Source organism: Enterobacter cloacae complex sp. 418I7 (assembly GCF_050030705.1).
Lineage (GTDB): Bacteria > Pseudomonadota > Gammaproteobacteria > Enterobacterales > Enterobacteriaceae > Enterobacter > Enterobacter intestinihominis.
This window is the reverse complement of record NZ_JBLGUU010000001.1, coordinates 4,407,065-4,464,735: the sequence shown is the minus strand read 5'-3', so window position 1 is coordinate 4,464,735 and position 57,671 is coordinate 4,407,065. Positions and strand designations below refer to the sequence as shown.

41 protein-coding genes, 2 tRNA genes and 2 rRNA genes (2 of these 45 running past the window's edge) are annotated in these 57,671 nt (G+C 53.2%); 31 read left to right on the top strand and 14 right to left on the bottom strand.

The window, feature by feature from the left end; translation table 11 throughout:
• The 6 genes from ACQG0S_RS21530 to birA form a co-directional block, all read left to right on the top strand.
• Nucleotides 1–6 (top strand) — tRNA-Ile (locus ACQG0S_RS21530); it begins 71 nt to the left of the window's first position.
• A gap of 105 nt (nt 7–111) precedes the next feature.
• A tRNA-Ala gene (locus tag ACQG0S_RS21525) sits at nt 112–187 on the top strand.
• Nucleotides 188–357: 170 nt separating this feature from the next.
• Nucleotides 358–3,263 (top strand): 23S ribosomal RNA (locus ACQG0S_RS21520).
• 69 nt (nt 3,264–3,332) lie between these two features.
• Nucleotides 3,333–3,448, top strand: a 5S ribosomal RNA gene (rrf, locus tag ACQG0S_RS21515).
• 134 nt (nt 3,449–3,582) lie between these two features.
• Nucleotides 3,583–4,611 (top strand): UDP-N-acetylmuramate dehydrogenase, encoded by a 1,029-nt coding sequence (gene murB / locus ACQG0S_RS21510; protein WP_048965874.1) that lies wholly within the window; start codon nt 3,583–3,585, stop codon nt 4,609–4,611.
• Nucleotides 4,608–5,570 carry a bifunctional biotin--[acetyl-CoA-carboxylase] ligase/biotin operon repressor BirA gene (gene birA / locus ACQG0S_RS21505; protein ID WP_003861169.1) on the top strand — a complete coding sequence of 321 codons (963 nt, stop codon included), beginning with the start codon at nt 4,608–4,610 and terminating at the stop codon, nt 5,568–5,570. The genes murB and birA overlap by 4 nt, the downstream gene beginning before the upstream one ends.
• A gap of 33 nt (nt 5,571–5,603) precedes the next feature.
• On the opposite strand, the gene bcsG is transcribed toward birA, so the two are convergent.
• From bcsG to bcsE, 3 genes are read right to left on the bottom strand one after another with little or no spacing between them, the layout of a single operon-like run.
• On the bottom strand, nt 5,604–7,283 hold the full coding sequence (gene bcsG / locus ACQG0S_RS21500; protein ID WP_023298844.1) for a cellulose biosynthesis protein BcsG: 1,680 nt from the start codon (nt 7,281–7,283) through the stop codon (nt 5,604–5,606).
• The gene (bcsF, locus tag ACQG0S_RS21495) at nt 7,276–7,470 is read right to left on the bottom strand and encodes a cellulose biosynthesis protein BcsF (protein WP_022649733.1); all 195 of its coding nucleotides are present in this window, start codon (nt 7,468–7,470) and stop codon (nt 7,276–7,278) included. Before bcsF ends, bcsG begins: the two co-directional genes overlap by 8 nt.
• The gene (gene bcsE / locus ACQG0S_RS21490) at nt 7,467–9,029 is read right to left on the bottom strand and encodes a cellulose biosynthesis c-di-GMP-binding protein BcsE (protein ID WP_048965873.1); all 1,563 of its coding nucleotides are present in this window, start codon (nt 9,027–9,029) and stop codon (nt 7,467–7,469) included. Before bcsE ends, bcsF begins: the two co-directional genes overlap by 4 nt.
• Before the next feature lie 174 nt (nt 9,030–9,203).
• Between bcsE and bcsR the strand changes: the two genes are divergently transcribed.
• From bcsR to ACQG0S_RS21445, 9 genes are all read left to right on the top strand, one after another.
• The gene (bcsR, locus tag ACQG0S_RS21485; protein ID WP_022649731.1) at nt 9,204–9,392 is read left to right on the top strand and encodes a cellulose biosynthesis protein BcsR; all 189 of its coding nucleotides are present in this window, start codon (nt 9,204–9,206) and stop codon (nt 9,390–9,392) included.
• Between the two features lie 11 nt (nt 9,393–9,403).
• Nucleotides 9,404–10,156 carry a cellulose biosynthesis protein BcsQ gene (gene bcsQ, locus ACQG0S_RS21480; RefSeq protein ID WP_048965872.1) on the top strand — a complete coding sequence of 251 codons (753 nt, stop codon included), beginning with the start codon at nt 9,404–9,406 and terminating at the stop codon, nt 10,154–10,156.
• Nucleotides 10,153–12,768, top strand: a complete 2,616-nt coding sequence (gene bcsA, locus ACQG0S_RS21475; RefSeq protein WP_426750758.1) for a UDP-forming cellulose synthase catalytic subunit — start codon at nt 10,153–10,155, stop codon at nt 12,766–12,768. The genes bcsQ and bcsA overlap by 4 nt, the downstream gene beginning before the upstream one ends.
• 10 nt (nt 12,769–12,778) lie before the next feature.
• The gene (gene bcsB, locus ACQG0S_RS21470) at nt 12,779–15,202 is read left to right on the top strand and encodes a cellulose biosynthesis cyclic di-GMP-binding regulatory protein BcsB (protein WP_071785220.1); all 2,424 of its coding nucleotides are present in this window, start codon (nt 12,779–12,781) and stop codon (nt 15,200–15,202) included.
• A 6-nt stretch (nt 15,203–15,208) separates the two neighbouring features.
• The gene (gene bcsZ, locus ACQG0S_RS21465) at nt 15,209–16,315 is read left to right on the top strand and encodes a cellulose synthase complex periplasmic endoglucanase BcsZ (RefSeq protein ID WP_048965871.1); all 1,107 of its coding nucleotides are present in this window, start codon (nt 15,209–15,211) and stop codon (nt 16,313–16,315) included.
• Nucleotides 16,297–19,779 carry a cellulose synthase complex outer membrane protein BcsC gene (gene bcsC, locus ACQG0S_RS21460; protein ID WP_169440823.1) on the top strand — a complete coding sequence of 1,161 codons (3,483 nt, stop codon included), beginning with the start codon at nt 16,297–16,299 and terminating at the stop codon, nt 19,777–19,779. Before bcsZ ends, bcsC begins: the two co-directional genes overlap by 19 nt.
• Nucleotides 19,780–19,899: 120 nt before the next feature.
• Complete coding sequence (gene hmsP / locus ACQG0S_RS21455; protein ID WP_169440821.1) at nt 19,900–21,906, top strand: biofilm formation regulator HmsP; 2,007 nt, start codon at nt 19,900–19,902, stop codon at nt 21,904–21,906.
• A gap of 159 nt (nt 21,907–22,065) precedes the next feature.
• A complete protein-coding gene (gene dctA, locus ACQG0S_RS21450; protein ID WP_022649724.1) occupies nt 22,066–23,352 on the top strand; it encodes a C4-dicarboxylate transporter DctC in 1,287 nt (428 codons plus the stop codon).
• A gap of 221 nt (nt 23,353–23,573) precedes the next feature.
• A complete protein-coding gene (locus ACQG0S_RS21445; RefSeq protein ID WP_169440819.1) occupies nt 23,574–25,064 on the top strand; it encodes a M16 family metallopeptidase in 1,491 nt (496 codons plus the stop codon).
• A 499-nt stretch (nt 25,065–25,563) separates the two neighbouring features.
• On the opposite strand, the gene ACQG0S_RS21440 is transcribed toward ACQG0S_RS21445, so the two are convergent.
• Nucleotides 25,564–26,493, bottom strand: coding sequence for a sugar kinase (locus tag ACQG0S_RS21440; protein WP_022649722.1), 930 nt, complete (start codon nt 26,491–26,493; stop codon nt 25,564–25,566).
• Nucleotides 26,494–26,723: 230 nt separating this feature from the next.
• Between ACQG0S_RS21440 and pdeH the strand changes: the two genes are divergently transcribed.
• Nucleotides 26,724–27,497: a cyclic-guanylate-specific phosphodiesterase gene (gene pdeH / locus ACQG0S_RS21435; RefSeq protein ID WP_015571521.1), complete on the top strand. Its 774-nt coding sequence runs from the start codon at nt 26,724–26,726 to the stop codon at nt 27,495–27,497.
• Between the two features lie 65 nt (nt 27,498–27,562).
• Nucleotides 27,563–29,605 (top strand): AsmA family protein, encoded by a 2,043-nt coding sequence (locus ACQG0S_RS21430; protein WP_023298835.1) that lies wholly within the window; start codon nt 27,563–27,565, stop codon nt 29,603–29,605.
• Between the two features lie 94 nt (nt 29,606–29,699).
• Here the strand turns inward: ACQG0S_RS21430 and ACQG0S_RS21425 are convergent, their stop codons facing one another.
• From ACQG0S_RS21425 to ACQG0S_RS21415, 3 genes are all read right to left on the bottom strand, one after another.
• Nucleotides 29,700–31,022, bottom strand: a complete 1,323-nt coding sequence (locus tag ACQG0S_RS21425; protein ID WP_022649720.1) for an MFS transporter — start codon at nt 31,020–31,022, stop codon at nt 29,700–29,702.
• A 260-nt stretch (nt 31,023–31,282) separates the two neighbouring features.
• A complete protein-coding gene (yhjD, locus tag ACQG0S_RS21420; protein WP_022649719.1) occupies nt 31,283–32,308 on the bottom strand; it encodes an inner membrane protein YhjD in 1,026 nt (341 codons plus the stop codon).
• A 50-nt stretch (nt 32,309–32,358) separates the two neighbouring features.
• On the bottom strand, nt 32,359–33,258 hold the full coding sequence (locus tag ACQG0S_RS21415) for a LysR family transcriptional regulator (RefSeq protein ID WP_169440817.1): 900 nt from the start codon (nt 33,256–33,258) through the stop codon (nt 32,359–32,361).
• Nucleotides 33,259–33,377: 119 nt separating this feature from the next.
• Between ACQG0S_RS21415 and ACQG0S_RS21410 the strand changes: the two genes are divergently transcribed.
• Both ACQG0S_RS21410 and ACQG0S_RS21405 read left to right on the top strand, forming a co-directional pair.
• The gene (locus ACQG0S_RS21410; RefSeq protein WP_048966370.1) at nt 33,378–34,136 is read left to right on the top strand and encodes an SDR family NAD(P)-dependent oxidoreductase; all 759 of its coding nucleotides are present in this window, start codon (nt 33,378–33,380) and stop codon (nt 34,134–34,136) included.
• Between the two features lie 174 nt (nt 34,137–34,310).
• Complete coding sequence (locus tag ACQG0S_RS21405; RefSeq protein ID WP_426750754.1) at nt 34,311–34,913, top strand: response regulator transcription factor; 603 nt, start codon at nt 34,311–34,313, stop codon at nt 34,911–34,913.
• On the opposite strand, the gene ACQG0S_RS21400 is transcribed toward ACQG0S_RS21405, so the two are convergent.
• Entirely contained in the window at nt 34,892–35,230 is a 339-nt protein-coding gene (locus ACQG0S_RS21400) for a lysozyme (RefSeq protein ID WP_022649714.1), read from the bottom strand. The genes ACQG0S_RS21405 and ACQG0S_RS21400 overlap by 22 nt on opposite strands.
• A 71-nt stretch (nt 35,231–35,301) precedes the next feature.
• Nucleotides 35,302–35,841, bottom strand: coding sequence for a GNAT family N-acetyltransferase (locus ACQG0S_RS21395; RefSeq protein WP_038416887.1), 540 nt, complete (start codon nt 35,839–35,841; stop codon nt 35,302–35,304).
• 146 nt (nt 35,842–35,987) lie between these two features.
• Between ACQG0S_RS21395 and ACQG0S_RS21390 the strand changes: the two genes are divergently transcribed.
• Nucleotides 35,988–37,574 carry an STY4199 family HEPN domain-containing protein gene (locus ACQG0S_RS21390; protein WP_063138091.1) on the top strand — a complete coding sequence of 529 codons (1,587 nt, stop codon included), beginning with the start codon at nt 35,988–35,990 and terminating at the stop codon, nt 37,572–37,574.
• Between the two features lie 110 nt (nt 37,575–37,684).
• On the opposite strand, the gene ACQG0S_RS21385 is transcribed toward ACQG0S_RS21390, so the two are convergent.
• The 3 genes from ACQG0S_RS21385 to ACQG0S_RS21375 form a co-directional block, all read right to left on the bottom strand.
• Complete coding sequence (locus ACQG0S_RS21385; protein WP_022649711.1) at nt 37,685–39,334, bottom strand: alpha,alpha-trehalase; 1,650 nt, start codon at nt 39,332–39,334, stop codon at nt 37,685–37,687.
• A 182-nt stretch (nt 39,335–39,516) separates the two neighbouring features.
• Nucleotides 39,517–40,869 carry a glutathione-disulfide reductase gene (gene gorA / locus ACQG0S_RS21380; RefSeq protein WP_048966514.1) on the bottom strand — a complete coding sequence of 451 codons (1,353 nt, stop codon included), beginning with the start codon at nt 40,867–40,869 and terminating at the stop codon, nt 39,517–39,519.
• 71 nt (nt 40,870–40,940) lie between these two features.
• Nucleotides 40,941–41,783 (bottom strand): 23S rRNA (adenine(2030)-N(6))-methyltransferase RlmJ, encoded by an 843-nt coding sequence (locus ACQG0S_RS21375; protein ID WP_022649709.1) that lies wholly within the window; start codon nt 41,781–41,783, stop codon nt 40,941–40,943.
• 208 nt (nt 41,784–41,991) lie between these two features.
• On the opposite strand from ACQG0S_RS21375, the gene prlC reads away from it, so the two are divergent.
• On the top strand, nt 41,992–44,034 hold the full coding sequence (gene prlC, locus ACQG0S_RS21370) for an oligopeptidase A (RefSeq protein ID WP_048966515.1): 2,043 nt from the start codon (nt 41,992–41,994) through the stop codon (nt 44,032–44,034).
• 7 nt (nt 44,035–44,041) lie between these two features.
• Nucleotides 44,042–44,794: a 16S rRNA (guanine(1516)-N(2))-methyltransferase RsmJ gene (gene rsmJ / locus ACQG0S_RS21365; protein WP_048966516.1), complete on the top strand. Its 753-nt coding sequence runs from the start codon at nt 44,042–44,044 to the stop codon at nt 44,792–44,794.
• A 92-nt stretch (nt 44,795–44,886) separates the two neighbouring features.
• Here the strand turns inward: rsmJ and uspA are convergent, their stop codons facing one another.
• Complete coding sequence (gene uspA, locus ACQG0S_RS21360; protein ID WP_003861223.1) at nt 44,887–45,324, bottom strand: universal stress protein UspA; 438 nt, start codon at nt 45,322–45,324, stop codon at nt 44,887–44,889.
• A gap of 283 nt (nt 45,325–45,607) precedes the next feature.
• Between uspA and uspB the strand changes: the two genes are divergently transcribed.
• Complete coding sequence (uspB, locus tag ACQG0S_RS21355; protein WP_003861224.1) at nt 45,608–45,943, top strand: universal stress protein UspB; 336 nt, start codon at nt 45,608–45,610, stop codon at nt 45,941–45,943.
• Nucleotides 45,944–45,997: 54 nt separating this feature from the next.
• Here uspB and pitA read toward each other — a convergent pair whose 3' ends face one another.
• Nucleotides 45,998–47,497 carry an inorganic phosphate transporter PitA gene (gene pitA, locus ACQG0S_RS21350; RefSeq protein ID WP_022649706.1) on the bottom strand — a complete coding sequence of 500 codons (1,500 nt, stop codon included), beginning with the start codon at nt 47,495–47,497 and terminating at the stop codon, nt 45,998–46,000.
• A gap of 228 nt (nt 47,498–47,725) precedes the next feature.
• Between pitA and ACQG0S_RS21345 the strand changes: the two genes are divergently transcribed.
• The 8 genes from ACQG0S_RS21345 to ACQG0S_RS21310 all read left to right on the top strand — a co-directional run.
• Nucleotides 47,726–48,928: an NAD(P)/FAD-dependent oxidoreductase gene (locus ACQG0S_RS21345; protein ID WP_057059999.1), complete on the top strand. Its 1,203-nt coding sequence runs from the start codon at nt 47,726–47,728 to the stop codon at nt 48,926–48,928.
• A 142-nt stretch (nt 48,929–49,070) separates the two neighbouring features.
• Complete coding sequence (locus ACQG0S_RS21340; RefSeq protein ID WP_000090707.1) at nt 49,071–49,913, top strand: TnsA endonuclease N-terminal domain-containing protein; 843 nt, start codon at nt 49,071–49,073, stop codon at nt 49,911–49,913.
• The gene (locus tag ACQG0S_RS21335; RefSeq protein ID WP_000351437.1) at nt 49,900–52,023 is read left to right on the top strand and encodes a transposase; all 2,124 of its coding nucleotides are present in this window, start codon (nt 49,900–49,902) and stop codon (nt 52,021–52,023) included. The genes ACQG0S_RS21340 and ACQG0S_RS21335 overlap by 14 nt, the downstream gene beginning before the upstream one ends.
• A complete protein-coding gene (locus ACQG0S_RS21330; RefSeq protein ID WP_001049180.1) occupies nt 52,023–53,471 on the top strand; it encodes an ATP-binding protein in 1,449 nt (482 codons plus the stop codon). Before ACQG0S_RS21335 ends, ACQG0S_RS21330 begins: the two co-directional genes overlap by 1 nt.
• 40 nt (nt 53,472–53,511) lie before the next feature.
• The gene (locus ACQG0S_RS21325) at nt 53,512–55,068 is read left to right on the top strand and encodes a TnsD family Tn7-like transposition protein (RefSeq protein WP_032245338.1); all 1,557 of its coding nucleotides are present in this window, start codon (nt 53,512–53,514) and stop codon (nt 55,066–55,068) included.
• Between the two features lie 11 nt (nt 55,069–55,079).
• Nucleotides 55,080–56,006 carry a hypothetical protein gene (locus ACQG0S_RS21320; protein ID WP_176265438.1) on the top strand — a complete coding sequence of 309 codons (927 nt, stop codon included), beginning with the start codon at nt 55,080–55,082 and terminating at the stop codon, nt 56,004–56,006.
• Nucleotides 56,007–56,358: 352 nt separating this feature from the next.
• A complete protein-coding gene (locus ACQG0S_RS21315) occupies nt 56,359–56,658 on the top strand; it encodes a helix-turn-helix domain-containing protein (protein WP_001097216.1) in 300 nt (99 codons plus the stop codon).
• A 563-nt stretch (nt 56,659–57,221) separates the two neighbouring features.
• Nucleotides 57,222–57,671: the 5' end (the start) of an AAA family ATPase gene (locus tag ACQG0S_RS21310; RefSeq protein WP_001239419.1), read on the top strand. The gene runs 1,377 nt beyond the window's last position; only the first 450 of its 1,827 coding nucleotides appear in the window; it begins with the start codon at nt 57,222–57,224; its stop codon lies off the right edge, out of view.

Here is a 57,671-nt window from a genome sequence, read left to right as displayed (position 1 = left end):
CTACCAAATTTTTGCTGATGCTGCGTTGCGGCGACACTCACATACCTGAGTATGCTTCGTGTCACCACGCCTTGCCTCAACAAAAATTACCGGTAGAGAGATAACTACGATGGGGCTATAGCTCAGCTGGGAGAGCGCCTGCCTTGCACGCAGGAGGTCTGCGGTTCGATCCCGCATAGCTCCACCATCCTTTACTGCGAACACAAGAAAACTTCAGAGTGAACCTGAAAAGGTGCACTGCGAAGTTTTGCTCTTTAAAAATCTGGATCAAGCTGAAAATTGAAACGACACACAGCTCATGTGTGTTCGAGTCTCTCAAATTTTCGCAATCAGAAGTGAAACATCTTCGGGTTGTGAGGTTAAGCGACTAAGCGTACACGGTGGATGCCCTGGCAGTCAGAGGCGATGAAGGACGTGCTAATCTGCGAAAAGCGCCGGCGAGGTGATATGAACCTTTGACCCGGCGATGTCCGAATGGGGAAACCCAGTGCAATCCGTTGCACTATCGTTAACTGAATACATAGGTTAACGAGGCGAACCGGGGGAACTGAAACATCTAAGTACCCCGAGGAAAAGAAATCAACCGAGATTCCCCCAGTAGCGGCGAGCGAACGGGGAGCAGCCCGGAGTCTGAATCAGCTTGTGTGTTAGTGGAACGGTCTGGAAAGTCCGACGGTACAGGGTGATAGTCCCGTACACGAAAGCACACTTGCTGTGAACTCGAAGAGTAGGGCGGGACACGTGGTATCCTGTCTGAATATGGGGGGACCATCCTCCAAGGCTAAATACTCCTGACTGACCGATAGTGAACCAGTACCGTGAGGGAAAGGCGAAAAGAACCCCGGCGAGGGGAGTGAAAAAGAACCTGAAACCGTGTACGTACAAGCAGTGGGAGCCTCTTTATGGGGTGACTGCGTACCTTTTGTATAATGGGTCAGCGACTTATATTCTGTAGCAAGGTTAACCGTATAGGGGAGCCGAAGGGAAACCGAGTCTTAACTGGGCGTTAAGTTGCAGGGTATAGACCCGAAACCCGGTGATCTAGCCATGGGCAGGTTGAAGGTTGGGTAACACTAACTGGAGGACCGAACCGACTAATGTTGAAAAATTAGCGGATGACCTGTGGCTGGGGGTGAAAGGCCAATCAAACCGGGAGATAGCTGGTTCTCCCCGAAAGCTATTTAGGTAGCGCCTCGTGAACTCATCTTCGGGGGTAGAGCACTGTTTCGGCTAGGGGGCCATCCCGGCTTACCAACCCGATGCAAACTACGAATACCGAAGAATGTTATCACGGGAGACACACGGCGGGTGCTAACGTCCGTCGTGAAGAGGGAAACAACCCAGACCGCCAGCTAAGGTCCCAAAGTCATGGTTAAGTGGGAAACGATGTGGGAAGGCACAGACAGCCAGGATGTTGGCTTAGAAGCAGCCATCATTTAAAGAAAGCGTAATAGCTCACTGGTCGAGTCGGCCTGCGCGGAAGATGTAACGGGGCTAAACCATGCACCGAAGCTGCGGCAGCGACGCTTAGGCGTTGTTGGGTAGGGGAGCGTTCTGTAAGCCGTTGAAGGTGTGCTGTGAGGCATGCTGGAGGTATCAGAAGTGCGAATGCTGACATAAGTAACGATAAAGCGGGTGAAAAGCCCGCTCGCCGGAAGACCAAGGGTTCCTGTCCAACGTTAATCGGGGCAGGGTGAGTCGACCCCTAAGGCGAGGCCGAAAGGCGTAGTCGATGGGAAACAGGTTAATATTCCTGTACTTGGTGTTACTGCGAAGGGGGGACGGAGAAGGCTATGTCAGCCGGGCGACGGTTGTCCCGGTTTAAGCATGTAGGCGGAGGTTCCAGGTAAATCCGGTACCTTGTTAACGCTGAGGTGTGATGACGAGGCACTACGGTGCTGAAGTGATAAATGCCCTGCTTCCAGGAAAAGCCTCTAAGCATCAGGTAACACGAAATCGTACCCCAAACCGACACAGGTGGTCAGGTAGAGAATACCAAGGCGCTTGAGAGAACTCGGGTGAAGGAACTAGGCAAAATGGTGCCGTAACTTCGGGAGAAGGCACGCTGATAGGTAGGTGAAGTCCCTGCGGACGGAGCTGAAATCAGTCGAAGATACCAGCTGGCTGCAACTGTTTATTAAAAACACAGCACTGTGCAAACACGAAAGTGGACGTATACGGTGTGACGCCTGCCCGGTGCCGGAAGGTTAATTGATGGGGTTAGCGGCAACGCGAAGCTCTTGATCGAAGCCCCGGTAAACGGCGGCCGTAACTATAACGGTCCTAAGGTAGCGAAATTCCTTGTCGGGTAAGTTCCGACCTGCACGAATGGCGTAATGATGGCCAGGCTGTCTCCACCCGAGACTCAGTGAAATTGAACTCGCTGTGAAGATGCAGTGTACCCGCGGCAAGACGGAAAGACCCCGTGAACCTTTACTATAGCTTGACACTGAACACTGGTCCTTGATGTGTAGGATAGGTGGGAGGCTTTGAAGCGTGGACGCCAGTCTGCGTGGAGCCAACCTTGAAATACCACCCTTTAATGGCTGGTGTTCTAACGTAGACCCGTAATCCGGGTTGCGGACAGTGTCTGGTGGGTAGTTTGACTGGGGCGGTCTCCTCCCAAAGAGTAACGGAGGAGCACGAAGGTTGGCTAATCCTGGTCGGACATCAGGAGGTTAGTGCAATGGCATAAGCCAGCTTGACTGCGAGCGTGACGGCGCGAGCAGGTGCGAAAGCAGGTCATAGTGATCCGGTGGTTCTGAATGGAAGGGCCATCGCTCAACGGATAAAAGGTACTCCGGGGATAACAGGCTGATACCGCCCAAGAGTTCATATCGACGGCGGTGTTTGGCACCTCGATGTCGGCTCATCACATCCTGGGGCTGAAGTAGGTCCCAAGGGTATGGCTGTTCGCCATTTAAAGTGGTACGCGAGCTGGGTTTAGAACGTCGTGAGACAGTTCGGTCCCTATCTGCCGTGGGCGCTGGAGAATTGAGGGGGGCTGCTCCTAGTACGAGAGGACCGGAGTGGACGCATCACTGGTGTTCGGGTTGTCATGCCAATGGCACTGCCCGGTAGCTAAATGCGGAAGAGATAAGTGCTGAAAGCATCTAAGCACGAAACTTGCCCCGAGATGAGTTCTCCCTGAGACTTTAAGTCTCCTGAAGGAACGTTGAAGACTACGACGTTGATAGGTCGGGTGTGTAAGCGCAGCGATGCGTTGAGCTAACCGATACTAATGAACCGTGAGGCTTAACCTTACAACGCCGAAGCTGTTTCGGCGAAGAGACAGACACGATTTTCAGCCTGATACAGATTAACAGAATTTGCCTGGCGGCTTTAGCGCGGTGGTCCCACCTGACCCCATGCCGAACTCAGAAGTGAAACGCCGTAGCGCCGATGGTAGTGTGGGGTCTCCCCATGTGAGAGTAGGGAACTGCCAGGCATCAAACAAGTGAAGAGGCCATCCGAAAGGATGGCCTTTTTGCGTTTCTGCACCTGCTTCCTTTCCATAAACTAATCACCCATCCCTTCGTATATACGGTAAACTATCCCGGTTTTTGCATCAGGATAGCGTCTATGAATCACTCCCTTAAGCCCTGGAATACCTTTGGTATTCAACGGAATGCTAATCAAATTGTACGTGCCGACAGTGCTCAGCAGTTGCTGAATGCCTGGCAAAACGCAACAGAAAACGGTGAACCCGTACTTATTCTGGGCGAAGGAAGTAATGTCCTGTTTCTCGATGATTTTGCGGGGACGGTAATCGTTAATCGCATCATGGGGATTGAGCGTAATGAGAGCGCTGACAGCTGGCATTTACACGTGGGTGCTGGCGAAAACTGGCACCATCTGGTGCAATATACCCTTGAAAAAGGGATGCCCGGACTGGAAAACCTGGCCCTGATCCCGGGCTGTGCAGGATCATCTCCTATTCAAAACATCGGTGCCTACGGCATCGAACTGAAACACGTCTGCGAATATGTCGACTGCATCGAACTCGCGACCGGAACGGCGAAGCGTTTGACCGCAGAGCAGTGCCGCTTTGGCTATCGCGACAGCATTTTCAAGCACGACTATCAGGATCGTTTTGTCATTGTGGCCGTTGGCCTGCGTCTGGCGAAAGCATGGAAACCTGTTCTGACTTACGGCGATCTGGCCCGTCTCGATCCGGCTACCGTCACACCGCGTGAGGTTTTTGATTCCGTTTGCCACATGCGAATGACCAAGCTTCCGGACCCGAAAGTGAATGGAAATGCGGGCAGTTTCTTCAAAAATCCGGTGATCGGCAGCGAAAAAGCGAAAGCGTTTCTCGCTGGCTGGCCAACGGCCCCGCATTATCCTCAGGCGGATGGCAGCGTGAAGCTGGCCGCAGGCTGGCTTATCGATCAATGTGAATTAAAAGGTACAACGCTTGGTGGCGCTGCTGTTCATCGTCAGCAGGCACTGGTGCTGATCAATCAGTCCAACGCGACAAGTGAGGATGTCGTCAACCTGGCGCATCATGTTCGCCAGCGCGTGGGCGAAAAATTCAACGTCTGGCTGGAGCCTGAAGTTCGCTTTATTGGCCGAACGGGCGAAGTGAATGCCGTGGAGACCATTGCGTGAAGGACAATACTATTCCGTTAACTCTCATCGGTATTCTTGCTGATGGCGAGTTTCATTCTGGCGAGCAGCTGGGCGAACAGCTGGGCATGAGCCGCGCTGCCATCAATAAACATATTCAAACGCTCCGCGACTGGGGCGTGGATGTGTTTACGGTACCGGGAAAAGGCTACAGCCTGCCGGAACCAATCCAGTTACTGAATGAAGAGATCATCCGCAGCCAGATTGGACACGGTAACGTCGCGGTATTGCCGGTCATTGATTCGACGAACCAGTATCTGCTGGATCGCCTGAGCGAGCTGAAATCCGGTGATGCCTGCGTTGCCGAGTACCAACAGGCAGGACGTGGCCGCCGGGGGCGTAAGTGGTTTTCGCCATTTGGTGCCAACCTCTACCTTTCCATGTACTGGCGGCTTGAACAGGGGCCAGCTGCGGCCATCGGGCTGAGCCTGGTCATCGGCATTGTGATGGCAGAGGTGCTGCACGATCTGGGTGCCGATCAGGTGCGGGTAAAATGGCCCAACGATCTGTATCTCAACGATCGAAAGCTGGCGGGGATCCTGGTCGAACTGACAGGAAAAACAGGCGATGCCGCACAGATCGTCATTGGGGCGGGGCTGAACATGGTGATGCGAAACGTGCAGAACGATGTCGTGAACCAGGCCTGGACCAACCTACAGGAAGCGGGGATCACCATCGATCGCAATACGCTTGCCGTCCGCATGATCAATGAGTTGCGTAGTTCGCTGACGCTCTTTGAACAAGAGGGGTTAGCGCCATTCCTGTCCCGCTGGGAAAAGCTGGATAACTTTATTAACCGACCGGTGAAGCTGCTGATTGGGGATAAAGAGATTTACGGCACATCACGCGGCATTGACGCGCAGGGCGCGTTGCTGCTTGAACAGGATGGCGTGATTAAGCCCTGGGTGGGCGGTGAAATTTCATTACGAAGTGCAGAGTAACCCTCTCCCCACAGGGGGAGAGGGTGTAGCAGGTCACTGCGGATACGGCACCCAATCCCCGGCATTCAGTCGGACATAAGGCTTATTCTGATACTGGATCACCACCGCATTGGCGTTTTCCGATACCTCCGCCGTCTGCGGCAGCCCGCTGGTGAGCTGATCCCAGTTCACGCTATCTTCCACAAACAGCTTACCGTCTACAGCGCGAGCAACCAGTTCCGAGATGGCCAGATAGCTGCTTGGCTGGGTGATCTCAACTGGCGCGCCCTGATGCGGTGCCTTCATGCCAAAGAACTTAATCCCGGCCGGAACGTTTGTGATGGACGGGCTTGGGATATCGCGCAGACCAGACACCTGCATCCTGTCGCCTTTCAGCGCTCCACCATGTTCCGGGACCACCACCACCATCACTTTACGGCCTGATTTTTCCAGCTCGTTGAAGAACGCGTTCAGCTCGTCGAAGAACTTCTGCGCACGGGCCTTATAATCGGCCGTTTTACTTACGCCGGGATAATGGTTCCCGTCGTGAAGCGGCAGCGTATTATAGAACGTCGCGCTACGCGTCCCTTCCTCTTTACCGACGGTGTCGAACCAGCGCTGAAGTACGGCGGTATCGTCATAGACCGGCGAGCCATCGAAGCCCAGTAACGTCACTGGCAGCCCTTTCTGGTCCATCAGTGGGGCCTGCATGCCACCCTGTTCACGCACTTCTTTCAGGAAGTTACCGAACTGACCGTTATGGCCCATCATCAGGTGTTGGGTAAAGCCCAGTTTTGCCAGGTTATCAAACAGGTAACACTGGTTAGCTGCCGGCTGGTAGAGGTTCTTATGCGAGGGCTGCCCACAGCTCGCGCGCAGTAGGCGGATAGCCGCTGGGCCGCTGTACGACGTGGCCGAGTTGAAGTCTTTGAACTGAATATCGAAATGCGACCACAGCGGGTGCGACATCAAACCAGCCGCGTCAACGTCAGCCCAGGACAGAGAACAGATGTTAATGACCAGCAACTCAAACGGCTGAGCATCGGCAGGCAGCGCGTCCGGGAATTTCGTCTGACGCTTATCTTCCGCAGCGTAAAAACTGGAGAGCCACGCGTTCAGGTTCGTAGATGTCGGCGGCGCCGTCTGCGCTGGAATATCCCCAACCACAGGCGTATCCCCTGCTGTCGCGACGGTAGCGGCGGCGGAACCGCCCGTGGTGGTTACGGTTGTCGTCGGCTGACCGGCTGGCCACAGCGAGAAGCTCGGGCCCGTCAGCGTCAGTACGTTTAGCCAGATCATAATCGCGACGACAAACACCGTCACCCGGATCCACTGAGACAGGAACAGCCAGGCAACCAGCAGGACAAATACCGCGCCAATCATCTGCCAGTTAATAAAGCGCTCAACCAGATCGAGCATATAGTCCGCACTGAAACCTGCGACCTGGGAACCCTGGCTCATAATGCTTTCGGGGCCGGGTAGCCAGGTATCATGCCAGAACAGGGCGAAACCGATAGGGATAGCAATCCAGTGACGTATACGGTGCAGCCTGAGGTTCGGGATTGGCATCAGCAGGAATGCCATAAACACCAGATTAAGCAGCGGGTGGAAATTAAGATAGCCTGCCCACAGCAGACCAAACTTCACCAGAAAGTAGAAATTCCAGCCGGACAGACCGCGCCAGTATTGCCAGAGTGGCGATGGCGCCGAAGAGGTATAGGTAGAATTAGTCATGTTTTCGGTTTGCCTTGACGTTTGAAGCGCGAGTCAGTGTTCCGGCGGGTTTAATATAGCGAGGTTTGACGAACAGTAATCTGATCGTATCGCGAATACGGCGCAGGGAATGGCGTGCATAGTAGCCAAGCGGCAAAAAAATCAGCGCGCACAGAACAACCAGTTGGATGATATCGCTGATATTCATAATGGAACGCTCTCCTTGTTCTCATCCATTAAGCGTAGCGGCTCAGGAACCCGACGCCATACGTGCCCATCATGTTTCGCGTTCAGAACCGGTTTGGCACCACTTGTTACAGGCAACGGTTTGGCCCATTTTTCAGGTGCCAGGGCTCGCATCTGGACAAGCTCAGCGCTGATCAAATTATCTTCAAACCAGACCATGCGGTTCGAGAAAATATCCCCGGTAGGCAGCGGGAAGATATGGTTCAGGGCGGTATCCAGATCGTTCACCCGACAGAAGGAGAGGAACAGCACCAGGCGATTATCGCCAATGGTCATGATATCCCCGATACGATTAGGGCGGCACAAGGTGAGCGCCTGCTCAATGCGAATGCCCGGCACAGGACGCAGGGCAACCATCACCCCTTTTCCGTCTGCCGGTAAAAGCGTATTGCTCATCATGTTGCCCACCGCATCGCAGAAGGTGTCCCATTTCTGGTAGCCGCGCAGTTTCATCGGCTGCGTCATTGAAAGCAGGGTGCTGATATCTTCCGGAACATATCGATTAAACTGCTGGCCCTGAATGCTTTCGATCAGCGTCAGACAGCGCGACAGGGGAGCATTCCAGGGAATGACCATATTCGCGCCGCAGCCCAGTAATAAGCGCTCATCGGTGGCGCGCAGGCTGGTATTATTTTCACGTACCACGATTTTTAACGCGCTGCCGCGCTGGCGACGTAATGTGTGAATGTGCCGTGCCAGCGTTTCGATTTGGTTATTCTGGATCAACGAGAAGATAATGGTCGCCGCCTGCGTGGTGCGCGCCTCATCAAATAAGGCCTCGTTAGTTTCGAACAGTGACCAATGCTCAGACAGTGCAGGCGCACCTTCCAGTACCGCAATATGACTCAGAACGCGCTTTTCATCACTACGTGGCTGAACCACCGTCTCTTCCTGTTGAGCAAGATGCCACTCGTCCCCGACATTTTTGAGGGTAAGCTGCTGTCGGGAGCTCACCCCTTTTTCATTGCACCAGAAAGCCACGTCGTAAAGATGGCTGTCAGTCTGGACACGAATACTGGCCAGGCCATAGAGGAAACGGTATTCACTCATTAAAAGTGAAAAAAGTTTGTCGTTATTACTGCCCGGGTTAACAACCAATAAGGTGCAATTTTGATTTTTTGCCCATCTGCTGATTCTTCCCAGCCATTTCAGCAGTTTTTCAGACGGGATATTTTGTAGACCGTTTTGAGAACATTTAAGAATCAGTAAATAGTGTTCAGGAACAATAGAGCACTGAATATCGCGGGGCAAAAAGTATAAACTGTCGGCCTCCGCTGGCATGGAAAATAATCGTACTGTCTGGGGTCCACGGTCAGTTTCGAGCCTGATGATTGACTTTGGCTCATCGCCCATCGTAATGACGGCCACGCGGTAATCCTTACCCTGCGCCGCTATCGTCTGGTTTACCAGACTGATGGCATCTTCATTACGATCCGTATTAACCCACCAGACTCCTCCGACTGGCATGTGGCGCAATTCGTCCCATAATGACTGGATGCCAATAGAAAATATGGAGTCCACGGTGTCCCTCTTTTCGTCGAATTTCTATGTCTCTCAGTTTACTAGCGAAAGCGTAGAAATAAACCTAACATTGAAATTAAAGAACATCAGATTTAGCATGTAAATGAAATTTCGTGGGCAGGACGCCTCGCTGCATCTGAATCTTATGATTTTACTCAAAGGGATGAAATAAGAATGCAAAATAACGAACCCGCAACTCCAGTCGACCCAAGCCTGGGTTACACATTCCAAAACGATTTTCTGGCGCTCACGCAGGCTTTTTCATTGCCTGAAATAGATTACACCGATATTTCCCAGCGGGAACAGTTGGCTGCGGCTATTAAACGTTGGCCGTTATTAGCTGAGTTTGCCCAACAACAATAAGGAAGCCATTGATGGCCGTACTAGGATTACAGGGCGTCCGTGGTGGAGTGGGTACAACTTCCGTAACCGCGGCGCTGGCGTGGTCATTACAGGTTTTAGGTGAATCAGTACTGGTTATTGATGCCTGCTCCGATAATTTGCTGCGCATGTCATTCAATGTCGACTTTACACATGAAAACGGCTGGGGGCGCGCGCTTCTGGACGATAAAGACTGGCGGGATGCGGGTTTGCGCTATACCTCCCAGCTCGATTTGCTTCCCTTTGGTCAGATGACGGAAACCGAACGCGGGAATGAAGCTGCGTTTCAGCGCCTGTTCTCTCGCTTCACCACCGCTTTGCAGAGTCTGAAAGAGAGCGGACACTATCAGTGGATCCTGCTGGACCTGCCGCACGGCGCCGCGTCGCTGACCCGCCAGCTTCTGGCGCAGTGCGACCATGTGCTCTCCATTGCGAACGTAGATGCGAATTGTCATATCCGTCTGCATCAACAGGCAATGCCTGCCAATGCCCATATTCTGATTAACGATCTGCGCATTGGCAGCCAGATCCAGGACGATCTATACCAGGTCTGGCTCCAGAGTCAGCGCCGCCTGTTGCCAATGGTTATTCATCGTGACGAAGCGATGGCGGAGTGCCTCGCTTCCAAACAACCGCTTGGGGAGTACCGTAGTGATTCACTGGCGGCAGAAGAGATCCTGACGCTGGCCAACTGGTGTCTGCTGCACTTTCCTAAACGGCCGGAGCCTGCCGGGAGTTCAGTATGAGCCGCCTGACCAACTGGTTGCTCATCCCGCCGGTCAGTTCGCGCTTAAGTGAACGCTACCGCCATTACCGTCATCACGGCGCCTCATCGCTGAGCGCTGCGCTGGGCTGCTTCTGGATGATTCTGGCGTGGATGTTCATCCCCCTCGAACATCCACGCTGGCAACGTATTCGTGCGCGCCACGGTGAACTCTATCCGCATATCAACCCTGACAAGCCGCGTCCGCTCGATCCCGCGCGCTACGCTATACAGTCCATCTGGCTTCTGGCGACCTCAACGGGTGCGGAGAAAAAAACGTCCCGCTGGCGCAGCTTCGATCGCGTGCAGAACTTACGTGAACACTATCACCAGCGGCTTAACCGGCTACCCGACCGGGTTGGCGATAGAACAGGTCATTTAGATAATCACAAAGAGCTCGGGCACCTTCACCCGGGCTTACGGCGTTTTATTCTCGGCGTGGTGGTGGTGTTCTCGCTCATACTGGCGCTGGTCTGTATTACCCAGCCCTTCAACCCGCTGGCACAGTTTACCTTCCTGATCCTGCTGTGGGGCGTGGCGCTGCTGGTGCGGCGCATTCCGGGGCGTTTTTCTGCCCTGATGCTGATCGTGCTGTCGCTGACCGTTTCCTGCCGCTACATCTGGTGGCGATATACCTCAACGCTGAACTGGGACGATCCGGTCAGCCTGGTGTGTGGGTTAGTGCTGCTGTTTGCTGAGACCTACGCCTGGATCGTGCTGGTGCTGGGTTACTTCCAGGTTATCTGGCCGCTGAATCGACAGCCGGTGCCGCTGCCAAAAGACACGACCCAGTGGCCAACGGTGGACCTCTTCGTGCCGACCTACAACGAAGACCTGTCGGTGGTGAAAAACACCATTTACGCCGCGCTGGGTATCGACTGGCCGAAGGATAAAATCAAAATCTGGATCCTTGATGACGGTGGCCGCGCCGAGTTCCGCCAGTTCGCGGACGAAGTAGGGGTCGAGTACATCGCCCGTACCACGCATGAACACGCTAAGGCCGGTAACATCAACAATGCGCTGAAATATGCCAAAGGGGAGTTCGTCTCTATTTTCGACTGCGACCACGTGCCAACGCGCTCGTTCCTGCAAATGACCATGGGCTGGTTCCTGAAGGAGAAAGAGCTGGCGATGATGCAGACGCCGCACCACTTCTTCTCGCCGGACCCGTTTGAACGTAACCTCGGTCGTTTTCGTAAAACCCCGAACGAGGGCACACTGTTCTATGGTCTGGTGCAGGACGGGAACGACATGTGGGACGCAACATTCTTCTGCGGCTCCTGTGCGGTGATCCGCCGTAAACCGCTGGATGAAATTGGCGGGATCGCCGTCGAGACGGTCACGGAAGATGCGCACACTTCGCTGCGTCTGCACCGTCTTGGCTATACCTCCGCCTACATGCGCATTCCTCAGGCGGCGGGGCTGGCCACGGAATCCCTGTCGGCGCATATCGGCCAGCGTATTCGCTGGGCGCGCGGCATGGTGCAAATTTTCCGCCTCGATAACCCGCTGATGGGTAAAGGACTGAAACTGGCGCAACGGCTGTGCTACGTCAACGCCATGTTCCACTTCCTGTCGGGTATTCCTCGGCTTATCTTCCTCACTGCGCCGCTGGCGTTCCTGCTTCTTCACGCTTACATCATCTATGCGCCTGCGCTGATGATTGCCCTGTTCGTTCTGCCGCACATGATCCACGCCAGCCTGACGAACTCGAAGATTCAGGGGAAATATCGCCATTCGTTCTGGAGTGAAATCTACGAAACGGTGCTGGCCTGGTATATCGCGCCGCCAACCATGGTGGCGCTGATTAACCCGCATAAAGGGAAATTCAACGTCACCGCGAAGGGCGGGCTGGTGGAAGAGGAGTATGTCGACTGGGTGATCTCCCGGCCCTATATCTTCCTGGTGCTGCTGAATATTGTGGGCGTGATTGTTGGGGTCTGGCGCTACTTCTACGGCCCGGAAAACGAAATTCTGACGGTCTTCGTGAGTATGGCGTGGGTGTTTTATAACCTGATTATCCTCGGTGGCGCGGTGGCGGTATCAGTGGAGAGCAAACAGGTTCGCCGCGCGCATCGCGTCGAAATCAGCATGCCAGCGGCCATTGCCCGCGACGATGGACATCTCTTCTCCTGTACCGTACATGACTTTTCGGATGGCGGTCTGGGTATCAAGATCAACGGTCAGGCGAAGGTGCTTGAGGGGCAGAAGGTCAACCTATTGCTTAAGCGCGGCCAGCAGGAGTATGTCTTCCCGACGCAGGTGGTGCGTGTGAGAGGAAATGAAGTGGGTCTGCAACTGATGCCGCTGACTAAAAAGCAACACATTGATTTTGTGCAGTGTACGTTTGCCCGCGCGGATACGTGGGCTCTCTGGCAGGACAGCTTCCCTGAGGATAAGCCTCTGGAAAGCCTGCTGGATATTCTTAAGCTGGGGTTCCGTGGCTATCGTCACCTTGCAGAATTTGCCCCGTCGTCGGTGAAATTAATTTTCCGGTCACTTACTTCACTGGTTTCCTGGGTCGTGTCGTTCATTCCGCGTCGACCTGAGCGAGATGAAGCGAAGCAGGCGGACCCGGTTATGGCTCAACAATGATGATAACGCGATGAAAACAAAACTTTCCTGGTTATGTGCAGTGGCAATGGGGATGAGTGCGCTCCCTGCAACAGTGGCTAACGCGGCGCCTGATAACGCAGCGACCACACCCGCGCCAACGGTGCCTGTCGTCGCGCAAGCGACCGATCCGGTAGTGACGGCGGCGCCGGGGCAGACGGAAAACGTCGTCCCGAATCAGCCGACGACGGGGAATACGCTGCCCGCCGACAACCCGGTGGTTGGGCAGGTTATGCCTGGCGTGCCGGGAGCCAGTGCACCGGTGGTTGCGGAAAATACGCCGTCGCGTGACGTTAAGCTGACGTTCGCCCAGATCGCGCCTCCTCCGGGCAGCATGGTTCTGCGCGGCATCAACCCAAATGGCGGTGTCGAATTCGGTATGCGTAGCGATGAAGTCGTGTCGAAAGCGATGCTCAACCTGGAATACACGCCATCGCCGTCGCTGCTGCCGGTGCAATCCCAGCTTAAGGTCTATCTGAATGATGAGCTGATGGACGTCCTGCCCGTCACCAAAGAGCAACTGGGTAAGAAAACCCTGGCTCAGGTGCCGATTAACCCGCTGTTTATCACCGACTTTAACCGCGTGCGTCTGGAATTTGTCGGCCATTACCGCGATGTCTGTGAAAACCCGGCCAGCAGCACCCTGTGGCTGGATGTTGGTCGTAACTCTTCGCTTCAGATGACCTATCAGCCGCTGGCGTTGAAAAACGATCTCTCCGCCTTCCCGGTGCCGTTCTTCGACCCGCGTGATAACCGTCCACTGAACCTGCCAATGGTGTTTGCGGGCTCTCCTGATGTGACCGAACAGCTGGCGGCCTCTATCGTGGCATCCTGGTTTGGTTCCCGCTCCGGCTGGCGTGGCCAGAGTTTCCCGGTTATGTACGACAAAATGCCGGACAAAAACGCGATTGTGTTTGCCACCAACGCCAAACGCCCGGCATTCCTGCGGGACCATCCAGAGGTGAAAGCGCCCACCATCGAGATGATCAGCCATCCCGACAATCCGTACGTGAAGCTGCTGGTGATCTTCGGGCGTGATGATAAAGATCTGGTGCAGGCGGCAAAAGGCATTGCGCAGGGCAATATCCTGTTCCGCGGTAATAGCGTCGTGGTGGATGAGGTGAAACCGCTGCTGGCACGTAAGCCTTATGATGCGCCGAACTGGGTCCGCACCGACCGCGCGATTACCTTCGGCGAGCTGAAAACCTATGAAGAGCAATTGCAGTCAACCGGGCTTGAACCTTCTCCTGTCAGCCTGTCGCTGAACCTGCCGCCGGATCTCTATCTGCTGCGCACCAACGGCATTGATATCAACCTGAACTACCGTTACACCGCGCCGGTAACCAAAGACAGCTCGCGCATGGATATCAGCCTCAACAACCAGTTCCTGCAATCCTTCAGCCTGACCAGCAGCCAGGAGACAAACCGGTTGATGCTTCGTCTGCCTGTATTGCAGGGGCTGCTGGATGGCAAAACCGATGTGTCGATCCCGGCGCTGAAGCTCGGTGCGGTGAACCAGCTGCGGTTTAACTTCCAGTACATGAACCCGATGCCGGGTGGATCGGTGGAAAACTGTATTACCTTCCAGCCGGTGCAAAACCACGTGGTGATTGGTGATGATTCCACAATCGACTTCTCGAAGTATTACCACTTTATCGCGATGCCGGATCTGCGTGCGTTTGCTAACGCCAGTTTCCCGTTCAGCCGCATGGCTGATCTCTCTGAATCGATTGTCGTGATGCCAAAAGCGGCCAACGAAGGCCAGGTTGCCACGCTGCTGGACACCATGGGCACCGTCGGGGCGCAAACCGGCTTACCGGCTATCAACGTGACGGTGACGGATGACGGTAGCCAGATCCAGAACAAAGATGCCGATATCATGGTCATCGGCAACATTCCGGACAAGCTGAAAGACGAGAAGCGCGTCGATCTGCTAGTGCAGGCGGCTCAGTCATGGGTCAACACGCCGCTGCGTCAGACCGAGTTCCCGAGCATCATGCCGGACAGCGGCGATCGCCAGGCCAATATCAGGACGACCGTAAGCTCAACGGGTCCGATGGCTGCGATTGTCGGTTTCCAGTCTCCGTATAACGACCAGCGCAGCGTGATCGCCCTGCTTGCGGACAGCCCGCGCGGCTATGAGCTGCTCAACACGGCCATGAACGACAGCGGTAAACGGGCGGCAATGTTCGGTTCCGTCTCGGTGATCCGTGAGTCGGGGGTAAACAGCCTGCGCGTGGGGGATGTCTACTACGTCGGTCATCTGCCGTGGTTCGAACGCCTGTGGTACGCCCTCTCTAACCACCCGGTGCTGCTGGCCGTGCTGGCTGCGCTCAGCGTTGTATTGCTGGCATGGGTATTGTGGCGTCTGCTGCGAATCATCAGCCGTCGTCGTCTTAACCCGGACCATGAGTAAGCCGTGATGAAAATCTTTCGCGGGTGTGTAGTCGCAGCGTTGATGCTGACGGCGGCGAATCTTCACGCCGCCTGTCGCTGGCCTGCCTGGGAGACGTTCAAACAGGATTATATGAGCGAAAGTGGGCGCGTCATTGATCCCAGTGACGCGCGCAAAATTACCACCTCCGAAGGGCAAAGTTACGGACTGTTCTTTGCCCTAACAGCAAACGATCGCAAGACGTTTGATCTGCTGCTGACATGGACGCGCGATAACCTTGCCGAGGGGGATTTAGCCCAACATCTCCCGGCGTGGCTATGGGGAAAAAAGGACGACAACACCTGGGCGGTTATCGACCCTAACTCCGCGTCCGATGCCGATATCTGGATTGCCTGGTCGCTGCTGGAAGCCGGGCGGCTGTGGAAAAATCCCGATTACACACGCACGGGTAAGGCGCTGTTGACGCGCATTGCCAGTGAGGAAGTGGTGAAGGTGCCGGGGCTGGGTTCTATGCTGCTGCCGGGTAAAGTCGGTTTTGCCGAAGAGAGTGTCTGGCGCTTCAACCCCAGCTACCTGCCGCCGCAGCTTGCGAGCTATTTCACCCGTTTCGGCGCACCGTGGACAACGCTCCGTGAAACCAACCTGCGTCTGCTGCTGGAGACCGCGCCTAAAGGATTTTCCCCGAACTGGGTGAAATACCAGAAAAAGGGCGGCTGGCAGCTGTCGCAGGATGCATCCCTGATCGGCAGCTACGATGCGATTCGCGTCTATCTGTGGGTAGGGATGATGAACGATAACGATCCGCAAAAAGCCCGGCTACTGGCGCGTTTCAAGCCCATGGCGACCACCACAATCAAACAAGGCTTACCGCCGGAAAAAGTGGACGTAGCGACCGGGAAACGTACCGGAGATGGGCCGGTAGGGTTTTCTGCCTCCCTGCTTCCATTTTTACAAGAACGGGACGCGCAGGCGGTGCAACGCCAGCGTGTCGCCGATCGTTTTCCCGATAACAATGCTTATTACAGCTACGTTCTGACCCTCTTTGGACAAGGGTGGGATCAGCATCGTTTTCGTTTCACCGCGCAAGGTGAATTACTACCGGATTGGGGCCAGGAATGCGCACGTTCACACTAAATCTACTCGCCTTATCGCTTGGCCTGGCGCTCATGCCCCTGGCCCAGGCCGCCAACTCCCCGCAGCAGAGACAGCTGCTGGAACAGGTTCGTCTGGGGGAATCCACCCAGCGTGAGGATTTGGTGCGCCAGTCGCTCTATCGCCTTGAGCTGATCGACCCCAACAACCCGGACGTGATTGCCGCTCGCTTCCGCTACCTGTTACGACAGGGGGATACGGCGGGCGCGCAAAAAGAGCTGGATCGCCTGAAAGGAATGGCACCCGATTCCAGTGCGTATCAGTCCTCCCGTACGACCATGCTGCTCTCCACGCCGGATGGTCGCCAGGCCCTCCAGCAGGCTCGCCTGCTCGCCACCACCGGGCACACGCAGGAAGCTATTGCCGCGTATGACAAACTGTTTGACGGTAATCCGCCCAGCGGCGACATCGCGACGGAGTACTGGAACGTGGTGGCGAAAGAGCCTGCCCGCCGCAATCTGGCCATTAATCAGCTGAAGAAAATCAACGCCAGCAGTCCGGGCAACGCCCCGCTACAGGCTTCGCTGGCGCAGCTTCTGTTCCAGAGCGGACGGCGTGATGAAGGGTTTGCGGTGTTACAGGAGATGGCCAAATCGAACAATGGCCGCAGTCAGGCGTCGGACATGTGGTACCAGCAGATCAAAGATCAGCCGGCCAGCAGCGCCAGCGTTACCGCGCTGCAACAATACCTGAGCGTGTTCAGCGATGGCGATAACGTGACGGCGGCGCGCGCCCAGCTTGAAGCGCAGCAAAAACAGCTCGCCGATCCGGCGTTTCGCGCCAAAGCCGAAGGGTTAGCCGCAGTGGATGCCGGGCAGGGCAGTAAAGCGGTAACGGAGCTGCAGAAAGCAGTCAGCGCCAACCACGCCGACAGTGAAGCCGTAGGCGCGCTGGGGCAGGCCTATTCGCAGAAAGGCGATCGCGCCCGCGCGGTTGCGCAGTTTGAAAAGGCGATCGCCCTTGATCCGCAGAGCGACAACCGGGGCAAATGGGACAGCCTGCTGAAGGTTAACCGATACTGGCTGCTGATCCAGCAGGGTGACAACGCCCTGAAAGCCAACAAGACAGCCCAGGCGGAACGCTATTATCAGCAGGCGCGCAACATTGACAATACGGACAGCTACGCGGTCCTGGGGCTGGGTGACGCGGCGGCGGCGCGGAAAGATAACGACGCGGCTGAACGCTATTATCGCCAGGCATTGCGGATGGACAGCGGCAACAGCAACGCGGTACGCGGTCTTGCCAATATTTATCGCGAGCAGTCTCCGGAGAAGGCGACGCAGTTTATTCAGTCGCTCTCTGCCAGCCAGCGCCGCAGCATTGATGATATTGAACGTAGCCTGACGAACGAGCAGCTCTCGGCTCAGGCTGAACAGCTGGAAAGCCAGGGAAACTATGCGCAGGCCGCAGAAATTCAGCGCCGACGCCTTGCGCTTTCCCCGGGCGACGTGTGGATCACCTACCGACTGTCACGCGATCTGTATAGCGCGGGTCAGCGCAGCCAGGCAGATAACCTGATGCGCCAGCTGGCAAGCCAGAAACCGGGCGATCCGGATCAGGTTTACGCCAGCGGGCTGTACCTGTCCGGTAACGATCGGGACCGGGCCGCGCTGGCGCATCTGAACACGCTGCCGCGCGACAAGTGGAACGGCAACATCCAGGCGCTGGCGGACCGCCTGCAAAGTAATCAGGTGCTGGAAACCGCCAACCGCCTGCGCGACGGTGGAAAAGAGCAGGAAGCGGAAGCGCTGCTTCGCCAGCAGCCCCCGTCCACCCGTATTGACTTAACGCTGGCAGACTGGGCTGAACAGCGTGGCGATCATGAGGCCGCGAAAACCGCCTACAACACCGTCCTGCAACGGGAACCGCAGAACGAAGACGCAATTCTCGGCCTGACCGAAGTCAATCTTGCTCAGGGCAACAGGGACGCCGCTCGCGCTGAGCTGGCGAAACTGCCCGCGGCACAAAACGGCGAACCGCTCTCCCTCAATATGCAGCGCCGGATCGCCATGGCGCAGGCCGGTCTGGGTGATCCTGCCGCGGCAGAAAAGACCTTCAACACCATTGTTCCGCAGGCAAAATCGCAGCCGCCTTCTATGGAAAGTGCGCTGGTGATGCGTGATGCCGCCCGTTTCCAGGCGCAAAACGGCCAGCCTCAGCAGGCGCTGGAAACCTGGAAAGATGCGATGGTCTCATCGGGCATCACGACGACTCGTCCAACCGATAACGACAGCTTTACGCGGCTCACGCGTAACGATGAGAAAGATGACTGGCTGAAGCGCGGCGTGCGCAGCGATGCAGGCGATCTTTATCGTCAGCAGGATCTGAACGTCACGCTGCAACACGACTACTGGGGATCCAGCGGCACGGGGGGCTATTCCGACCTGAAAGCGCACACCACTATGCTCCAGGTGGATGCGCCGCTATCGGATGGCCGCATGTTCTTCCGTAGCGATCTGGTCAATATGAACGCCGGTTCCTTTGATACGGACAATGGAACCTACGATCCAACGTGGGGTACCTGCGCCGAAACGCCATGTCACGGCAGCACGAACCAGTCGGCCAACGGCGCCAGCGTGGCAGTCGGCTGGCAGAACAACACCTGGGCGTGGGATATCGGTACAACGCCGATGGGCTTCGACGTGGTCGATGTGGTGGGCAGCCTGAGCTACAGCAACGACTTGGGGCCGATTGGCTACACCCTGAACGCCCATCGTCGTCCGATTTCCAGCTCGGTGCTGGCCTTCGCCGGGCAAAAAGATCCTAATACCGACACCACCTGGGGCGGCGTGCGTGCTACCGGTGGCGGCGTGAGCATGAGCTACGACAAAGGCGAAGCTAACGGGATCTGGTCAAGCCTGAGTGCCGACAGCCTCACCGGGAAGAATGTCGAAGATAACTGGCGGGTCCGCTGGATGACCGGCTATTACTACAAGCTTATCAATCAGAACAACGAGCGTCTGACGGTCGGTGTGTCCAACATGCTCTGGCATTACGATAAGGATTTAAGTGGCTATTCGCTGGGCCAGGGCGGTTACTACAGTCCCCAGGAGTATGTGTCGTTCGCCTTACCGGTGAACTGGCGTAAACGCACAGAGAACTGGTCATGGGAACTGGGTGGTTCCGTCTCATGGTCCCATTCAAAAACAAAGGATGTGATGCGTTATCCGTTGCAGGGGCTGATCCCGGACAATGAGCCAGGCCGTTATACCGATAAAGGTGTGATGGGAACCGGAAGTAGCTCGTCAGGGACGGGTTATACCGCAAGGGCGATTGTTGAACGCCGTGTGACGTCCAACTGGTTTGTCGGTCTGGGCGTCGATATTCAGGAAGCGAAAGACTATACCCCGAGCCATGCGTTGCTCTATGTTCGGTATTCTGCCGCAGGCTGGCAGGGTGATATGGACTTACCGCCGGAACCGCTGGTGCCTTATGCAGACTGGTGATCGGATTTTTGCTTAATCTAATTGTAAGTCTCTCTTAAAAGTGCAGCTATCGGGTATACTCGGGCGCACCAGGTTTACGCCCTGGTGCGCCCTGCGCTTCGAGTTTTGTGGAGAGTCATTTTGCGTGTCAGCCGTTCCTTAACGATCAAACAGATGGCGATGGTGTCTGCCGTCACAATGCTGTTTGTCTTCATCTTCTGCGTCATTTTGCTGTTTCATTCCGTACAGCAGAATCGCTATAACACGGCTTCGCAACTGGAAAGTATTGCCCGCTCGGTGCGGGAACCCCTGTCGGCCTCGATCCTGAAAGGGGATATCCCCGAGGCGGAATCCATCCTGAAACGCATTCAGCCCGCCGGTATCGTGAGCCGCGCCGACGTCGTGCTGCCGAACCAGTTCCAGGCGCTGCGGATGAGCTTTATCCCGGAGCGTCCCGTCCCGATGATGGTGATGCGCCTGTTTGAACTGCCGGTGCAGATTTCCCTGCCTCTCTATTCCCTGGAAAGACCGGCTAACCCGCAGCCGCTGGCCTATCTGGTACTACAGGCGGACTCGTACCGCATGTATAAATTCGTCATGAGTTGGGTTGCAACGTTAGTGACTACTTACTTACTTTTGACCTTAATGTTGAGCGTGGCGCTGACGTGGTGCATCAACCGGTTAATTGTGCATCCGTTGCGCCGCATAGCCCGGGAGCTGAATGACCTCTCTCCGCAGGAGCACATGGGGCATCAGCTTCCCTTGCCGCGTCTGCATCACGACGATGAAATCGGCATGCTGGTCCGCAGTTACAATATCAACCAGCAGCGTGTCCTGCGTCAGCAGGAAGAGGTCAGTAATAACGCCACCCGTTTCCCGGTTTCCGACCTGCCAAACAAAGCGTTTTTAATGGCCCTGCTGGAGCAGACCGTCGCTCGCCAGCAGACCACCGCGCTGATGGTGATTGCCTGCGAGACCTTGCAGGACACGACGGGCGTGCTGAAAGAGAGCCAGCGCGAGATGCTATTACTGACGCTGGTGGAAAAAATCAAATCTGTGCTGGCGCCGCGCATGGTACTTACCCAGGTCAGCGGCTATGACCTGGTGGTGATTGCGCACGGTGTAAAAGAGCCGTGGCACGCTATTACGTTAGGTCAGCAAGTACTCACTGTCATAAATGAGCGGCTACCCATTCAGGGTATCCAGCTTCGCCCAAGTGCCAGCATTGGTATCGCAATGTACTACGGTGGTCTGACCGCCGAGCAGCTATACCGTCGGGCTTTCTCAGCAGCGTTTACCGCGCGCCGAAAAGGCAAAAACCAGATCCAGTTCTTTGATCCGGAGCAAATGGAAAAAGCCCAGCAGCGCCTGACGGAAGAGAGCGACATTCTGACGGCGATGGACAATCGCCAGTTTGCGCTCTGGCTACAGCCGCAGGTGGATTTGCGCACGGGTGAAGTGACCAGCGCCGAAGCGTTGCTGCGCATGCAGCAGCCGGACGGCACGTGGGAGCTGCCTGAGGGGATGATCGAACGTATCGAGTCCTGCGGCCTGATGGTCACCGTCGGATACTGGGTGCTGGAAGAGTCGTGCCGCCAGCTTGCGGCCTGGCAACAACGGGGCATCACGCTGCCGCTGTCGGTGAATCTTTCTGCGCTACAGCTGATGCACCCGACTATGGTGCCGGATATGCTCGAGTTGATCCATCGCTACCGCATCCAGACCCACACGTTGATCCTGGAAGTCACCGAGAGCCGTTGTATTGACAATCCTGACGACGCTGTCGCCATTCTGAAACCGCTGCGTAATGCCGGGATCCGCATTGCGCTTGACGATTTTGGTATGGGGTATTCCGGCCTGCGTCAGCTCCAGCACATGAAAACCCTGCCGGTGGACGTCCTGAAAATCGACAAAACCTTTGTGAAAGGGCTGCCGGAGGATTGCAGCCTGGTGCAGGCCATTATCCAGATGGCGCACAGCCTGAACCTGCACGTGACTGCCGAAGGTATTGAGGCCGAAGCCCAGCGCGAGTGGCTGGCTGCGGCGGGTGTGGAGAGCGGTCAGGGCTTCCTGTTTGGCCGCGCCGTGCCGACGGATACCTTTGAGCGACGCTATCTCGCCGACGCTGGCAATAACGCAAAAGTGTAATTTTGTTGCTGGCTTGTGCGAGCCAGCTCAAAGTTCTTAACATTTGTGTTTCAAATTTGAACCCCGTTTATTTCTGTCCTGTTATGTGGGTGTTATTTTAAAGCCGCAGGTTAACCATAACCTTACAAAGCCTGTAGTTATTCTTTCCAGGGACACCCTATGAAAACCTCACTCTTCAAAAGTCTTTACTTCCAGGTCCTGACAGCCATCGCCATCGGTATTCTGCTCGGTCACTACTACCCGGAGCTGGGCGCGCAAATGAAACCGCTTGGCGACGCGTTCGTTAAGCTCATCAAAATGATCATCGCGCCGGTCATCTTCTGTACCGTGGTGACCGGTATCGCCGGCATGGAAAGCATGAAGGCGGTCGGGCGTACGGGGGCGGTTGCCCTGCTGTACTTCGAGATTGTCAGTACCATCGCGCTGATTATCGGCCTGATTATTGTCAACGTGGTACAGCCTGGCGCGGGCATGAACGTTGACCCGGCCACGCTGGATGCGAAAGCGGTGGCGGTTTACGCTGAACAGGCGAAAGATCAGGGGATTGTTGCCTTCCTGCTGGACGTGATCCCGAGCAGCGTGATTGGCGCGTTCGCCAGCGGAAATATCCTCCAGGTACTGCTGTTTGCCGTGCTGTTTGGCTTTGCCCTGCACCGTCTTGGCAGCAAAGGTCAGCTGATTTTTAACGTCATTGAAAGCTTCTCGCAGGTTATCTTCGGCATCATCAACATGATTATGCGTCTGGCCCCGATTGGTGCCTTTGGCGCGATGGCCTTCACCATCGGGAAATACGGCGTCGGCACGCTGGTACAGCTTGGCCAGCTGATTATCTGCTTCTATATCACCTGTATTCTGTTTGTGGTGGTGGTGCTCGGCTCCATCGCTCGTGCGACCGGCTTCAGCATCTTCAAATTTATCCGTTACATTCGTGAAGAGCTGCTGATTGTCCTCGGCACATCCTCTTCTGAGTCCGCGCTGCCGCGTATGCTCGATAAAATGGAAAAGCTGGGCTGCCGTAAGTCAGTGGTGGGGCTGGTTATTCCTACGGGCTACTCCTTTAACCTGGACGGCACCTCGATTTACCTGACGATGGCGGCGGTCTTTATTGCTCAGGCCACCAACAGCCACATGGATATCTTCCATCAGATTACGCTGCTGGTCGTCCTCCTGCTCTCCTCGAAAGGGGCGGCGGGCGTAACGGGTAGCGGATTTATCGTGCTGGCGGCCACTATCTCAGCGGTTGGCCATCTGCCGGTGGCGGGTTTGGCCCTGATCCTCGGTATCGACCGCTTTATGTCTGAAGCCCGCGCGTTAACCAACCTGATTGGTAATGGTGTGGCGACGGTTGTGGTGGCGAAGTGGGTAAAAGAGCTGGATCACAAGAAACTTAACGATACGCTGAATAATCGCACATCTGAGGACAAAACCCCCGGTTTATCCTCTTAATCCCTCATAAATGCCCGTATTCCCTTGTGGGGATGCGGGCACCTGCGCATAATAACCGCTCATACCTGTCATATTTCGACAAAATTTTTTTGGGTATATTTCGCTTCCGCCCGTGACGTTTAGCCGAACACGCTGTCTAATCGGAAGGTTTTCATCGTCATCTTTGAGTGCTCACGTCGCGAGACACTCTCTTTAACCAGGAATGTTGATCAGGGGTTCACATGCAGGGCACAAAAATTCGACTCTTAACCGGCGGTTTGCTGATGATGGCAGCAGCCAGTTATGTGCAGGCAGATGCGCTCCAGCCAGACCCGGCCTGGCAACAGGGAACACTGGCGAACGGATTCCAGTGGCAGGTGTTATCCACTCCGCAACGTCCGAGCGATCGCATTGAAATTCGTCTGGCTGTGAATACCGGCTCCCTCACTGAAAGCACCCAGCAGACCGGCTTAAGCCATTTTATTCCTCGACTGGCGCTCACCCAGAGCGGCAGTTTGCAGGCGGTTCAGGTGCGTTCTTTATGGCAACAGGCCATCGATCCTAAACGTCCGCTGCCCCCGGCTGTGGTCTCCTATGACTACACCATGTTTAATCTGAGCCTGCCCAACAACCGTAACGATCTGCTTAAAGAAGCGCTTACCTATCTATCCGATGCCACCGGCAAACTGGCGATTACGCCTGAGACCGTAAACTATGCGTTGAGCAACAGCGACATGGTGGCGACCTGGCCGACGGATACCAAAGAAGGCTGGTGGCGCTACCGCCTGAAAGGGTCCACGCTGCTTGGCCACGACCCGGCAGAACCGCTGAAACAGCCGGTGGATCCAGAGCAGGTGAAATCTTTCTACCAGCAGTGGTACACCCCGGATGCCATGACCCTCATTGTAGTGGGCAACGTGGACAGCCGTGCGGTGATAGAGCAGATCAACAAAGCCTTTGGCGATCTAAAAGGGAAGCGTGAAACGCCCGCCCTTGTTCCTACATTGTCCCCGCTGCGTCCTGAGACGGTCAGTATCATGACGGATACCGTGCGTCAGGATCGTCTTTCGATGATGTGGGATACCGCCTGGCAGCCGATCCGCGAGTCCTCGGCGCTGTTGCGTTACTGGCGTGCGGACCTGGCGCGTGAAGCGCTGTTCTGGCATGTTCAGCAGACGCTCAGCAAGAACAACGTGAAAGACATTGGTCTGGGCTTTGACTGCCGCGTGCTGTTCCAGCGCGCCCAGTGCGCCATTAACGTCGAATCGCCGGGTGATAAGCTGAATGCCAATCTCGGCGTGGTGGCGAAAGAGCTGGCTAAAGTGCGTAAAGAGGGCCTGTCTGAAGAGGAATTTAACGCGCTGGTGGCGCAGAAATCCCTCGAATTGCAGAAACTGTTTGCCACCTATGCCCGCGCCGATACCGATATCTTAATCAGCCAGCGCATTCGCTCCTTACAGAATCAGGTCGTGGACATCGCGCCGGAGCAGTATCAGAAATTGCGTCAGGATTTCCTGAACGGTCTGACCGTGGAGATGCTGAATCAGGATCTGCGGCAGCAGCTGTCTCAGGATATGGCGTTGATTCTGTTGCAGCCGAAAGGTGAGCCGGAATATGACATGAAAGAGTTAAAGGCCACCTGGAACGCCATCATGGCGACGCCGTCGCAGCCAGTACAGGCGGCGGCCGATGATTTGCACCAGGATGCGAGCGATATTCCGCAGGGCCAGTAAGGCCCTGCGTTCCCTCTCCCTGTGGGCTGAGGGATCCCCAGTAATTTTTTTATGCAGAAGCAATAAAGTTGCTTTCTAAATGACTGAGGGCTGTCAGCGATGCCCTGGTCCGGCTGTAAATCGCTGAGGCGTTTCCTGCAGGCCGGGGCGAGGCGCAGGGATGCGCCGAGAGGGCGGCTTTACAGGGACGTTGCCTCCGCCCGTACCCGATAAGCCGGAAGGAATAAGCCGAGGGCACCGCGAAGCGGCGATTTACCGCCGGGAGCCCGGGTCGCCAGGGTGGTGGCGACTGAGCCACCCTGGCACGTTCACCGGTCATGTCGTTACAGAGTAGCAAGGAACATAAAGTGAACGGAATGACCACCACCGCCGTATGTTCCCCTCACCCTAACCCTCTCCCCGGAGGGGCGAGGGGATTGCTCAGTGCTCGCATTAATTTGTGGGGAACCCTCAGCCCTGTGGGAGAGGGTTAGGGTGAGGGCATCAGCCCGCCCATTCCTTAAGCAGGCATCGCCTCGCGCGGAATAATCGCTCCGCGATACTGAATCACCGTGCTGGCCGTCAAGTGTCCGCGCTGCGCTGCCGCTTCTGGCGTACCTCCCGTCAAACGTACCGCCAGATACCCCGCGCTGAAAGAATCGCCCGCCGCAGTGGTATCGATCACTTTCTCTTTCGCCAGCTTCACCGCCGGCACCTCTGTCACGGCTTCACCCGCCACCGCCACCAGGCAAGACTCCGCCCCGCGCTTAATCACCACTTCGCTGACCCCAGCGGCCTGCGTCCGGGCGATGACCTCATCAACCGGCTTTTCACCCCACAGGGCATCTTCATCGTCCAGCGTCAGGAAGGCGATATCGGTGCATTCCAGCATCTGCTGATACACCTGCTGCGTCTCTTCGCGGCTGGCCCAGAGGCGCGGACGGTAGTTGTTATCGAAAATCACCTTACCGCCGTTGGCACGGCATTCGCGCAGCAGTGACAGCAGCTTTTCACGGCTCTGCTGGCTCAGGATCGCCAGGCTGATCCCGCTCAGGTAGAGGTAATCGAAGGTGGCCAGCTCTTCGCAAATCGCAGCGGCGGCATCGCTTTCCAGCCAGAATTTGGCAGCCGCTTCATTACGCCAGTAATAGAAGGTGCGCTCGCCGGTACTGTCGGTTTCGATGTAGTACAAACCCGGCAGACGGTTTTCCATTCGCTGGATCAGCGAAGTTTCAACGTTTTCACCCTGCCAGGCCTCCAGCATCTGCTGGCTGAAGCTGTCCGTTCCCAGCGCGGTAACGTAGCTCACGCTCAGCGCGTCGGGGGCGACCTGACGGGCAATGTAAACGGAGGTGTTCAATGTATCGCCGCCAAAACCGCGGCTGACTTCCGCGCCTTTCTGGGACAGCTCAATCATGCATTCGCCAATCACGGCAATTTTCTTAGACATAGTCGTGAACCTGAACAGAGTAATTAAGGGTAGTGTGCGCTGTGTGTTTTTTACGGTCAACCATATTAAAACGACGTTCCATTATTTTTTTTGAGCCAGCGCGTGTTCCGGCATATTTCTGTCATCTTAATTTCATTTTCCCGCTGAATTGAACATAAAGTTCTCACCTGGCGGGCCGATAACTCAGTGACGAGTCCAGAAAGGCTATCCCATACAACAGGACATCCGAAATGAAGTCAGAGCAGGTTATCCAGCGGCTGAGCACTACGCCTGAGGCAAGTATTGAGAACTTGCAGGAGCATCGCTACTGGCTGCAATGTGAGCGAGCGTATACCTATCAGCCTATCTACCGTACTGACGGTCGGTTAATGGCAATTGAGGTGTTAACGGTCGTCACTCATCCATCGAACCCTTCGCAGCGTATCGCGCCGGACCGCTATTTTGCGGAGGTTGCCGTGCGTCAGCGCATTGACGTGCTGGAAGAGCAGTTGAGAATGCTGGCGACGAAGCAGGCGTTCTTCGAGCAGCACGGTATTCTGGCTTCGGTGAACGTGGATGGCCCAACCCTGATGGCGTTACGTCAGAATGCGACGCTGCAGGCGCTGATTGCCACCTTGCCGTGGATGCGCTTCGAGCTGGTGGAACATGTTCAGCTGCCGCAGGACTCCTCATTTGCCTCGATGTGTGAGTTTGGCCCGCTGTGGCTGGATGATTTCGGTACTGGTATGGCCAACTTCTCCGCCCTGAGCGAAGTGCGTTATGACTACATCAAAGTGGCCCGCGATCTGTTTATCATGCTGCGCCAGACACCGGAAGGACGGAACCTGTTTACGATGCTCCTGCAACTGATGAACCGCTATTGCCAGGGCGTCATTGTGGAAGGCGTGGAAACGCTGGAAGAGTGGCGCGACGTGCAAAATTCTCCGGCAGCGGCGGCACAGGGTTATTTCCTCTCTCGTCCTGTCCCCATGGATACCCTGGAAAAGGTGATAACCACCCTCTGATCTGCCCGCTTCCCTTTGTCTGAACTATAGTTTTAAAGGCAAGTTCATCAGGAAAGGGGACAACAATGACAAAAACAACCAGGGTGATTTCCTGGACAGCAGGGATTTTCTTGTTGCTGATCGTGGTCTTAATCATCATTATCGCCACGTTTGACTGGAACCGCCTCAAACCGACCATCAACCAGAAAGTCTCGACCGAGCTAAACCGCCCCTTCGCAATACGTGGCGATTTGGGGGTCGTGTGGGAGCGTCAGAAAGAGGAAACCGGCTGGCGAAGCTGGGTGCCCTGGCCGCACGTTCACGCTGACGACATTATTCTTGGCAACCCGCCGGACATCCCCGAAGTGACCATGATCCACCTGCCGCGCGTGGAAGCCACGCTGGCGCCGTTAGCCCTGTTAACCAAAACGGTGTATCTGCCGTGGATCAAACTTCAGCAGCCCGACGCGCGGCTGATTCGCCTGTCGGAGAAAACCAATAACTGGACGTTCGATCTCGCCAGCAGCGGCGATAAAGATCCGAATGCGCAGCCCTCTTCATGGTCCTTCCGCCTCGACAATATTCTGTTCGATCGGGGGCGGATCGCCATTGACGATAAAGTAAGTAAGGCTGACGTGGAGATCCTCGTCGATCCGCTGGGCAAGCCGCTGCCGTTTAGCGAAGTGACGGGCAGCAAAGCCAAAGGCGATGACAGCAAAGCTGGCGATTACGTCTTCGGCCTGACAGCGAAAGGGCGCTACAACGGCCAGCCGCTGACCGGTAAAGGCAAAATCGGCGGTATGCTGGCGCTCAGGAGCGAGGGTACGCCGTTCCCGGTGCAGGCGGACTTCCGCTCGGGCAATACCCGCGTGGCGTTCGTGGGCACGGTTAACGACCCGATGAACATGGGCGGCGTCGACCTCCAGCTTAAGTTTGCCGGGGATTCGCTGGGTGAACTGTACGATCTCACCGGCGTGCTGCTGCCGGATACCCCGCCGTTTGAAACGGACGGGCGGCTGGTCGCAAAAATCGACGCTGAAAAATCGTCCGTCTTTGACTACCGGGGGTTCAACGGCCGCATCGGCGATAGCGATATACACGGCACGCTGACCTACACCACCGGAAAACCGCGCCCGAAACTGGAGGGGGACGTTGAATCCCGCCAGCTGCGTCTGGCCGATCTTGGTCCGCTGATTGGCGTAGATTCGGGTAAAGGCACGAAGTCAAAAGAGGTCAAAAAGGACGCTCAGCCTGCGGGTAAAGTGCTGCCCTATGACCGCTTCGAAACCGACAAGTGGGACGTAATGGATGCGGACGTGCGCTTCAAAGGACGTAAAATTGAGCATGGCAGCACGCTGCCGTTGAGCAACCTCTCGACCCATATCATCCTGAAAAACGCCGATCTGCGCCTGCAACCGCTGAAGTTTGGCATGGCCGGGGGAACCATTTCCTCGAATATCCACCTGGAGGGGGATAAAAAGCCGATGCAGGGAAGGGCGGAGATCCAGGCGCGTCGTCTGAAGCTGAAAGAGCTGATGCCGGACGTGGAGTTGATGCAGAAAACCCTCGGTGAGATGAACGGCGATGCGGATATTCGCGGCACGGGTAACTCTGTGGCCGCGCTGTTAGGCAGCGGAAACGGCAACCTGAAGCTGCTAATGAACGACGGGCTGGTGAGCCGTAACCTGATGGAGATCCTGGGGCTGAACGTTGGTAACTTCATCGTCGGACAAATCTTCGGAGACGATGAAGTGCGCGTGAACTGCGCGGCGGCAAACGTGGACCTGGTCAACGGTGTGGCGCGTCCGCAGATTTTCGCATTCGACACGGAAAACGCGGTTATCAACATCACCGGTACCGCCAGCATGGCGTCCGAGCAGCTGGATTTAACCATCGATCCGGAAAGTAAAGGCATTCGCATCATCACCCTGCGCTCGCCGCTCTACGTTCGCGGGACCTTCAAAGATCCGCAGGCGGGCGTGAAGGCCGGGCCGCTGATTGCGCGCGGTGCGGTTGCCGCCGCCCTCGCCACGCTGGTCACCCCTGCGGCGGCGCTGCTGGCGTTGATTTCGCCGTCAGAAGGCGAAGCGAATCAGTGTCGGACGATTTTGTCGCAGATGAAGAAGTAAGGTGTGGCCTGTTCTTGCCGGGTGACGCTGCGCCTTACCCGGCCTACATGTGAATCGTAGGCCGGGTAAGGCGTAGCCGCCACCCGGCATTCGCTTACAGAGTCTGATGCTTAGTTTCGTGCGTCAGCAGCAGCGCAATCAGCGTCAACGCTGCCATGGCCGCCAGATAGACACCCACATAGAACAGACCATAGTTCGCCTGAAGCCACGTGGCGATATACGGGGCCACCGAGGCGCCCAGAATAGACGAAACGTTATAGGAGAACGACGCGCCGGTATAACGCACTTCAGTCGGGAACAGCTCCGGCAGCAGCGCGCCCATTGGGCCAAAGGTCAGCCCCATCAGGCTCAGACCAATCAGCAGATACGCCATCACCAGCGCAGGGCTACCTGAACCCAGCAGCGGCGGGAAGACAAACAGTGCGAACAGGATGATCAGCGAGGTGATGACGATCATGCTTGAACGACGGCCAAATTTATCCGCCAGCAGGCCCGCGATGGGCACCATCACGCCAAATCCAATAACCGCCATCATCAGCATCCACAGCACTTCGTTACGCGGCAGGCCCAGTCCGACCGGTACGGCGGCGGTACTGTAGGTCATGGAGTACACGGTCATGATATAGAACAGCGTGTAGGTCGCCAGCATGATGAACGTACCCAGCACGGTCACGCGGAGGTGTTTGGTCAGCAGCGTCCCCAGCGGAACTTTAACCTGCTTTTTCGCCGCGGCGACTTTAGCGAAGACCGGCGTCTCGTGCAGCGACACGCGCACGTACAGGCCAATCAGCACCAGCACGGCAGAGAAGACGAACGGAATACGCCAGCCCCAGCTCATGAACTGTTCATCGGTCAGCAGCCAGGAGAGGAGCAGGAAGGTGCCGTTCGCGAAGAAGAAGCCAATCGGCGCGCCCAGCTGTGGGAAAGAGCCATACAGGGCACGCTTACGCGCCGGGGCGTTCTCGGTCGCCAGCAGCGCCGCGCCGCCCCATTCCCCGCCCAGCCCCAGGCCCTGACCAAAGCGCGCCAGCGCCAGCAGCACAGGCGCCAGAATGCCGATAGTTTCATAGGTCGGCAGCAGGCCGATGGCGACGGTGGAGATCCCCATCGTCAGCAGCGAGGCAACCAGCGTCACTTTACGCCCGACGCGATCGCCAAAGTGGCCAAAGACCGCTGAACCTATAGGACGCGCAACGAAGGCGATAGCAAAGGTAGCTAAAGACTGTAGCGTGGCTGCCGTCGGGTCGCCCTGTGGGAAGAAAATATGCGGAAAGACAATGACCGCAGCGGTGGCGTAAATATAAAAGTCGAAGAACTCAATGGCGGTGCCAATCAGCGATGCGACGACGACTTTATTGCGGGAGTTGACCGGAACGTGTTCCGCCCCTTCGTTAAGTGTGGTGGCTGTTGCTTGCATAATATTTTCTTATTTTTGGACGAACGAAGGGCCATATTAGGCACAGCAAAAGCGACATTTCAATCTGTAACAAAGGCGTGACATGGTCATAAAAGCAACAAAAAGCGGATAATTTTCAGACCAGCGAAAACACTTCCATGAAATGCTTCACACATTTTAAATATCAGTCATTAAAACTGGTTTTGAGTTAAATAAAAGTTACGGTCTGGATTTATATGCTGAAATGATGAATCGGGCTGAAATATCAGCCCGACAGGACATCAGTGGTGGGTTTTTCCCGGCATGCGTGGGTCGTCTTTATACTCTGCGGTGGCGATCCACGCGGCACAGAACAGCGTCAGGCGTGCGAAGAAATAGAAGAAGGCCATCAGCCCCAGCACCGAACCAAAGGCCGCGCCGGAGGGGGACTTCACCAGCGATGGCAGCGTATAGGTCATCACAATTTTGATCACCTCAAAGCCAATGGCGGCAATCAACGTCCCACGGATCAGCGCCTTCTTGCGCGGCCGATGGCGGGGCAAACGCCAGAAGATCCAGAAGAACAGCAGGTAGTTAGCAAAGATGGAGATAGCAAGCCCTATACCGCGCCAGGCCGGTTTCAGCCATTCAATGTAGTCCAGATACAGCGCGGAGATAATCATCTGCTGCGCAGAACCGGCGACCGAGGTGATAGAGAGCGTGATGACCAGCGCCACCAGCAGACCAATCAGCGAGATAAAGTCGCGCAAATACTTCACCCATATCTTCTCCTGATCCTGCGGCGTACGCTCCCAGACGTCACGCGACTGGGCGCGAATGGCCTCACGCAGGTTGCCCATCCAGTTAACCCCGGAATAGAGCGCAATCAGCAACCCGACGATACCCACGGTGGTACGCTGCTGCACGGCGGTATTGATGGTGCTTTTGAGCGTCGTGGCGAGCGTCTGGTCGCTGACGTTGGTCAGGATCTTATTGAAGATGTCCTGCAACAGCGTCGGGTGAGACGCCAGAACAAAACCGGCGGCAGCAAACGACACCATCAGGATAGGGATCATCGACAGGAAAGAGAAGTAGGTGATCGCCGCGCCAAACTGATTTCCCATGCGGTCGTTAAAGCGCTCAGCGGCGCGGATCAGGTGAGCAATCGCGGGTATCTGCTGAATTTTTTCGGCTATGCCGGTCACGGTGCCCAGCGCTTTGCTGGTCGTTCCAGGCTCCTTCGGCGCTTCAGGCTCGTTATCCATCTTTTTGATGGGTTCATAATCTAAATGTTGAGTCGGTCGTTGCGGGTTATTTTCCGGCGTCACGCGCATTTTCCTTTTCGTTGAGCTGGATGTTATTGAATTATAGCTTGCGACTAGTCCACGTAACTTTTTGTGAGTTCGGTAAGCCACTCCATAAACACATGCACCCGACGGGAGAGGTTACGGCGGTGGGGATAAATGAGGGAGACGGGCATTGGTTCAGCCCGATATTGCGGCAGGATCTGAACGAGTTTTTTCGTGCGCAGGGCATCACGCACCCCGACGCGCGGGACCTGAATAATGCCAAGCCCGGCGATACAGGCGGCCTGGTAGGTTTCCGTGCTGTTAACCGTCAAAACGCCTCCCGTTTTTATCCACTGGGTCGCGCTGCCGTTGAAATACTCAAAACCCAGAGGACGGGTGCCCAGCGTGGCGGAGTAATGAATGAGGGCGTGTGAGCCCAAATCATCCAGCGTCTCAGGGTAGCCGAATCGCGTGAGATAATCCGGGCTGGCGCAGTTAATCACTGAAAGCTTCCCAAGCGGGCGGGCGATAAGCCCGGAGTCCTTCAAGTTTCCCACGCGAACCACGCAGTCAAATCCTTCGCGGATGACATCGACCAGACGATCGCTGCTGCTTAGCTCAAGCTCAATGCCGGGAAACTGTTGTAAAAATGCAGGCAGTTTCGGAATGACGACATTTCGTGCAATGGCAACGGGCATATCCACACGTAGCCGACCGCTGATGGTGGAAGGGTCGTGCAGAAACATGCCGTCCAGTTCGTCCAGATTCATCAGCAGATCTTTTGCGCGTTCGTAATAAACCATGCCGTCCTGCGTCAGGCTGACGCGGCGGGTAGTGCGGTGCAGCAGTTGAGTGCCAAGCGCGTTCTCCAGCGCCAGGATCTGCCGCGAGACACTCCCCTTCGGCAGGCTTAACGTCTCCGCCGCGCGGGTAAAACTCTCCAGTTCCGCGACGCGAAGGAAAAGCTGCATTGCGTATATTTTATCCATAGATATGGGTCATTGTTGTTTGAAATGAAACAGTGAAGCGTTGGCGGCACTATTTATTGATTTTCTACCATCTAATAAGCTCATTCTCAATCTTCATCGCAGTCGAAACGAGGTGAATTATGCGTGAACGTATTGCATTAGTGACGGGCGGTAGCCGCGGCCTGGGTAAAAATGCGGTTTTGAAGCTTGCTGCGGAAGGGACAGATATCATCCTGACCTGGAACAGCAGTCAGCAGGAGGCGCAGGAAGTTATACGCGAAATTGAGGGAAAAGGTAGAAAAGCGGCAGCATTGCAGCTTAACGTCGGCGATACGGCAAGTTTTGCGCGCTTCGCTCAACAGGTGAAGGAAACCCTTACACACGTCTGGCAACGTGACACCTTTGACTATTTAGTGAACAACGCAGGTACAGGGTTATACGCACCCTATACCGAGACGACAGAAGCGCAGTTTGATGATGCGGTGAATATTCACTTCAAAGGTCCGTTTTTCCTCACACAACAGCTGCTGCCGCTCATAAAAGACGGAGGACGGATCCTGAATGTCTCAAGCGGACTGGCCCGTTTTACTCAGCCAGGTTCAGGGACTTACGCGGCAATGAAAGGGGCGATGGAAGTGCTGACCCGCTATCAGGCAAAAGAGCTTGGCGTGCGCGGAATTTCCGTCAATATCATCGCGCCTGGCGCGATTGAAACCGACTTTGGAGGCGGACGCGTAAGGGATAATGCGGAGCTTAACCAGCTGCTGGCCTCGCAGACGGCGCTGGGACGGGTGGGCCTGCCCGATGATATCGGTGACGCCATTGCGGCGTTGCTCAGTGACAAACTGGGCTGGATGAATGCGCAACGTATTGAAGTTTCAGGCGGTATGTTCCTGTAATGTTCAGACTTAAGGGGGAGGGAACCCTTTTAAGGAAATCCTTAAAGCAGGTGTGTCTAAATGATGAAAGATATAAAGAGAGCTGGGTGAATTGTAACCTCTCCATTCATTGAGTTTTTTCTTAAAAAATGCCTCTGTAGAATCCCCCTTCGCTATTCTCAGAGGAGTAATACGATGCGAGTAATCATGTTTGACAGGCAGTCAATATTTATTCATGGAGCGAAGTGCAGTTTGCAGAAATTAATTCCGGAAATAGATTTGACAGGAACTCGTCAGACTGATGAATTATGGGCACACTTATCTGCGTCACCTTCCGCTATCGTCATGATAGATGGGTATTTAATTCATGATAACGGTGTGGCTTTACCGGAAGAGATTATGAATCATTTTCCAACAGCGCGCGTGGTGCTGGTGTTAACGAAAAAAGAGCCTCGCTGGGTTGAGCAAATGCTACAGCGCAACGTGGTGGCAATAATCCCTCGTAATGCGAATCCCGAACGCTTTTCCGCCGTGCTGGATTCTGTATCGCGAGGGATGGTCTGTTTTCCCGGCGAGTGGATGAACCAGCACTCCTCTCATGATGAGCTGTCATTGTTAAGTGAGCGCCAGCGTGAGGTATTGAAATTACTGGCGGCCGGAGAGTCAAATAAAGAGATAGGTCGTAATCTCAATATCAGTGCGGCAACGGTAAAAGCCCATCTTGAGACGCTTTTCCGTCGTCTTGATGTCAAAAACCGGACGCAGGCCGCGATGTACTATACCCGGGCGACGGCCTGAAGGATCTTCTCTGGCAGAGGGGAATCTTCCCCAAAACTGAAGAGCGTTAATACCAGTGCATCATGCTGCTGTTGGGTTAATGGGCGTTTGTTCATTTCCCGCAGCAGCGACTCACATAAATGAATATCATTGAAAAGCAAATTCTCCGCCTCAGTCGGCGTGATGAGGCCGTTAAATTTTTCCCACTGGCGAATCACGTGACCGTAACCTATAACCCATATTCCCTTTTCGTCACGGTATTTCTCCAGGGAAAGACCCTGCTGTTTTTTAATTAATGCGATTGCAGCAGAAGATATCTGCATTGCATAACCCGTCATAAGCGTTTCCTCTTTATGGCGGAACTATAAAGGGAAAACAGCCCGGGGAATATCCGCCAAATGGCCGTTGATCAGGTTTTACTGAACAGATATTCCTTTTTCAGTAAACCGAATAGCCAGTCGTTATGCCATTGCCCTGAAAGGAAATAACTCTCGCGCAACTCACCTTCCAGCTGAAAACCTGTTTTTTCCAGCAGTCGCCTTGAGGCGATATTTCCCGCCGTCACGGTCGCGGTGAGCCGACGGATATTGCCCTGGGTCAGCGCGAAATCACACACCGCCCGCAGAGATTCAAAGCCGTAACCTTTCCCCTGCGCAGAGGGCGCAAAGAGAAAACCGACTTCGGCACAATCTGCTTCCCGGTGCACATAGCCGGTTACGCCCAGCGGCGTCTGGCTGGCCGTCTCACGCACCACAAGGCAGAGCCAGTGCGAGCTGCCCGGTGCCCACGGCAACAGACGAGACACAAAGGCCTCCCGAATGTCAGCCTCGCTACGCTCATGGGCGACAAAACGCATCACGTCAGGATTTTGCTGTAGCGACAGAAAAAAGGGCCAGTCTTGCTCTTGCAGCGGCAAGCAGGTGAGACGCGCGGTGGTTAAGGCGGGCATGACGATCCTCCGGAGACATTGCAAATGATTATAGGGTTGTCACTTTATTTCAACAGAAAGTCAGGTATGTTTAACCTCCTATAAATAAAAAGAAAAACGACTTTTAATGCCGCTTTGGCGGTACTCATTGTCTCTCAAGGAAAACAATGATGATTAGCTCATCGCATCATACCCGCGAACAGTTTGAACACTGTCTGGCGGCGATCCGCCAGGCGTCTGTTGAAATCTTACTTCTGTTGAATGTACATGTTTCTGAAGGAAAAGATCCACGCTGGTTTCTGGAACAACTGGATAGCGCCCGCCTGGGGCTGGGCGGGTGGGGCGCCGTAGCCAGAAAGCTGAACCTGAATGATGCGGAAATGACAGCCTTTACGCTGCAATTACGCTTGCTTCAGCAGCGCGTTCCCCAGTATGAAAGCGGGCAGGATGTCAGCGAAAACCAGCTGATTGCGGCGATGCGCTTCGTCACATCCCTTGAATATCTGCGTCTGCAACAGCCCCTTCTGACCTACGATACCGGGAGGGTGCCAGACAAGGCGAGCCAGCTCCAGGCGCAGAAACAGGTGCGTGCCATTGAGCTGATGATAAAAGGATTGATACAGCAGGCATGGCCCGATCCGGTGCGGCTGAATAATCATCTTAAGACCTTGTTTAATGCTGAACGTGTGCGTCGCTGGCTGAAAAACGGTGAAATTAATGATGTTCTGAGCGGCATGTTATTTAGTGAGCTGGCCCAGCTGCTGGTGGATAAGAAAGAATTTAGCCGCTACTACGCGTCGCTGTTTAACGCCCCGGACATGCTGACGCTGCTGGTAGAACCCCGCAAAACCCTGCAAACCTTCCTCGAAGATATCCGTCAAATCCGCAACAGCATCACCGTGCAGCAGCCGTTGAGCGGGGCGCAAATCCAGCTGCTCGACAGCTATTACACGCAGATCACCCGCTCCGTTCAGCGCGCGTTTGAGGAAGGGCGGACACGCGTTAACCCGGCGGCGCTGATGGCGGTGGATGAAAGCGAGCTGCATGCATTCTGGGAAAAGGCGCAAAAAATAGACCGCACAACAGGCGGCGATCTGTTTGAAGTGCGTGACAGCATAGAGAAACCGACTCAGCGCGCCGCGCGTACGCCAGAGCAGCGCGAACAGCTGATTTCCGGCGTGCTGTGGGGAGCGGTTGGCGTGATGGTTATCGCGATTGTCGTGGGGGGATTCTGGCTGGTGACCAGCAGTAAACCGCAGCCGGCTGTGGCCAGTACGGCATCTCCCGCACCGGTGCAGGAGATGCGCGAAACGCCTTCCTCGCGAGAAACGCTGACGCGGATGGGTGTCACCTGGGATGAAAACAACTTCCGTTCAGCGATTAGCCGCAACGATACCCGGGTGGCGCTCCTGTTTTTGCAGGGCGGGATGGACTGGAAAATGTCATGGACGGAGGAGGCGTTGTCGGCAGGCTACGATGACGTGCTGGAAGTGATGTTGCGCTACCGCCTGCAAATGACAGAGCAAAAGCCCTGCCGACGCTTTATTAATACGCTTAGCCATGCGATGGCGAACGGCGAATCGCTGACGTCTATGCGTAAGCAGTACCTGAAAGCATTCTGTACCGTCCCGGCGGTAGTGAAACGTCAGCAGCACGACGCCGATATGGCAACGCGCCGCGCGAAGACGCAGCCCGATGCCAGTACAAAAAAATGGCAGTCCATCCAGACTGCCATTTATGAGGTGATCCGCTGATTATTTTTCCCCCTCACCCCGGCCCTCTCCCCAAAGGGGCGAGGGAGAAAAGGCCGCACCGTTAAGTCCCCTCTCCCCTCAGGGGAGAGGGTCAGGGTGAGGGGTGAGACTCAGGGCTCCCCATACAGCCCAATCAACCGCCGCACCACCCCATTCGTCCAGCCGAAGCCATCCTGCAACGGATACTCCCCCCCGCCACCTTCGCGTGGCGTGCTGCTGGCGATATGGTACTTCTCAATCAGCTTATGATGGGTTTTGTAGTAATGGTTTACCGTGTGCAGCCAGCTCCAGGCGATCTCATCCCCCAGCGAGTCGTTGCCGTACTGCTTGAACCCCTGGATCGCCATCCATTGTAGCGGTGCCCAGCCGTTCGGCTTATCCCACTGCTCACCTGTTTCATATTCGGTGGCGAGAATACCGCCCGGCGTGAGCAGACGGGCTTTAACGGCATCGGACAGCCGTTCAGCCTGCTCATGGGTCGCCATGCCCACATACAGCGGCACAATGCTGGCCGCAGAGAACAGCGCCAGGGCTTCACGGCGCCAGTCGTAATCACGATAACAGCCGTTCTCTTCGTCCCACAGATAGCGGTTCACCGCCGCGCGCCGGTCGCTGGCTTTCTGGCGGAATAGTTCAGCCGTCTCTTTATCCCCTTTCGACGCTGAGATATTGGCGATAGCGCTCTCCAGTTTGAACAGGAATGCGTTCAAATCGATGGGGATAAATTGCGTCGTACGGATGCTAGCCAGCCGCGCAGGATCGCGCAGCCAGCGGGACGAGTAATCCCATCCTGAGGCTGCCCCGGCGCGCAGGTCGCGATACACCTCGTTCGGCGGACGACCGGAATGACGGGCGGTTTCAACGTCCTCAATCCAGGATTCATCCCGTGGCGTATCACGATCGTCCCAGTAGCGGTTGAGCAATGAGCCATCCGGCATGCGCACCGCACTGCGATAGGCCTGGTTGAGCAGCAGCGATTCCGCCCCGTCCATCCAGAAGGCGTACTCCATCTTGAGATGCTCAAGATAGCGCTTCGCCCCGCGCACGCCGTCCTCTTCAAACAGCTCCACCATCAGGGCAAAAACCGGCGGCTGGGAGCGGCTGAGGTAGTAGGTGCGGTTGCCGTTCGGGATATGTCCGTAGCGCTCAATCAGCCAGGCGAAGTTATCGGCCATGCATTTCAGCAGATCGTTACGACCGCTTTCTGCCAGCCCCAGCATGGAGAAATAAGAATCCCAGTAGTAGGTCTCGCTGAATCGCCCGCCGGGGACAATATAGGCCTGCGGCAGCGCCAGCAGCGACGACCACGGGATATGATCCTGCGGCTCGCGCGTCAGCACCGGCCACAGGTTATCAATGTGTTCTTTCAGGGAGAAGCCGGGATCAGAGACATACTCTTTGCTGTAGTCCTCCGGCAGCCAGAAGTGATTCTCCACAAAGCGCGCCAGGTCGAAATCACGGTGACGACGCACCTTGCGGTAGCGGATCAGGATATCCAGCGGGTCCATTTTCGGCGCGCAGTCTGGGAAAGTTTTGCTGTCCGCAAACAGCCGTGTCGACTGCACATGTTCGAACAGTTCAAGATAACGATCGGCAGGCGTCAGGGCATCGGAGGCAGGTAGCCCCTCGATCATTTCGGGTTCCGGCTCCGCCTCAATCATTTCATCCAGTTTCAACTCGCAGGGATCGGTCTCGTAGCGCAGCTCTTCTGCAATCTCGAACTCGATGTTCTCGGTAGCCTGTAGTTTCTGGTTGAACATGGTGATAAGGACCTCCGGTTGTGTGTTCTAAAAGACAGGTTTTTCCGGGCGTCTTATAAGCGTAGACATTCGCTTCGGTGGATGTGGAGGGATATGTGCGTTAGATCACGATTTTCGGAGCATTCGTTTTGCAACGATTTATGAATGTTAAAAAAATGCCCCTTTGAAGAGGGGCATCAATATCAACGCATTGTTACAAACTCTTCTGCCGCAGTGGGGTGGATCGCCACGGTGTTATCGAAGTCTTTTTTCGTTGCGCCCATCTTCAGCGCCACTGCGAAGCCCTGCAGGATCTCGTCCATGCCAAAGCCTATGCCGTGGATGCCGACGATCTTCTCGTCCGGGCCCACACAGACCAGCTTCATGCGGCACGGCTGACGGTGCGAGGTGACCGCGGTATACATCGCGGTAAACGCCGATTTATACACTTTCACCTGATCGTCGCCGTACTGCTCGCGCGCCTGCGGCTCGGTTAAGCCGACGGTGCCGATTGGCGGGTGGCTGAAGACCACGGTCGGGATGTTGCTGTAATCCAGATGTTCGTCCGGCTTGTTGTTAAACAGACGCTCGGAAAGACGACGCCCCGCGGCCACGGCAACCGGCGTCAGTTCTACGGCACCTGTGTTATCACCAACGGCATAAATACCCGGTACGCTGGTGTTCTGGAACTTATCAACGACGATGTAGCCTTTTTCATTGGTTTTCGCCCCGGTTTCGGCCAGGTTGAAGTTGTCGGTGGCCGGTTCACGACCAATCGCCCAGATCAGGCAATCAACGGTCTGGCTGCGGCCATCTTCCAGCTCCAGGGTCAGGCTACCGTCCGCATTTTTAACCACCGCTTTTGGCACGGCGTTGGTGTGCAGCGTTGGGCCTTCGGCGTTCATCACCTCAACCAGCGTGTCGACGATTAGCGGATCAAAGCTACGCAGCGGCGCGTGTTTACGCACAAACAGGTGCGCTTCCGCCCCAAGGCCGTTAATCACGCCAGCAAGCTCAACCGCGATGTAACCCGCGCCTACAATAGCAACGCGCTCTGGCAGAGCAGGCAGCTCGAAGAACCCGTCGGAGTCGATGCCGTATTCCGCGCCCGGAATGTTCGGATGGCTCGGACGGCCACCGGTGGCGATCAGGATGTGATCGGCGGTGATCGTCTCGCCGTTCACTTCGATCGTCTTCGCATCCACGAAACGGGCGAAGCCGCGGATCACGTCGACGTTATTCTTGCCCAGCACGTTATCGTACGAGGTGTGAATACGGTCGATATAGGCGGTACGGCTGGCGATCAGCTTATCCCAGTCGAAGTGGTTAATGGTGGTGTCAAAGCCGTAGTCCGGGCCATACATATGGATAGCTTCACGGATTTGCGCGGCATGCCACATCACTTTCTTCGGTACACAACCCACGTTTACGCAGGTGCCGCCGAGTTCTTTGGCTTCAATCAGCGCACACTTCTGGCCGTACATGGCCGCACGGTTGATGGAGGCGATGCCGCCGCTGCCGCCGCCGATTGCGATGTAGTCATAATGCTTAGTCATAGCTTTTGTCCTTAATCGTGAATTGCCGCGATTGTATACCTGAAATCAATAGGTTCCACCGATGGCTGCGATTACTCCGGCACGATCCAGCTTACGGTGGCGTGGCCCGTACCGGCTGGCACCAGCGTTTTGTGCAGCCACGGCAGCACGTTGTTCATCTGCGCTTCGAGCTTCCACGGCGGGTTAATCACAATCATGCCGGACGCGGTCATGCCGCGCTGGTCGCTGTCGGGGCGCACCGCCAGCTCAATCTGCAGGATTTTGCGGATGCCGGTCGCCTCCAGATCCTTGATCATGCGCTTAATTTGCGCGCGTAGCACTACCGGATACCACAGGGCATAGGTTCCGGTCGCAAAGCGTTTGTAACCTTCGTTGATACCGGCCACCACCGCCTGATAGTCGGTTTTGATTTCGTACGGCGGGTCGATCAGCACCAGGCCGCGACGCGAAACCGGCGGTAGTTTGGCTTTTAGCTGCTGGTAGCCATCGGCTTTGTCCACGCGGGCGCGGTTATCTTTCTGAAACTCAGCGCGCAGCAGCGGGAAGTCGCTTGGGTGCAGCTCGGTCAACTGGAGGCTGTCCTGCTCGCGCAGCAGCTGGCGGGCAATCAGCGGAGAGCCAGGGTAATAGCGCAGCTGGCCGTTGCGGTTGAAATGATTCACCACGCCGATGTACGGCTCCAGTTCGGCAGGCAGATCGTCCTGCTGCCAGATACGGGCGATGCCTTCCAGATATTCACCGGTACGCTCGGCATGTTCGCCGCTCAGCTGATAACGGCCCGCCCCCGCGTGGGTGTCCAGGTAGAGAAACGGCTTGTCTTTCTCTTTAAGCGCTTCAATGATCAGGCTCTGAACGGTGTGTTTAAGGACGTCGGCGTGGTTGCCAGCGTGGAAGCTGTGGCGATAACTGAGCATGGGTAATGATTTTCCGCTGAATTGACGATTTTCCACAGTTTACAGCAGAACGGCACAGATTACCCGTAGGCCCGGTAAGCGCAGCGCCACAGGGCGTTTTTCGACAACCTCCGGCATTGAAATCCTCTACACTTAACCCCATTACAGAAAACAATATGCACAGCGCCGGATGCGCGCTTCATTCATCTATTTCAACAGGACAGCGTTTATGACCAATCCATTACTGACGCCTTTTTCGTTGCCACCGTTTTCTAAAATCCTCCCTGAGCATGTGGTTCCAGCCGTTACCCAGTCGCTGGAAAACTGCCGCGCGGCGGTAGAGAACGTGGTCGCGCAGGGCGCGCCGTACACCTGGGAAAATCTGTGTCAGCCGCTGGCCGAAGTGGACGACGTGCTGGGGCGCATTTTCTCCCCGGTGAGCCACCTGAACTCGGTGAAAAACAGCCCGGAGCTGCGCGAAGCCTACGAACAGACCCTGCCGCTGCTCTCCGAGTACAGCACCTGGGTCGGCCAGCACGAGGGGCTCTACAAAGCCTACCGCGACCTGCGCGACGGCGACCATTATGCCGAACTGAACACGGCGCAGAAAAAATCGGTTGATAACGCGCTGCGTGATTTCGAACTGTCCGGGATTGGCCTGCCAAAAGAAAAACAGGTTCGCTACGGCGAAATCGCCGCGCGCCTGTCCGAGCTGGGCAACCAGTACAGCAACAACGTCCTCGACGCCACCATGGGCTGGACGAAGCTGATTACCGATGAATCCGAACTGGCCGGTATGCCGGAAAGTGCGCTGGCGGCGGCAAAAGCCCAGGCCGAAGCGAAAGAGCAGGAAGGCTTCCTGTTAACGCTGGATATCCCAAGCTATCTGCCAGTGATGACCTACTGCGACAACCAGGCCCTGCGCGAAGAGATGTACCGCGCCTACAGCACCCGCGCCTCCGATCAGGGGCCGAATGCCGGTAAGTGGGATAACAGCCCGGTGATGGCGGAGATCCTCTCCCTGCGCCACGAGCTGGCACAGCTGCTGGGCTTCGACAGCTACGCGGATAAATCCCTCGCCACCAAAATGGCCGAGAACCCACAGCAGGTGCTCGACTTCCTGACCGATCTGGCGAAACGCGCCCGTCCTCAGGGTGAAAAAGAGTTAGCCCAACTGCGCGCCTTTGCAAAAGCGGAGTTCGGCGTGGACGAGCTTCAGCCGTGGGATATCGCATACTACAGCGAAAAACAGAAACAGCACCTCTACAGCATCAGCGACGAACAACTGCGTCCGTACTTCCCGGAAAACAAAGCCGTCAACGGTCTGTTCGAGGTAGTGAAGCGCATCTACGGCATTACCGCGAAAGAGCGTACCGACATCGACGTCTGGCATCCGGACGTGCGCTTCTTCGAGCTGTATGACGAGAACAACGAGCTGCGCGGCAGCTTCTATCTCGATCTCTACGCGCGTGAGAACAAGCGCGGTGGGGCGTGGATGGACGACTGCGTGGGCCAGATGCGTAAAGCGGATGGTTCCCTGCAAAAACCTGTTGCCTACCTGACCTGTAACTTCAACCGTCCGGTGAGCGGCAAACCTGCTCTGTTTACCCACGATGAAGTGATCACCCTGTTCCACGAGTTCGGTCACGGCCTGCACCACATGCTGACCCGCATCGAAACCGCTGGCGTCGCCGGTATCAGCGGTGTGCCATGGGATGCGGTCGAGCTGCCAAGCCAGTTTATGGAGAACTGGTGCTGGGAGCCGGACGCGCTGGCGTTTATCTCCGGTCATTACGAAACGGGCGAACCGCTGCCGAAAGAACTGCTGGATAAAATGCTGGCGGCGAAAAACTACCAGGCGGCGATGTTTATCCTGCGTCAGCTGGAGTTCGGCCTGTTCGACTTCCGCCTGCACGCCGAGTTCAGCCCGGAGCAGGGGGCGAAAATCCTCGAAACCCTGGCTGAGATTAAAAAGCAGGTTGCCGTCATTCCAGGCCCGACCTGGGGACGCTTCCCGCACGCGTTCAGCCATATCTTCGCAGGCGGGTACGCCGCAGGCTACTACAGCTACCTGTGGGCCGACGTGCTGGCGGCGGATGCCTTCTCGCGCTTCGAAGAAGAGGGGATTTTCAACCGCGAAACCGGTCAGTCGTTCCTCGACAACATCCTGACCCGCGGCGGTTCAGAAGAGCCTATGGAGCTGTTCAAACGCTTCCGTGGCCGCGAGCCGCAGCTGGATGCGATGCTGGAGCATTACGGAATCAAAGGCTGATTGCTACGTGAAGATCTGCTTAGTAGATGAAACAGGCGCCGGTGACGGCGCCTTATCTGTTCTGGCGGCCCGCTGGGAGCTGGAACATGATGAAAAGAACCTGATGGCGCTGGTGATGACGCCGGAACATCTGGAGCTGCGCAAGCGCGATGAGCCAAAGCTTGGCGGGATTTTTGTCGATTTTGTCGGCGGCGCGATGGCGCATCGGCGTAAGTTCGGCGGCGGTCGCGGCGAAGCGGTGGCCAAGGCGGTTGGCATTAAAGGGAGCTATCTTCCGGACGTGGTGGACGCCACGGCGGGGCTGGGGCGCGATGCGTTTGTGCTGGCCTCGGTGGGCTGCCGTGTGCGGATGCTGGAGCGTAATCCGGTTGTCGCCGCGCTGCTCGACGACGGGCTGACGCGAGGCTATGCGGACCTGGAAATCGGCTCGTGGTTACAGGAACGTTTGCAACTTATTCATGCCTCCAGCCTGACGGCGCTGACCGATATCACCCCGCGCCCGCAGGTGGTTTATCTCGACCCCATGTTCCCGCATAAGCAGAAAAGCGCGCTGGTGAAGAAAGAGATGCGGGTGTTTCAGTCGCTGGTGGGGCCAGATTTAGATGCCGATGGCCTGCTGGAGCCGGCTCGTCAACTGGCGACGAAGCGGGTGGTGGTGAAACGTCCTGACTATGCGCCGCCGCTGGCGGACGTTGCGACCACTAACGCGGTGACCACCAAAGGGCATCGCTTTGATATCTATTCAGGTACGCCGGAATAAAAAAAGCCGGGTGGCGGCTTCGCCTTACCCGGCCTACATTCAGTGCCGCTTGTAGGCCCGGTATGTGTTAGCGCCACCGGGCTTTTTTGCACTTATTCGTCTTCTTCGTCACGCAGTGGAACAATCAGCATATCCACGTGTACGGTGTTAATCAGCTGACGTGCGGAAGACATCAGTTTGCTCCAGAAGTCCTGATGGTGACCGCATACCACCAGGTCCATATCGTATTTCTTAATCGCATCAACCAGCACCTGGCCCAGATCGCCGCTACCGCTTAAGGTTTCTGTGATTGGATAGCCCGCGTTGGTAGAAAGCTCGCTCAGCGCGTGGTGAGTCTCTTCGGAGATGCGTTTCTGCATATCGCCGAGATTCACGTCGATCAGACCGGTGTAGAGGTCGGAGTAATTCACATCAACGTGAATCAGCGAAACTTTCGCGTTGTAGGGACGTGCCATGGATACTGCTTTATCAACCAGCACTTTACTCTCCGGGGAGAGGTCTACCGCGATAAGAATGTGTTTGTAAGCCATAGTGTTACTCCTTCCTTAAGTTATCGATGACTAAATGGGAAAGCCGTCGTCTGATGCTTTCATTACGGCCCAGTTAAACATATTTTTCAAGCTTTGGTGTTGATAACGATTAACCTTGTGGCAAAAAAATTAACGGATCTCCTACACTATTTAATGAGCCGTTCGGATATTAAAACGCGAACCGGATCGACTTTTAGTCATTCTTTCACTGAACTGTCTGTCAGGGCATTGGGGTGCGGTAGCTCAGGAGCCTTGCTTCGTGGGTGGACGCCGGGGAGGATGTATGATTAGCACCGTCGCATTGTTTTGGGCGTTATGCGTGGTTTGCATAGTGAATATGGCGCGCTACTTCTCATCGTTACGTGCGCTGTTAGTGGTACTTCGTGGTTGCGATCCGTTGCTTTATCAATATGTGGACGGTGGAGGGTTCTTCACCTCGCACGGACAGCCCAGCAAGCAGATGCGTCTGGTGGGGTATATCTACTACCAGCGCTACCGCGATCACCACGATGAAGAGTTTATCCGTCGCTGCGAGCGCCTGCGTCGTCAGTTCATTTTGACCAGCGCCCTGTGTGGTCTGGTTGTGGTGAGTATGATTGCGCTGATGATATGGCACTGAGCATAAAAAAAGCGGGCCAGTTTCCTGACCCGCTTTTTTGTCGCCTTCAGCCGATTAAATAAGCTTCAGCGAAATCCAGTACAGACCGCCAGACAGCAGGATGGACGCCGGGAGGGTGAACACCCAGGCCATCAGAATGTTGGTCACGGTTTTACGCTGCAAACCGCCGCCGTCAACAATCATGGTACCTGCCACGGACGAAGAGAGTACGTGGGTGGTGGAGACTGGCATACCGGTGTAGCTCGCCAGACCGATAGACACTGCCGCCGTCATCTGCGCGGACATGCCCTGAGCATAGGTCATGCCTTTCTTACCGATCTTCTCACCGATGGTGGTCGCCACACGACGCCAGCCAATCATCGTACCGATACCCAGCGCCAACGCGACCGCCATGATGATCCAGATTGGCGCGTACTCAATGGTGTTGAGCATATCGCCTTTCAGTTTCTTCAGCAGACGCTTATCGTCAGCATTGACCTCTGGCAGCTTCGCGACTTTATCGGTCACGTCGGAGATACAGAGCATGATACGACGCAGCTGACCACGCTGTTCTACAGCCAGTTTGTCGTAGCTTTCGATATCGGCCAGCATGCCTTTCGCACGTTCCAGCGCGTTAATCGCGTTTGCCGGGTGGCAATGGAACTCGCCCGGTGCAGTCAGTGCGCCAGAGTCAGGAGAAGGGATCAACTGGTCTACGCCGGTCGCTTTCTTCAGCAAATCAGGATGCTGCTGGAAGTAAGTCTCAACGTTGTTTACCGCATCACGGGTACGGGTGATCTCATAGCCAGAGGCGTTCATGTTAACCACGAAGCCTGCCGGTGCGACGCCAATCAGAACCAGCATCACCAGACCGATACCTTTCTGACCATCGTTCGCGCCATGAGAGAAGGCGACGCCGATAGCGGAAATGATCAGCGCGATACGTGTCCAGAACGGCGGCTTTTTCTTGCCGTCTTTCTTCTCACGCTCTGCTGGCGTCAGGTGGATACGTGCACGTTTCTTCGTGTTGCTCCAGTAGCGACGCAGGATGAAAATCAATCCACCCGCTACCACCAGACCGACGATAGGGGAGATGATCAGAGAGCCGAAAATACCCAGTACTTTAGGAAGGTTCAGCGCATCAACAACCGATGTACCGGTCATCAGGGCGTTAGTTAAACCGATACCGATAATCGCGCCGATAAGGGTGTGAGAGCTGGATGCCGGCAGGCCGAAATACCAGGTACCGAGGTTCCAGATAATCGCAGCAAGCAGCATTGAGAACACCATGGCCAGGCCATGACCGGAACTCACGTTAAGCAGCAGATCCGTTGGCAGCATATGCACAATGGCATAGGCAACGCTCAGTCCGCCCAGGAGGACACCAAAAAAGTTAAATACCGCCGCCATAACGACCGCAAGCTGCGATCGCATTGCGCGAGTGTAGATAACCGTTGCAACTGCGTTTGCAGTGTCGTGGAAGCCATTGATCGCTTCGTAAAACAGCACAAAAACCAGAGCAAGCAATAATAAAAGCCCGGTATGTAAATCCAGGCCGGCAAACAAATGTAGCATAGGACGTTACGCCATTTTGAGGACATGAACGCGGCGCATTATCCAGGACAAATGCGCAACGGGCAAAGTGAAATATAGACTTTTTTTGACATACCACCTGATTTGAGAAATGTGCCTGAATAGATAATCTTTAAATATCAATGAAATGGCTTTGTAATATCTTTTTACGCTGGTGCGACCACTGAGGAAACTTTACAATCCGCGGCAGTTAACGAAGAGGATTTTGACGTGGAAAGGTTTGATGCCGTAGTAATTGGCGCCGGTGCGGCGGGTATGTTTTGTGCGGCAATGGCCGGACAAGCGGGTCGTCGTGTGCTGCTGCTGGATAACGGAAAAAAGCCTGGCCGCAAGATCCTGATGTCCGGTGGCGGGCGCTGCAATTTCACTAATCTTTATGTCGAGCCTGCGGCCTATTTGAGCCAGAACCGTCATTTTTGTAAATCTGCGCTGGCGCGCTACACGCAGTGGGATTTCATCGAACTGGTGGGTAAACACGGTATCGCGTGGCATGAGAAGACGCTGGGACAGCTGTTCTGCGACGACTCTGCCCAGCAAATCGTGGATATGCTGGTGGCCGAGTGCGAGAAAGGCGGCGTAGTCATGCGCCTGCGCACCGAAGTGCTGGACGTCGCCCGTAACGAGCAAGGGTACACGCTGCAACTCAACGGCGAAACCGTCAGCGCCGATAACCTGGTGATCGCCAGCGGCGGCCTCTCGATGCCGGGGCTGGGTGCCTCACCGTTCGGCTACAAAATCGCCGAGCAGTTTGGCCTGAAAGTATTACCCACGCGCGCCGGGCTGGTGCCGTTCACGCTGCATAAGCCGCTGCTGGAACAGCTTCAGACGCTCTCCGGCGTGTCTGTGCCGTCGGTCATTACGGCCGAAGACGGCACGGTGTTCCGCGAAAACCTGCTCTTTACCCATCGCGGTCTCTCGGGGCCAGCGGTATTGCAGATCTCCAGCTACTGGCAGCCGGGGGAGTTTGTCTCCGTAAACCTGGTGCCGGACTGCGATCTGGACGCCTTCCTCAATGAGCAACGCGCCGCGCACCCGAATCAAAGCCTGAAAAATACCCTGGCGATGCAGCTGCCGAAGCGTCTCGTGGAGTGCTTGCAGGTGTTAGGGCAAATTCCGGATGTTGCGCTTAAGCAGCTCAACAGCCGCGAGCAGGACACGCTGGTGGAGACGCTGACGAACTGGCGCGTGCAGCCAAACGGCACCGAAGGCTACCGCACGGCGGAAGTGACGCTGGGCGGCGTGGATACAAACGAACTCTCATCCCGCACGATGGAAGCCCGCAACGTGCCGGGTCTTTATTTCATTGGTGAAGTGATGGACGTGACCGGCTGGCTCGGCGGGTATAACTTCCAGTGGGCGTGGGCCAGTGCCTGGGCATGCGCGCAGGCACTCGCTGATGTCCGAGGACAATAAAGTTGTACACAAAGCACTAAAGTTGTAACCATTCTCAAAAAACGACGCTAATGTTGTATACTTACTGAATGTGTGGTTATAGGGTTGGAGACTATAAAATGCACATATAGGTACGTATCAATGTCGTTTTTAGGGTACGATCATGGCTAGGGGTAGGCGTCTCAAATCCTATTTGGATTATGAAAATGCGCTAGGTGACGGCATAGGAGTGGGCTATGGCCAAAGTTATCAGCCCTGGCTTAGAGCTCAGGACGTTAAATCCCGTGGAAACCGTTCGATAGTCTTTGGCCTTAAGACGTTTCGAAACCATCATCTCCTTTCTTCTGTCGAAAGTAACTTTTTCTATCTGGCTGAGTTTAATGACTCGGTGATTGATATCCGGGAACAATTCCCACTCTTTCCTCTCCGGCTTACCCAACAAATAGCAAATCATCTACATTTTCAACATCCTATGGTGAGGGGAGTAAGAGGAGTACCTGTCGAAGTTCTGAATGTTATGACAACCGATTTTTTACTGACCTTGAGAACTCCTGAAGGCGGACTTCGATACAAAGCTATAGCAGTAAAACATAACGAGAGCATACCTGAACGCGAAGCCCAAAAACTTGAAATAGAGAGGATGTTTTGGCAGTTGATTGATGTTGAGTTTCAAATTTATGTTGGCTCGGAACTCAATAACGTCGTCGGTAAAAACATTTGCTGGGCTACTTCTGTATTAAGAGATGGTTCTGAATTTTATGATAAATATCCTCTTGATAAAATCCTATGGAAGCTTAAACCAGATGTTTATCCCATAGTAGGACTACGTGCAATGATTTCATCAATCTTTGGGGTAGATGCACAAGAAGCGATGATGTTATTGCAGGCAATGATTGGATTAAAAATGATAAATGTTGATTTATCATATCCAATACTCGAAACCGGTCTGATAAAGATAATTTCCAATGACCACTATATAGGACTGAACGCAAATGGATATTATTAGGAATTCAGTCTGGCTCTCTCAAGGCACTGATTTGCTTGCAGAGGGACTTTACCGTGTTTTGGATTTTGACAGAAAGGTCGATTTGTTAATTTTGTTTAAAATAAAATCAGAAAGAACGGGTAAGCCAATCCCTTTCTCATTTTCAATGTTTAAATATTATATTGAATCAAATAGCATAACTTGTAAAGATTATATATATCCTTCATATATGTTAGTAGATGAGAAAGAATTAACAGATAAAGACAGAGGAAGGCGAGATGAAAATTACAATATCATTAAAGATCTTGTAGATGACAGAATGTTTCTGTTCGACTATGCATTACATAAAAAGTCGCACCTTTTAATGGATTACTCAAGAAATAAAAAAATATCACAATATACTATCAGAACGCTTCTGGCGTTGTATTGGCGACATGGGCAGGATATTTATGCATTGCTACCCGCATTCTCGAACTGTGGCGCCGCTGGGAAAAGTAGAATCAAACATGAAATTAAACTTGGGAATTCCAAAAAAAACAGAGCATTACCTAATGAACGATCACGTGTTTTCATTCTTAATGAAAGAGATATAAATAATATTAGAAAATCTCTCATTACGTATCATTATAAAGTTAACGGAGATACGATAAAGAAAACATTAGAGAGACATATTGATTTGTATTTTAGGGATGAAATTAAAACAGCAAACCTAGAAAATAGAGCTCCATATGTTCCTTCTTTAAAACAATTTTCATACTGGAATAAAAAACTCTTCACTAAAGATTTCTCGATAAATAAGAAGAACACGAAAAAAGAAATAGACCTCAAAATGCGGGCGCTTTTAGGTAGTGTGGCTAATACAACTGTTTTGCCGGGTGATGTTTTCGAAATAGACTCAACTGTCGCTGATGTACATCTTATTTCGAGTTTAAACAGACGAAAAGTCATTGGGCGTCCTACTATTTATACAGTGGTGGATCGTGCAACAAGAATGATTGTTGGCCTTCATGTTTCTTTATACCATGCTTCATGGCGAGCCGCCCGACAAGCGTTAGCAAATTGCTTTATGCCAAAAAAAGAATATTGTAGATTATTTGGAATCTCTATTACTGATGATGATTGGCCTTGTTCTCACATTCCATTAACATTGATGTGTGACAACGGGGAGATGATTGGTCTTAAACCTCAGGAAGAGATGACCCCCCTGACAAAACTTGAGTTTGCGCCAGTCGGTAGAGGCGACAGAAAAAGCATTGTTGAACGCTGTTTCGGCATTCTGAATGATGAGGTTATTCATAGGCTTATTGGAACAACACGAAGGGGAAAGATTGTTAAAGGAGAGCCAACACCGCAATCCAGGGCTTGTTTAACGATTCAGGAGGTCACGTCTTTACTGATTCGGGAGATACTTGCACATAATCAGAGAACGTATGAGGAACTGGCTTATATCAATCCCTTACTGATTGAAAATGATCTCGTAATATCACCAAAAAATAGTTGGATGATAAGCTTAAAGCACGGGAGATTCAGCGCAAGAGCCGTTGGGGCCGACGAAGTGATCGCACGATTGTTAATCCCTGTGAACGCTAACATTACCGCCGGTGGGATTCAGTACAATAATCTTTTTTATGAATGTGATCCTGAAATTGCATCAGGTGTCAGAGTATTTGGAAGAACCACTTGTGAAGCAAGAATAGATGACAATTGCGTAGATTATATATATGTAAGATTTGACAAAAATAGCATTTTCAAAAAACATTACCTACTTAAGAAAAGAGATGTATTTAAAGGGAAAGCTCATCTTGATACAGATGTAATGGCTGATTGGGTAGATACTCAAAAAGAAATTAATTTATTTACTCTGGATTCGCTCAGCAATATCAATAATAAAGATGAATTTAACAGGAAAGGTAACGAAAGATTAAATGAAATATACGAATCTCGCCGGGTACATGGTAAAGATATTAAAAAGAACAGGAAAAATGAACTTGATTCATTAGGGCGAACTCATGTTGCTAATGGAAGATCTGAACCCCTACTTCCTTCATCCAGTAATGTTCTGCTTTTGCCTGGCCGGGAGGAGAAACAAAGATGGTTAAAAGGTAAGAAGAAGACTGAGGACGCAGAATAATGAATCTTATACGGCGCGTTTCAGCGATATATAAAGAACAGGAGTTACCTGAGTATCGTGGCAATCCCTTAATTGAAGCACTTCCTGAAGCGCTTACGGAAGATGAAGTACTTCTGGAAATGAGTTATTTCCCCGAAATTGACGAAAAAATCCGCTGGACTGCCCCGGCGAATGTTAGAGAGCAGTATGTCGAACGTATAAAGAAATTCCGTTGCCCTCAAACCAATCTTATCCAGGCTTATAAGATGATCTTACGGGCACTTAGGGAAAGCTATGCAGCTCGTAATCCTTTAAAAAGCGGAACAATTCAATATCTTCATTACTATGGAAATGAGCGTCCTGATATTGAGCCAGAAAGTGGATATTTTAAATCCCAGGCTGAAACTATTACGATAGTTGGAATGAGTGGTTCTGGAAAAACTACCATGATTGAGCAAGTCATGGATCATTTCCCTCAGATTATAGAACACAGCAGCTATAAAGGAGTTTTTCCCGGCTTCAGTAAGCAAATTGTATGGGTAAAGATTAATTGTCCATACAATTCAAGTGTGAGAGACCTTTGTGAAGAGATTTTACAAAAATTAGATGATGCAATTGGTATTGAACGAACTACACCTGAGATTAGAAATGGTGCTCTGGCTCGCCAGATTGCACAAAGAATTAAATCATCATTTTTGGGTATCCTTGTTATTGATGAAATGCAGAGGCTTAAATTTTCAAGAACCGGGGGTGAGAGTAAGTTGATTGATTTTTTACATGAAATTGTAGATTCCATGGGGGTATCTATGGTTTTTTGTGGAAATCATCCTTTTGACGAGACGCTGACAAAGAAAATGAGAATTGCCAGGCGGGCAGAGTCTGGTGGTTACATGAAAATTAAGAATGTTAGATACGATTCACAAGACTGGCAATCGTTTATTCATTATTTATGGCCATTACAATGGACAAATGTTGAAACTCCATTAAATGATGAGTTAAACGAAAAATTATTCATTTTATCTAAAGGCAATATTGGATTGGCTCAGATGATTTATCGGGGGGCACAATTAAAGGTTATCGGTAGCGGCAATGAAATCATCACTGGCGCAGTCTTGTCGGCCTCTGTACCGGTACTCGTGAGTCATACGGAGGAATATAAGGATACTCCACTCCCGGGGGCCGCGACTGAAGATGAGGAAGCTAAATGGCTCTCTGCATCTAATGAGGGTGATGCTTCGGCTAAAATCATGGCAGAGAAGTCCCTAAAGTCTTTGATCCCTGGGGATATAGACAGGCCACAGCACAAGGAATTCGTAGGAAAAATAGACGAGGTTTTGCGCAATTTCGACGAGAAAATACTGTCTCTTGACCACGATCTTGTTATCAACAGAACAGCTGAAAAGAAAAATACCTACGATGCTCTTCAGCGTTGCGGGCTTATAAATATAGATCCACTTAATAAATTGTAATGAGGTAACAGTTCGTAACGGTCAAAGAGAGGTGTGGGAAATGAGAATGTTGCCTGTTTTGCCTGATGAATCCTTGTTCAGCCGGTTTTGTCGGACAACTACCGTGTACGGTATGTCCCCATCTTCTCTGTTAACGATCATTTTCAACAAACCTGATATGAACGTCCATCCAATTCTCAATTCAGGATTAAAGGCTATTTCTCTTCATACATCCGAAAGGGCAGATCAGCTCTGGCATGAACAGACTTTACTCCCTCTTTTTGCCTGGGCACTACCAATCAGTCGTAATGAAATTATGGATTTCAACACGACCCCTGCCAGGCTTAATCGATTGTGCCGCCTTAGTAATTTTTCACTAGGGCAGCGCACACTATTGAAGTTTTGCCCGGTTTGCGCTCGTGAAGATACTTTTCATTATGGTGTTACTTATTGGCATCTGGCGCATCAGCTTCATGGGGTTACAACCTGCCATCGGCATCCGGTAGCGCTTGAAAGCATCCATGTCCCTTCTTCACCGCACATACGTATTGGACTGATGCCTCCTGTTTCGTATACAGAACAACTTAGCAATGAGATAGACTTCGATTTTGCTAAGTTTTGTTATGAGTCCCTAAATATAATCAGAAGAAAAGATATTACACACCCCAATTACATGGATGTACTTAAAAAGTTGAATTTATTATCATTGGATGGAAATTTAAAGAAAAATGTATTCTACGCACATGTTTATGCTAAGTGCCAGTTATTTGGGGAGGGTTCATCGGGACTTATACCAACATCCCTAACTGATTATCATTACTGGGAGCCTATACTCAAAGACAAATGTTGTCAGCATCCCACAAAGCATCTTTTGCTTTGTTATTGTTTGTTAAATACTTGCTGGCCAACGTATGCAGGAAGTCGTACTAATAAAAAGAAAGAAATCTTTAAAAGTCATAAGAAATACAGTTTTCATATAGTTGAAAATAATACTAGTGTTAGCAACCTTGGGAAGGAATTTAGTCGCAGCAGATGTTACATTAAAACACTTATTTATAAAAAATACCTGAGGGCGTTTAAGCGAAACACAAAAATTAATATATTCACTGAATTGCTTATCAAGTCTATGGCTGTAAGGGGGTTTAGTCTGGCATCCATAGCTGAGAAAAACTCATTATCGGAAGGAGCTGTATCCTCTGTAATTTCATCTTGTTACGGTTTATGCTCATGGCGTAAAAAATGTAAAAAAGATTCTTTAAGACGGCGTCATAAGCAGAAAATATTAAGATTTATACATAATCAATCCGTTTCTATAACACGAAAGTTAGTCAAAGAAAGTTGTTATGCAAGTTTCTATTGGCTAAATAAACATGAATGTGACTGGCTTAATTCCTGTCTTCCTAAAACAATACGATGCTATAAAAATAAAAGAGTAGACTGGAGCGAGAGAGATATTATCTCATCATCATTAATAAATGATGTTTTATCTCAGGGGCAGTACTCGATGTCACTTACAAGTCTAGATGCTTTACTGGGAGGGCATGGCTGGCTTTTGAAATACAGAGATAAACTACCAATGACAATGATACTTCTCAGAAAAATGGAACTAATTAAATAAGAGGGAGTTATATGGTTTACGAAAATGAATTGTGGCACAGTTTTCTTCTGCGTTCACAGATAATGTATAACTTATCCAATTGCAGGAACATAATATCAAAGCATGGCGCACTAAGGTACGATGCCTTTCCTCGTTTCGAACTGATTGATATGTACAAATTGCATAGCTTGCAGGATATATATGACATTCTTGCCACTAGAAATGGTTATATACTAACTTCCAATATAGTGTCGTTATTTTCTGGTGTTTACGGGTATTTTAACGCTGTTGAAGATGCCTGTCGGAAAAATTTTCACATAACTAATTCATATCCATTGGTAAACATCTCAAACATTCGTTACTGTCACAAATGTATTGTTGAAGATATACACTCTAAAGGCATTGGTTATCTGCGTCATAGATGGTTGTTTGAATCTAAATGTGCAGTTCATAGTACCAGTTTATATGAGGTTTGTTTTGATAACTATTTGAATGCAGTGAAAGGACTTAGTGACTTAATTATAAGTGGAATAAATCCTCATGGTTATTGTTCCCTTGTGGTTGACGTTTCAAACCCTTTCAAAAATCCAGTGTATATATTACCATGTGCACGTAATAAAATTTTAAAATGGATTTCGGACAATAAAAATATGCTGATTTACTTTCTCTTTGATCTCTTCAAATGTAAGTCGCATTCAAGTTTATCTAAGGTTATCGAAGTCAAGATAATGCATGATAGATATATTTCTGCGGTGTTCAAGATGTTAAGTGAAGTTAATTTTTGTAATTTCAACTCATTTATTTCTGATATTTTTGAGGACGTAAGTTATGCCTCTATCGGACTTGATGATTATTCTGTTAATGTGCATTTTCTCAGGCTAAGGGCTGCAGATTGTAAATTTTGCCAGTTGAATGGTAAATATTTTTGCTCACTTTACAATGTAAAACTTCTTCGCTAATTTCACTTCATTTATAAAATACTAAGAAAGCTAGTTAGATAAGGTTTTATATTTTGACTGTGGCAGGAATAAATTATCACTCATAGAGTTTCCCTGGGGGTTACCACCTGTGTATGATGCCGGTTAGCAACAACGTCTAAAAGACCTGCGATCACGTGGGTCCCTCTCCAGCAAAGGGGCAAGGGGTGCTATATAACGGTGTACTGCTTACCCAATACGGCCTTGTATTTGAAAGATGCCGCATCTTGGCAGGATTCGTATTACAGCCTATAGTCTGTTAATGAGCATTACAGCCTATATGCTGTAAATCCCTGCGTTATGCTTGTTAACTCGTCGATACGGAAGGTCACTTATGAACACTCAATACGCTTTGAAGACTTTGAATCAGTTACGTCCTGTTTTAATCGGCTTTCGCAAAGCCAATGGACTGACGCAAAAAGATGTTTCTGAACGTTTGGGTATAACACAGCAAACTTATGCCCGACTAGAGGCCAACCCTGCAAGTGCGGGTTTTGAGCGTTTGTTTAGGGTGTTCAGCGTCCTTGGAGTGGAGATCGTACTTTCATCCAGGGAACCATTGTCAGATGCAAAGCCCGAATACGGAGCTATGCACAATTATTCTTCACTTCCAGCCAGGCGGGAGAAATGGTGACGCCTGGCGCTTCCCGGTCTAATTTTTCTTCAACAAGATTAACCCCTTAGCGGCCTGAAGTATCAGGTTGCGATAGAGCCTTTCATTTCTTCTGTTATGTTAAATACACCATTTTGAGCTATTTCGCTCGGCCTTAAATTATCTCTTCATTCTTCAGTGAAAATTTTATGTCGATCACATTATCGATGAATTTAGGAAATAATCCGTAAATGAAAATCTATCTTCTTTTAAATTCATCAGTGTCAGTAGCAAATATTACGCATAAAAAAATGGTTATTATTATCATTTAAATTATAAAGCTCATGAGTCAATTCCAAAAAATATAATAAGCATTGAAATCATTACCCGTGATTCTGGAGTTTTAACTTTGCCATGTAACCAACCACAAGTTAGTTTCCGGTGTTTTGAGGGGCAGTAAAGTTCTGAAAGCGCGACCAGATCATAATCCCGAAATGTCGTTAAGATATTCTGAATAACGGTTATCCCTGCTTGTTGGCAGGCATTTGAAAATATATTTTGTATTCAGGTTGCAGCAAAACGCTTTCTTACACACAGGACTTCATATGCGGCTCAGAAAATTAAAACTGAAAAACTTCAGAGGCTACAGAAACTCTACTGAAATCATTATTGATGAAAGCATGACGGGTATTGTCGGTCGTAATGACTTTGGGAAATCAACGCTTCTGGAAGCGCTGGCTATTTTTTTTGAAACAGAAGGAATGAAGGCTGACAAGAATGACATGAACTGTTTCAGCCTAAGAGAAGGGGACGGCCGTTTTGAAATAGCCTGTGAATTTGATGACCTGCCCGATTTTATCATGATCGACGACAGGGTGCAGACCACGCTCGCCTCAGAACATCTGCTGAATGAGGACGGCAATTTTGAAATCGTCAAAACGTTTAAAGCAACGACCTCAGGAAAACCGGAGCAGACCTGCATCCGCTGCATCCACCCGGATGAGGAGCCCCTGAGAAATTTACTGGGCATGAAAATTTCTGAGCTCAAGGCGGTG

What these genes read in the sequence shown, in the direction of transcription:
- dctA (WP_022649724.1), top strand. Translation starts at nt 22,066, where the DNA reads ATGAAAACCTCACTCTTCAAAAGTCTTTACTTCCAGGTCCTGACAGCC.
- ACQG0S_RS21400 (WP_022649714.1), bottom strand. Translation starts at nt 35,230, where the DNA reads ATGACGGGTTATGCAATGCAGATATCTTCTGCTGCAATCGCATTAATT.
- pitA (WP_022649706.1), bottom strand. Translation starts at nt 47,497, where the DNA reads ATGCTACATTTGTTTGCCGGCCTGGATTTACATACCGGGCTTTTATTA.
- bcsA (WP_426750758.1), top strand. Translation starts at nt 10,153, where the DNA reads ATGAGCCGCCTGACCAACTGGTTGCTCATCCCGCCGGTCAGTTCGCGC.
- ACQG0S_RS21385 (WP_022649711.1), bottom strand. Translation starts at nt 39,334, where the DNA reads ATGTTCAACCAGAAACTACAGGCTACCGAGAACATCGAGTTCGAGATT.
- bcsG (WP_023298844.1), bottom strand. Translation starts at nt 7,283, where the DNA reads ATGACTAATTCTACCTATACCTCTTCGGCGCCATCGCCACTCTGGCAA.
- ACQG0S_RS21440 (WP_022649722.1), bottom strand. Translation starts at nt 26,493, where the DNA reads ATGTCTAAGAAAATTGCCGTGATTGGCGAATGCATGATTGAGCTGTCC.
- pdeH (WP_015571521.1), top strand. Translation starts at nt 26,724, where the DNA reads ATGAAGTCAGAGCAGGTTATCCAGCGGCTGAGCACTACGCCTGAGGCA.
- ACQG0S_RS21315 (WP_001097216.1), top strand. Translation starts at nt 56,359, where the DNA reads ATGAACACTCAATACGCTTTGAAGACTTTGAATCAGTTACGTCCTGTT.
- ACQG0S_RS21340 (WP_000090707.1), top strand. Translation starts at nt 49,071, where the DNA reads ATGGCTAGGGGTAGGCGTCTCAAATCCTATTTGGATTATGAAAATGCG.
- ACQG0S_RS21425 (WP_022649720.1), bottom strand. Translation starts at nt 31,022, where the DNA reads ATGCAAGCAACAGCCACCACACTTAACGAAGGGGCGGAACACGTTCCG.
- bcsB (WP_071785220.1), top strand. Translation starts at nt 12,779, where the DNA reads ATGAAAACAAAACTTTCCTGGTTATGTGCAGTGGCAATGGGGATGAGT.
- ACQG0S_RS21405 (WP_426750754.1), top strand. Translation starts at nt 34,311, where the DNA reads ATGCGAGTAATCATGTTTGACAGGCAGTCAATATTTATTCATGGAGCG.
- ACQG0S_RS21375 (WP_022649709.1), bottom strand. Translation starts at nt 41,783, where the DNA reads ATGCTCAGTTATCGCCACAGCTTCCACGCTGGCAACCACGCCGACGTC.
- ACQG0S_RS21320 (WP_176265438.1), top strand. Translation starts at nt 55,080, where the DNA reads ATGGTTTACGAAAATGAATTGTGGCACAGTTTTCTTCTGCGTTCACAG.
- ACQG0S_RS21410 (WP_048966370.1), top strand. Translation starts at nt 33,378, where the DNA reads ATGCGTGAACGTATTGCATTAGTGACGGGCGGTAGCCGCGGCCTGGGT.
- bcsC (WP_169440823.1), top strand. Translation starts at nt 16,297, where the DNA reads ATGCGCACGTTCACACTAAATCTACTCGCCTTATCGCTTGGCCTGGCG.
- ACQG0S_RS21335 (WP_000351437.1), top strand. Translation starts at nt 49,900, where the DNA reads ATGGATATTATTAGGAATTCAGTCTGGCTCTCTCAAGGCACTGATTTG.
- murB (WP_048965874.1), top strand. Translation starts at nt 3,583, where the DNA reads ATGAATCACTCCCTTAAGCCCTGGAATACCTTTGGTATTCAACGGAAT.
- ACQG0S_RS21395 (WP_038416887.1), bottom strand. Translation starts at nt 35,841, where the DNA reads ATGCCCGCCTTAACCACCGCGCGTCTCACCTGCTTGCCGCTGCAAGAG.
- uspA (WP_003861223.1), bottom strand. Translation starts at nt 45,324, where the DNA reads ATGGCTTACAAACACATTCTTATCGCGGTAGACCTCTCCCCGGAGAGT.
- bcsQ (WP_048965872.1), top strand. Translation starts at nt 9,404, where the DNA reads ATGGCCGTACTAGGATTACAGGGCGTCCGTGGTGGAGTGGGTACAACT.
- bcsF (WP_022649733.1), bottom strand. Translation starts at nt 7,470, where the DNA reads ATGAATATCAGCGATATCATCCAACTGGTTGTTCTGTGCGCGCTGATT.
- ACQG0S_RS21445 (WP_169440819.1), top strand. Translation starts at nt 23,574, where the DNA reads ATGCAGGGCACAAAAATTCGACTCTTAACCGGCGGTTTGCTGATGATG.
- bcsR (WP_022649731.1), top strand. Translation starts at nt 9,204, where the DNA reads ATGCAAAATAACGAACCCGCAACTCCAGTCGACCCAAGCCTGGGTTAC.
- ACQG0S_RS21330 (WP_001049180.1), top strand. Translation starts at nt 52,023, where the DNA reads ATGAATCTTATACGGCGCGTTTCAGCGATATATAAAGAACAGGAGTTA.
- gorA (WP_048966514.1), bottom strand. Translation starts at nt 40,869, where the DNA reads ATGACTAAGCATTATGACTACATCGCAATCGGCGGCGGCAGCGGCGGC.
- ACQG0S_RS21325 (WP_032245338.1), top strand. Translation starts at nt 53,512, where the DNA reads ATGAGAATGTTGCCTGTTTTGCCTGATGAATCCTTGTTCAGCCGGTTT.
- uspB (WP_003861224.1), top strand. Translation starts at nt 45,608, where the DNA reads ATGATTAGCACCGTCGCATTGTTTTGGGCGTTATGCGTGGTTTGCATA.
- bcsZ (WP_048965871.1), top strand. Translation starts at nt 15,209, where the DNA reads ATGAAAATCTTTCGCGGGTGTGTAGTCGCAGCGTTGATGCTGACGGCG.
- prlC (WP_048966515.1), top strand. Translation starts at nt 41,992, where the DNA reads ATGACCAATCCATTACTGACGCCTTTTTCGTTGCCACCGTTTTCTAAA.
- ACQG0S_RS21415 (WP_169440817.1), bottom strand. Translation starts at nt 33,258, where the DNA reads ATGGATAAAATATACGCAATGCAGCTTTTCCTTCGCGTCGCGGAACTG.
- ACQG0S_RS21390 (WP_063138091.1), top strand. Translation starts at nt 35,988, where the DNA reads ATGATGATTAGCTCATCGCATCATACCCGCGAACAGTTTGAACACTGT.
- ACQG0S_RS21430 (WP_023298835.1), top strand. Translation starts at nt 27,563, where the DNA reads ATGACAAAAACAACCAGGGTGATTTCCTGGACAGCAGGGATTTTCTTG.